This is a genomic window from Mycolicibacterium agri (genome assembly GCF_002553505.1).
In the GTDB taxonomy this organism is placed as follows: Bacteria; Actinomycetota; Actinomycetes; order Mycobacteriales; family Mycobacteriaceae; genus Mycobacterium; species Mycobacterium agri.
The window spans coordinates 1-55,119 of sequence record NZ_PDCP01000041.1 but is presented as its reverse complement, the minus strand read 5'-3'; the positions used below and the strand labels follow the sequence as shown (position 1 = coordinate 55,119).

Below are 55,119 nucleotides of genomic sequence, written 5' to 3'. Positions count from 1 at the left end.
CGGCAGGCCCCGGCCCCGCCGGCGCCTGCCGCGGCCCCCGCGCCTGCGCCTGCCCCGCTGGCCGCGCCTGCGCCTGCCCCCTTGGCCGCGCCTGCGCCTGCGCCGCTGGGTGCACCCGCGCCTGGGCCGGATCCGATGGCGGCGATCAACTCGGTCGACATCCCGCAGCCCGCCCTTGATGCGGCCAACCAGGCGATGACCGGCGAGATCCCGGCCCCGCCCGCCGAGGTACCGCATCTGGCCAGCCCGGACAACCTGCCGCAGGGCTACACCACCGACCCGTCGGCGGTGGCGAATGAAAGCCCCAACGTGACCTACCTCAAGGAGCTGTGGCACGCCATCCAGACGCAGGAGATCACCGGGAAGGACGCGCTGCTGGCGTTGACCCAGCGACCGCTGACCACGCCTGCGCCGGAGAACGTCAACGGACCGGGCATGGCGCCCGCGCCGGCTCCCGCTCCGGGTGCGGAGGTTCCACCGCCGCTCCCTCCGTCCCCGGAGATGCCGCCGGTACCGCCGGCCTAACGACCGATCGCGAGGCAGGCCAGAGCCGAGTGTGCGGCTTGAGGGCCTAAGCCGAGTGTGCGGCTTGAGGGCCTAGGCCGAGTTCACCCATTCGTCGGAACCGTCGGCGAAGAACTGGTGCTTCCACACCGGCAGCCGCTCCTTGACGAGATCGACCAACCGGGCGCAGGTGTCGAACGCCGCGCGACGGTGGTCTGCCGCGACGGCAGCCACCAGCGCGGCGTCACCGATCTGCAGTGTGCCGATCCGGTGGCTGACGGCGATGGCCCGCACACCGTCGCAGTCGGCGGCGATCTCGGCGGCCACCTCGGCCAGCGTCTGGGCCGCGGTGGGATGCGCGGAGTACTCCAGCCGGGTCACCGAGCGGCCGCCGTCGTGGTCGCGGACGACGCCCGCGAAGCCGACTACCGCCCCGGCCGCCTGATGCGCGACGAGCGCCTCGTGGTCGTCGAGTTGGATGGTGGCCTCGGTCAGGTCGGCCCGCAGCACCTCAGCGGTCATCGCGAATGGTCCTTTCCGGCCAGCTGATCGAGCGCATGCTCCAAGACGTCGTCGAGCACGCCGAGGCCGTCCTTCACTCCGCCGGTCGAGCCCGGCAGGTTCACGATCAACGTCGACCCCTTGACCCCGCAGACACCGCGCGACAACACCGACGTCGGCACGTGCGGCAGGCCGGACCGCCGGATCGCGTCGGCCAGACCGGGAATCTGATAGTCGACGATCTCGGCGGTGATGTCGGCGGTGCGATCGGTCGGCGAGATGCCGGTGCCGCCCGAAGTGATTACCACATCGGCGTTTTCACCGATCGCGGTGACGATGGCGTCGCGCACCTCCGGTCCGTCGGCGACGACCGTCGGCGCCGGTGTCTCGATGCCGCACCCGTTGAGCCAGTCGACGATGATCGGCCCGGTGCGGTCCTCGTACACACCGGTCGCCGCGCGCGTCGACGCGATCACTACCCGGCCGGCCCGCGTCACGGCCGCTCCCAGGTGCCGGTCTTCCCGCCGTCCTTGCGCAACACCCGGATGTCGCCGATGGTGGCCGCCGGGTCGACGGCCTTGAGCATGTCGTAGAGCGTCAGGGCGGCCACGCTGACCGCGGTGAGGGCCTCCATCTCCACCCCGGTGCGGTCGGTGGTGCGCACGGTGGCGGTGATCGCCACCTCCGTCTGGCCGATGTCGAAGTCGACGTCGACACCGGTCAGCGCCAACTGGTGACACAGCGGGATGAGGTCGCTGGTGCGCTTGGCGGCGAGGATCCCGGCCACGCGGGCGGTGGCCAGCGCGTCGCCCTTGGGCAGTCCGCCGGTGGCGATGAGTTCGACGACGTCGGCGCGAGTGCGCAGCGTGCCCGCGGCGACCGCGGTGCGCTTGGTGGCGTCCTTGGCCGTCACGTCGACCATGTGCGCCGCGCCTGATTCGTCGAGGTGCGAGAGAGGGTTGTGACGGGGCTCGGCCACCGTCACCTGTTGATAACGGTGACCGGGTGGGTGTACGGCAGATCCTCGGGCGGCAAGGGCAACGTCAGGTCACCGAACGGTGACAAGGCGCCAGTGCGGTCGGCGGCCAGTTCGCTGACCGGGTGATCGTCCTCGCCGTCGGTCGCCGGCCAGCCCGGATCGATGTACCGGCTCTTCTGCTTCTTGTCTGCCACGCCCATATTGTGGCAAACGCCGCACGTGGTGGCGACACCGGCGCGACGCACGAGCAGGGTATGTGCCTGCTTTACGCTGGTCAGTAATGTCCGAACACACTCCGGGCACCCCGCTGGGCGCCTGGCTGGCCGATCTGCCCGACGAGCGGCTGATCCGGCTGCTGGAACTGCGGCCCGACCTGACCCAACCGCCGCCCGGCAGCATCGCCGCGCTCGCCGCGCGCGCGCAGTCGCGGCAGTCGGTCAAGGCCGCCACCGACGGGCTGGATTTCCTCCGGCTGGCGATCCTCGACGCGCTGCTCGCGCTGCACGCCGACACCACGCCGGTGCCGCTGGCCAAGCTGACCGCGCTGATCGGTGACCGGGTCGGCGACGACGCGATCACCGCGGCGCTCGACGACCTGCGTGAGCGCGCACTGGTGTGGGGCGACACCGAGGTGCGGGTGGCGGCCGAGGCCGCGGCGGGCCTGCCCTGGTACCCCGGGCAGGCGGTGCTGGAGGACACCGAAATCACCGGCGAGGAGATCGCCGCCCGGCTGGAAGCCATCGACGACGCGCAGCGGGCCCTGCTGGAGCGGCTGCTGGAGGGTTCGCCGATGGGCCGGACCCGCGACGCCGCGCCGGGCACGCCGCCGGACCGGCCGGTGCAGCGGCTGCTGGCCGCTGGCCTGTTGCGCCAGATCGACGAGGAGACGGTGATCCTGCCGCGACTGGTGGGTCAGGTGCTGCGCGGTGAGTTGCCGGGACCTGTCGCGCTGACGCAGCCCGATCCCGTGGTGTCCACGACATCGGCCGCCGACGTCGACGCCGTCGCGGCGGGCGCGGTCATCGATCTGCTGCGCGAAGTCGAAGTGGTGCTCGAAACCCTCGGCGCCGCACCGGTTCCCGAGTTGCGCAGCGGCGGCCTCGGCGTACGCGACGTCAAGCGGCTGGCGAAGACGACCGGCATCGGCGAGCAGCGGCTCGGCCTCATCCTCGAGGTGTCGGCGGCGGCCGGGCTCATCGCGGCGGGCATCCCCGATCCCGAACCCGACGACGCCGCGGGCACGTACTGGGCGCCGACGGTGGCGGCCGACCGGTTCGTCGAATCACCCGTCGCGGACCGATGGCACCTGCTCGCGTCCACGTGGCTGGATCTGCCGTCGCGGCCGGCACTGATCGGCGGTCGCGGTCCCGATGGCAAGCCCTATGCGGCGCTGTCGAATTCCCTGTACTCCACGGCCGCTCCGCTGGACCGCAGGCTGCTGCTGCGGGTGCTGGCCGACCTGCCGCAGGGCGCGGGCACCGACGCGACAGAGGCGTCCAGGGCGATGATCTGGCGGCGTCCCCGATGGGCGGCGCGGCTGCAGCCGGCACCGGTCGGCGACCTGCTGACCGAGGCGCACGCACTGGGCCTCGTCGGGCGCGGCGCGATCACCAGCCCGGCGCGCAAGCTGCTGGACGGCGCCGACGACGCCGTCGGCGCGATGGCGAAGGTGCTGCCGAAGCCCATCGACCACTTCCTGCTGCAGGCCGACCTGACGGTGATCGTGCCGGGCCCGCTCGAGCGCGATCTCGCCGAGCAGCTGGCGACCGTTGCCAATGTGGAATCGGCGGGCGCGGCCATGGTGTACCGAATCAGCGAGGCGTCGATCCGGCGGGCGCTGGACACCGGCCGCACCGCGGGCGAGCTCCACGCCCTGTTTGAGAGACACTCCAAAACACCTGTGCCGCAAGGACTTACTTATCTCATCGACGATGTGGCGCGCAGGCACGGGCAGCTGCGGGTCGGCATGGCGTCGTCGTTCGTGCGCTGCGAGGACCCCGCGCTGCTGGCGCAGGCCGTCGGCTCCCCCGGCGCCGACGAGCTCGAGATCCGGCTGCTGGCCCCCACCGTCGCCGTGTCGCAGGCGCCGATCAGCGAGGTGCTGGCGATGCTGCGCAACGCGGGCTTCGCACCGGCCGCCGAGGACTCCTCAGGTGCGATCGTCGACTTGCGCGCCCGCGGCGCGCGGGTGCCTCCACCGCCGGGCCGCCGTCTCGCCCGCCCGCCGGCCACGCCGACGACGCAGACGCTCAGCGCGATCGTCGCGGTGCTGCGCAAGGTGGCCTCACACCCGTTCGCGAACATGCGCGTGGACCCGGCGGTGGCCATCTCGGAGCTGCAGGAGGCGGCGCGGCTGCAGAGCTCGGTGGTGATCGGCTACGTCGATCCCGCAGGCGTGGCCACGCAGCGGGTGGTGGCGCCGGTCAACGTCCGCGGCGGCCAGCTGACGGCGTGGGATCCGGCCACGGGCCGCGTCCGCGAGTTCGCGATCCACCGGATCACCTCCGTCGTCTCGGCCTGACCCGTTTCCCGGGCCCCTTTTTGGCGAGCGTGCGTGTCTGCGGGCGACACACCGGAGAAAAACCGCAGTTCACGCACGCTCACAAGAAGCCGCGTCGCACCCATCCGGATAATGGACAAAATGACAGACCGAAGGCGATCGCGAGTGAGGATCGCAGCGAGGGACGAGCGAGGACCGGAGCGAGCGCGAGCCGAGAATGAGTGACGGCCCCTTGATCGTGCAGTCCGACAAGACGGTGCTGCTCGAAGTCGACCACGAACAGGCCGGTGCCGCACGCGCCGCGATCGCGCCGTTCGCGGAGCTGGAACGCGCCCCCGAGCACGTGCACACCTACCGCATCACGCCACTGGCGCTGTGGAACGCCCGCGCCGCGGGCCACGACGCCGAGCAGGTCGTCGACGCGCTCGTCACGTACTCGCGCTACGCGGTCCCGCAGCCGCTGCTGGTCGACATCGTCGACACCATGGCCCGCTACGGCCGGCTGCAGCTGGTCAAGCATCCGGCCCACGGCCTGACGCTGGTGAGCCTGGACCGCGCGGTCCTCGAAGAGGTGCTGCGCAACAAGAAGATCGCACCGATGCTCGGGGCCCGCATCGACGACGACACCGTCATCGTGCACAACAGCGAGCGCGGCCGCGTCAAGCAGATGCTGCTCAAGATCGGTTGGCCCGCAGAGGATTTGGCGGGCTACGTCGACGGTGAGAAGCATCCGATCAGCCTGAATCAGGACGGCTGGCATCTGCGCGACTACCAGGAGATGGCCACCGAGTCGTTCTGGGAGGGCGGCTCCGGCGTGGTGGTGCTGCCCTGCGGCGCGGGCAAGACGCTGGTGGGTGCGGCCGCGATGGCCAAGGCGGGCGCGACGACCCTGATTCTGGTGACCAACACCGTCGCGGGCAGGCAGTGGAAACGCGAGCTGATCAACCGCACGTCGCTCACCGAAGACGAAATCGGCGAATACTCCGGCGAAAAGAAGGAGATCCGTCCGGTCACGATCGCCACCTATCAGGTGATCACCCGTCGCACCAAGGGCGAGTACCGCCACCTCGAGCTGTTCGACAGCCGCGACTGGGGTTTGATCATCTACGACGAGGTGCACCTGCTGCCGGCCCCGGTGTTCCGGATGACCGCCGATCTGCAGTCGCGGCGACGACTCGGCCTGACCGCCACGCTGATCCGCGAAGACGGCCGCGAAGGCGACGTGTTCAGCCTCATCGGCCCGAAGCGCTACGACGCACCGTGGAAGGACATCGAGGCCCAGGGCTGGATCGCACCCGCGGAGTGCATCGAGGTGCGGGTGACGATGACCGACAACGAGCGGATGCTGTATGCCACCGCCGAGCCCGACGAGCGCTACAAGCTGTGCTCGACGGTGCACACCAAGATCGCGGTGGTGAAGTCGATCCTGGAACGCCATCCCGGCGACCAGACGTTGGTGATCGGCGCATATCTGGACCAGCTCGAGGAGCTGGGCCAAGAGCTCGACGCGCCGGTGATCCAGGGGTCGACGAAGACGGCCGAACGCGAAGCGTTGTTCGACGCGTTCCGCCGCGGCGAGATCTCGACGCTGGTGGTGTCGAAGGTCGCCAACTTCTCCATCGACCTTCCGGAAGCCAATGTGGCCGTGCAGGTTTCGGGCACATTCGGCTCACGGCAGGAGGAGGCGCAGCGACTCGGCAGGCTGTTGCGGCCGAAGGCCGACGGCGGCGGCGCGGTGTTCTACTCGGTGGTGTCGCGCGACAGCCTCGACGCCGAGTACGCCGCACACCGGCAGCGCTTCCTCGCCGAGCAGGGCTACGGCTACGTCATCAAGGATGCCGACGACCTGCTGGGCCCGGCGATATGACGGTCCGACGGGTGATGCCCGTCCTCACGGTGCCCGATGTCGACGCGGCCCGCGGCGCGTTCGTCGACGTGCTCGGGCTTCGCGAGGTGATGAATCTCGGCTGGATCGCGACGTTCGCCGACGACGATCTTCGCCACCAGGTCAGCCTGATGACGAAGGACGCCACGGCGCCGGTCAACCCGAACGTCTCGATAGAGGTGGACGACGTCGACTCCGCCTATCGTGCCGCGGTCGACGCCAACCTGACGATCGTGCATCCGCTGCGCAACGAGGACTGGGGCGTGCGGCGGTTCTTTTTCGCTGACGCCGCAGGCAACGTCGTCAACGTTTTGAGCCACCGCGGCTGACCGAATGTGCATCCGCTGACGCCGTCGCGGCGTGTCGCGTCAGAAACCGCGCATTCGAAACATCGAGCGCGCGTCTAGACGTGCGGGCCGACCCGCTTCACCACCGTCAGCAGTACGACGGAGTCCTCCAGCGCCTGCAGCCCGTGGCGGGACAGCGGTATGACGATGTGATCGCCGGGGCTGCCTTCCCAGCCCGCGTCGGCGTCGGTCACCCGCACCCGGCCCTGCAGCACGTAAAGCGTCGCTTCGCCGGGGCTTTCGTGGTCATCGAGTGCACTGCCCGCCTTCAACGCGATCAGGGTCTGGCGCAGGGAATGCTCATGTCCGCCATACACGGTGTGCGAGCTGCGGCCGCTGCTGGCGGCGCGGGCCGTTTCGAGCTGCTCACGTGCGAGGGCGGTCAACGAAACCTTGTTCATACCGCGTCCCTTCCATCGGGCAGGTGTAGAAAGCGTTGGTAGCTTTCGTCGAGATTGGGCTGCTCAGACGAAAGCTACCAACAACACCCGTGTCCGCGTCGGCGGTACCGACAAGAGGTCGGTCAGTGGGCGACGGCCTTCTCGGCGCCCACGCCGGTCAGCGATCGCACCTCCAGCTCGGCGCCGATACCGGGATCCGGATCGTCTTTCGCGGTCAGCGTGCCGACGATGCCGAGGATGAAGGCCAGCGGGATCGACACGATGCCCGGATTGGCCAGCGGGAACCACGCGAAGTCCGCGTTGGGCAGCATCGCCGTCTTCGAACCCGACACCGCCGGGGAGAACACGATCAGCAGGATCGTCGAGATGAGCCCGCCGTACATGCTCCACAGCGCACCCCTGGTGTTGAACCGCGGCCAGTACAGCGAGTAGACGATCGTCGGCAGGTTCGCCGCCGCGGCAACAGCGAACGCGAGCGCCACCAGGAATGCGACGTTCTGCCCGTTGGCCAGGATGCCGAGCGCGATCGCGGCGATACCCAGCACGACCGCGGTGATGCGGGAGACCCGCACCTGCTCGTCCTCGGTGACCTTATGGCGCTTCAACACGCTGGCGTACACGTCGTGCGCGAACGACGTCGACGCGGTGATCGTCAGCCCGGCGACCACGGCCAGGATCGTGGCGAATGCGACCGCCGAGATCACGCCGAGCAGTAGCACGCCGCCGAGTTCGAACGCCAGCAGCGGTGCCGCCGCGTTCTGCCCGCCTGCCGCCGCCAGGATGCGGTCCGGGCCGACGATGGCCGCCGCGCCGTAGCCCAGCGCGAGTGTGAAGAGGTAGAAGGCGCCGATCAACGCGATCGCCCAGACCACCGAGCGGCGCGCCTCCTTGGCCGTCGGCACCGTGTAGAAGCGCATCAGCACATGCGGCAGCCCCGCGGTGCCCAGCACCAGTGCGATGCCCAATGAGATCAGGTTGATCTTCGACATCGTCGATCCGCCGTATTGCGCGCCGGGCGCCAGCACGTCGCGGCTCGCGACCGCCTCGTTGGCCGAACCCGTGATCGCCGTCTGCGCCGAGCCGAGGATGCTGGAGAAGTCCAGCCCGAACTTGGCCAGCACCATCAGGGTCATCACCGCCGCGCCGCTGATCAACAGCACAGCCTTGATGATCTGCACCCATGTCGTGCCGCGCATTCCGCCGATCAGCACGTAGGCGATCATCAGCACGCCGACCACCGCGATCACGATGCTCTGCCCGAAGCGTCCGTTGACGTCGAGCAGCAACGCGACCAGGCCGCCCGCGCCCGCCATCTGCGCCAGCAGGTAGAACAGCGACACGGTCAGCGTCGACGTCGCAGCGGCCAGCCGCACCGGCCGTTGCTTGAGCCGGAAGCTGAGCACGTCTGCCATCGTGAATTTGCCTGTGTTGCGGAGCAATTCGGCGACCAGCAGCAGCGCGACCAGCCACGCCACCAGGAAGCCGATCGAGTAGAGGAAACCGTCGTAGCCGTACACCGCGATGGCGCCTGCGATGCCGAGGAAGCTTGCAGCCGACAGGTAGTCACCGGCAATCGCGATGCCGTTCTGCGGGCCGGTGAATCCGCGGCCGCCGGTGAAAAACTCTGTGGCGTCGGACTTCCGGCGGCCTGCGCGAATCACCACGAAAAGCGTGATGACGACGAAGAGCGCGAAAATCGCCATGTTGGCTACGGGGTTGCCGACGGTCGAGTCGGCGGCGAGGGTGTTCATGCTGCCTCCCCTTCCAGGCTTGCGCGGATGGCCTCGGCGCGGGGGTCGAGCTCGCGGTTGGCGAACCGGACGTAGATGCCGGTGATGATGAACGTGGTGATGAACTGGCCCAACCCGAGCAGCAGGCCGACGTTGACGTTGCCGAACACCTTGGCGGCCATGAAGTCGGTGGCGAACGCACCGAGCACCACGTACAACCCGTACCAGACGAGGAAGAACACGGTCATCGGAAACACGAAGCGGCGCAACCTACTTCGCAGCGACTGGAACTCGGCGCTCTGTTGCACCTCGATATACCGGGCGCGGCGCGCGGCCAGCGCGTCCTGTTCGGAAAGATCCGCAAGCGACATCGGTGGTCTCCTGACTCGGCTGTGACCCCCGGCATGAACCGGCGGCTTCCTGAGACCCTGCTCACATTCGGCACCGCTGTCGACGGTCGGTCGGTCAAGTCGACGGGCGCTGCGGTGAACGGTCGGTTGAGCGCGACGAACGGTCAGTCGCCGGGTGTGCGCTCGACGCTCATTCCCAACCGTTCGGGCAGATGCATCCGGGCGAAGATCCGCGCGGTGTCGGCCGGCACCGACCCGCGCGTCAGCCGGCTGACCACGATCATCGTGACGAACGCCAGCGGCGCGCTGAAAGCGGCGGGGTAGCCGGCCAACTCTGCGAGCCAACCGCCGAGCACGTCGCTGTCGATCCCGCCGACGAGGGTCAACCCGGCGGCCGCGCCCGAGACCACGCCGCCCGTTATCAGGCCGCACACCGCACCCGTGGCGGTGAGGCCGCGCCGCCAAATGCCCAGCACCAGAAGCGGACACAGCGTCGACGCCGCGACGGCGAACACCAGGCCGACGTTGCGGGACAGCTCCAGCGTCGACGCGGCCAACGCGAGCGGCAGCGGCAGCAGCCCGCCGATCAGTGCGGCGATCCGGAAGTCGCGCACCCGCCCGCGCAGCACGTCGGTGGACAGTGCACCGGCGATGCTCACCAGCAGGCCCGACGAGGTCGCCAGGAACGCCGCGATCGCCCCTGCCGCCACGAGCGCCCCGAGCACGCGCCCGGCCGGCGCCGCGAGGGCAGCCTGCGGCGTCAGCAGCACCGCCGCGTCCGCCGTGCCGGTGATCAGCAGTTGCGGCACGTGCACCCGCGCGAAGACCCCCATCAGCGTCGGGAAGACGTAGAAGACGGACAGCAGCGCGATCACCGCCAGCGCCGTGCGCCGCGCCGCCCGCCCGTCGGGGTTGGTGTAGAACCGCACCAGCACATGCGGAAGTCCCATGGCGCCAAGGAAAGTCGCGACGATGATGGACAACACCTGATAGAGCGGGTGCCCGCCGCCCAGCCCGCTGCCGGAGGCGGCCCATTCGTCGCCGGTGCTCGGCGCCCCCGCCACGACGGGCGTGGTCGCACCGGCCGCGAGTGTCAACGTGCTGCCCGCCCCCACGGTGTATTCACCGGCCGACGGTATCGACGCGTCATGCACGGTCCGGCCGTCGACGCTGCCCGACACCCGGATGCCCGCGGGCGCATCGACCTGCACGACGACATCGGTCTTGACGTCGACCGTGGTGCGCTGGTCCACGGTGGGCGGCAGCGGGCCGCCGAGCGGGGCGGGTTCGGCGACGAACAACGCCAGCAGCGCCAAGGCGGGGACCGCGATCGCGGTCAACTTCAGCCAATACTGGAATGCCTGAACGAAAGTGATCGACCGCATGCCCCCGCCCACGACGTTGCCGATGATGATCGCGGCGACGGCCACCGGCCCGATCCACACCGGCAAGCCGAGCAGGATGTTGATCGTCAGGCCCGCGCCCTGGTACTGCGGCACGAGATACAGCACGCAGATCACCACGACGAACACCATCGTCACCTTGCGCAATCGCGGTGACCGCAACCGGAACTCGGTGAAGTCCGGCACGGTGTAGGCGCCCGAGCGGCGCAGCGGCGCAGCGACGAACAGCAGCAGACCGAGGTAACCGGCGGTGAAGCCGACCGGATACCACAGCGCGTCGGCGCCGTACTTGGCGACCAGTCCCGCGACGCCCAGAAACGATGCCGCCGACAGGTATTCACCGGCGATCGCCGCCGCGTTCGAACGTGGCCCGACCATCCGGGACGCGACGAGGAAGTCCGACGTGGTGCGCGACAGCCGCCCGCCATAGACACCGACGGCGACGGTCGCCAGTGCGGCGGCCAGCAGCGCGAACGCGGTCAACGGGACCGACGAGGACGTCGTCATGGTTCGTCGTCCACCACCCGGATGAAGTCGCGCTCGTTCTGCTCGGCCAGCTTGATGTAGAACCGGCCGACGACGTAGAGCAGCGGGTACATCAGCACCGCCAACAGCAGCCAGTTCAACCGGATCCCGAACACCGCAAGCGATTCCAGCGCGGGAAAAGCGCTGCCGCCGACCGGAATCGCGACGACCACGCACATCACCACCGCCGCCAGCCGCAGCGCCAGGCCGAGTTGCGCGCGGACCAGCCCCCGCACCAGCGCGTCGCCGACCTCGGTCTGCTCCTGCACCTCGACGCGGGTGCGGATCATCCGCGCCCCGCGCCGATGGGCCAGCACCACCCGTTCGCGCGGCGGCCGGTCGTTAGTCATCGCCGCGGTCCGATCGATAGCCGCGCATCGGGTCCCGGATCAGCCGGTCGCGCAGTTCGCGCACCTGCCGACGGCTCACCGGCAGTTCGACCGCAGGCGACGCGCCGTTGGCGCGGACCCGCACCATCACCGACCCGCCCTTCGCCCGCATCCCGCTGACCATCGACAGCGACACCAGATACGAACGATGCACCCGCTGGAAACCCGCGTTGCCCCAACGAGATTCCAGGGTGCTCAACGGTATCCGGACCAGGTGCGCACCCGACGCCGAGTGCAGCCGCGCGTAATCGCCTTCGGCCTCCACCCACCCGATGGTGTCGCGGCGGATCAGATGCGTGACACCGCCCACTTCGGCGGGGATGACGTCCGGGTCCTGCTGAGCCGAGCCGGAAGCGGACTTGGTCGGCTCGACCGTCTTGGCGGCCGCAACGCGACGGATCGCCTCGTCGAGGCGGTCCCGCCGGATCGGTTTGAGCAGGTAGTCGACGGCGCCGACGTCGAACGCCGCGACGGCCTTGTCGTCGTGGGCGGTCACGAACACCACCGCGGGCGGATCGGCGAAATTGCCGAGCACAGAAGCGAGTTCCAGGCCCGACAGCCCGGGCATGTTGATGTCGAGAAAGATCGCGTCGATGCCGCCCTCGCCGAGTTCGCGCAGCGCGGCGGTCGCGTCGGCGGCACCGCGCACGGCCGCGATCGCCGGATTCTGCTGCAGCAGATAGGTGAGTTCGTCGAGCGCGGGCGCTTCGTCGTCGACCGCCAGCACGGTCATCGTCGCCGTCATGCCAGGGCCCCTCCGCCGGCCCGTATCCCGGACCGGAACTTCGGCACTCGCATCATCACCTTGGTGCCCGCACCGATCGCCGTCTCGACCACCAGACCGTAATCGTTGCCGAACGCCGCGCGCAGCCGGTGATCGACATTGGTCAGGCCGACGTGCGCCCGCTCCTCCCCCGAGCCGCCGTCGGCCAGCACGTCGGCCTCACCCGAGCGCAGCGTTTCCGGATCCATCCCGACGCCGTCGTCCTCCACGGTGATCGCGCAGTCGGATCCCTCGTCGCGGGCCACGATTTCGATACTGCCGCCGCCGCGGCCGGCCAGCCCGTGCCGCACCGCGTTCTCCACCAGCGGCTGCAACATCAGAAAGGGCACAACCACATTGAGCACCTCGGGCGCCACGTCGAGTTTGACCTTCAGCGACTCCCCGAACCGTGCCCGCTCCAGCCGCAGGTAGCGGTCGATGTTGCGCAGTTCTTCGGCCAGCGTGGTGTACTGCCCGGCGGCACGGAACGAATAGCGGGTGAAATCGGCGAAGTCGAGGATCAGATCGCGAGCACGGTCGGGGTCGGTGCGCACGAACGACGCGACGGTGTTCAACGCGTTGTAGATGAAGTGCGGACTGATCTGGGCCCGCAGCGCCAGGACCTCGGCGCGGTCAAGGCGGGCCCGCGACGCGTCGAGTTCGGCCAGTTCCAGTTGGCTGGACGCATACCGGGCGACCTCGCCGACGGCGCCGAGCATGCCGGGGGCCGGTGCCCGGTTGGTCACCACGACGAGCACGCCCATCACCCCGGTGTCGTCGACGGAAAGCGGCTCGGCGATCACCGTCGGGTGCCGATGCGCCAGCACGCGACGGCCACCGGTGATCGCGTCGGCGGCGGCGCGTTCACACGCGGCGGGCACGTCGGCGGCCCATGCGCTCGCCTGGTCCGGGTCGCGCACCAACAGCCGGCCGTCGGCGCCGAACACCGCCAGGCCGTCGGCGCCGGTGAGAGCGCGCAGATGCGGTGCCGCGGCGCGCGCCGATTCCGGCCCCAATCCCTTGCGCAGCGCGCGAGCAGCCAGCGAGGCGGTGTGCAGCGCGTCGTGCACGGCCCGTTCGGTCGGCGTGGCCACCACGCGGCGCGTGCGGACCAGCAGCGCGGCGGCGACCACGGCGGCGACGGCCAGAATCGCCACCACCGCCACCAGATATGCGCCGGACATCTCTCCTCATTCAAAGCCGCGGTTCACCCGCAGCCTTCCGGCCGTTCGGCCGACGGCATCGACCGGTCGGCGCTCGTCTTGCGCCGCTCGCAGACTACTGTGACTCGGGCCCGTTGAGCAGGCATTTCGTGACTACGCTCACAGCGCATGACCGACACATTCACCGAAGCCCCCGCAACATATCCGGCTTCCGTCGAGTTCGCAGCGCAGGCCAACGGCACCGAGGCGCTGTATCGCGAGGCCGCCGCCGACCGGTTGGGGTTCTGGGCCAAGCAGGCCAACCGGTTGTCGTGGCAGACGCCGTTCACCGAGGTGCTCGACTGGTCGGAGGCGCCGTTCGCCAAGTGGTTCGCCGACGGCGCCCTCAACGTCGCCTACAACTGCGTCGACCGCCATGTCGAGGCGGGACTCGGCGAGCGGGTGGCGATCCACTGGGAGGGTGAACCGGTCGACGACCGGCGTTCCATCACCTACGCCGAACTGTTCACCGACGTGTGCCGCGCCGCCAACGCCTTGACCGCCCTGGGGTTGCGGGCAGGTGATCGGGTGGCCATCTATATGCCGATGATCCCGGAAGCCGTCGTGGCGATGCTGGCGTGCGCGCGGCTGGGTGTCCTGCATTCGGTGGTCTTCGCCGGTTACGCCGCCTCGGCGTTGAAGGCGCGCATCGACGACGCCGAAGCCAAGGTGGTCATCACCACCGACGGACAGTACCGGCGCGGGCAGGCCGTGCCGCTGAAAGCTGCCGTCGACGAAGCGGTTTCAACAGACACCACTGTCGAGCATGTGCTCGTGGTACGGCGCACCGGCATCGAGACGCCGTGGCGCGAGGGCCGCGATGTGTGGTGGCACGACGTCGTCGACTCCGCGTCACCCGACCACACCCCGCAGGCGTTCAACTCCGAACATCCGCTGTTTTTGCTGTACACGTCGGGGACCACGGGCAAGCCGAAAGGCATCGTCCACACATCCGGCGGCTACCTGACCCAGGCGTCCTACACCCACCACTATGTTTTCGACATCAAGCCGGAGACCGACGTGTATTGGTGCACCGCCGACATCGGGTGGATCACCGGCCACAGCTACGTCGTCTACGGGCCGCTGTCCAACGGGGCCACGCAGGTGCTCTACGAGGGCACGCCGGCATGGCCCGACCAGCACCGTCACTTCGAGATCATCGAGCGCTACGGCGTCACGATCTACTACACGGCGCCGACGCTGGTGCGCACGTTCATGAAGTGGGGCCGAGACATCGCCGACAGCCACGACCTGTCGACGCTGCGACTGCTCGGCACCGTGGGCGAGCCGATCAATCCGGAAGCCTGGCGGTGGTATCGAGAGGTCTTCGGCGCCAACGAAACTCCGATCGTCGACACCTGGTGGCAGACTGAGACCGGCGCGGCGATGATCTCGCCGCTGCCCGGCGTCACCGAGTGCAAGCCGGGTTCGGCCACCAGGCCACTGCCCGGAATCTCCGCGCGTGTGGTCGACGACCACGGCAACCTCATCGAGCCGAGCCCCGAATACGGCGAGCACGCGTCGGGCTATCTGGTGCTCGATCAGCCGTGGCCGTCGATGCTGCGCGGCATCTGGGGCGACCCGAAGCGCTTCCGCGAGACGTACTGGTCGCGGTTCGCCGACCGCGGCTGGTACTTCGCCGGTGACGGCGCCCGCTACGACCTCGACGGCAACATCTGGGTCCTCGGCCGCATCGACGACGTCATGAACGTCTCCGGGCACCGCATCTCGACCGCCGAGGTGGAGTCCGCGCTCGTCGGGCATGCCCACGTCGCCGAGGCCGCCGTTGTCGGCGCCAGCGACGAGCACACCGGACAGGCCATCATCGCGTTCGTGATCCTTCAGGCCGACCGCGCCGACGGTGGAGCCGAGATGATCGAAGAGCTCAGAGCCGAAGTGGCACGCGAGATTTCGCCGATCGCCCGGCCCAAGGAAGTTCATGTCGTACCCGAGCTGCCGAAGACTCGCAGCGGCAAGATCATGCGGCGGCTGCTGCGTGACGTCGCCGAGGGCCGCGAACTGGGAGACACCTCAACACTTCTCGACCCGACGGTGTTCGAGGCGATCAGGGCCGCCCGCTAGCCGATGGACGTGGCCGGATCAGGCGGGTTGGCCGGGTAATCACGCGGGCGCTCGGCCCACCGGCTAGCCTCGTCACTCATGACGCGAAGAATCGCCGCCGTGGCGATCGCAGGGACGGTCATCGGATTCGGTGCGCTCAGCGTTGCGGCCCAGGCGAGCGCGGAACCGCCGCCGCCTCCACCACCGCCGGGACAGCCGATTCCGCCAGGCCAGCCCGTGTTCGAGCCCGCTCCCGCAGGCGACCCCGTCGGCGGCGACGTGGTCGCGGCACCGCCGCCGGTCGGGCCGCCGCCGGTGCCCGAGATCACCAATCCGGTGTACGGCTCGGGGCACAGCGACGGCCCGCTGGGCTTCCTGCGGGACGCCTGGAACCAGGCCAAGGACCCGTACGGGTTCGCCGAAACGCCGCCCGGTCAGGCCCCCGGCGCGCACCCGCCGCCGCCCGGCGCAGGTCCGGCGCCGCAACTGCCGCCCGGCTACAAATCGCTGACCGCGCCAGAATCGAACGGACCACCGGTGGAGCCGAAGGACCAAGGCGGCGGGCCGCCGCTGCCGCCCGGCTACTACCCGTTGGACGGACCTCCGCCGCCCGGCTACTTCGACACGCCGCCGCCAGATCCGGCCGCGCCACCGCCCCCGGCGCCGACGCCGTAGTCAGCGTCAGGTCAGCTCCGGGATGACCTTCTGCTCGAACAGCTCGATGCCGGAACGGTCGTAGGCCGCCTCGGGGAAGTACAGGATCGCGTACTCGCAGCCGAGGTCGCGCATCCGCTTCAACTTCTCGATGACCTGTTCGGGTGTACCGGAAGCCGAACCGGGCGACTTCATCGTGTTGAGCATGGCGTCGACGGCCTGCTCGTCGGCCTTGGCGACCTGCTTGGCGCGGATGGCGGCGATGCGGTCGTCGACCTCGGCTTCGGATTCGCCGATGACGGCGTTGAAGTTCGACGACCGCACGATCGCGTCGTAGTCGGTGCCGACGTCGCGACAGTGATCGGCCAACACCTGCGACTTGTGCGCGAACCCGTCGGGTTCGGAGGTGAAGTTGGTGTACTGCGCGTACTTGGCCGCGATCTTCAGCGTCACCTTCTCCCCGCCGCCTGCGATCCACATCGGTAATCCGCCGTCCTGCAACGGTTTCGGCGCGACGATGGCGTCGTCGGCGTCATAGTGCTTGCCGTGGAACGTGACTCGGCCGTTCCGCCACGCCTCGCGCATGATCTGAACGCCTTCGTCCAGGCGCGCCAGGCGCACTCCCGCAGACGGAAAGCCGTAACCGTAAGCCCGCCACTCGTGTTCATACCAGCCGCCGCCGATGCCCATCTGGACGCGCCCGCCGCTGATGATGTCGGCGGTGGCGGCGACCTTGGCCAGATACACCGGGTTGCGGTAGCTCATCGCGGTGCACATCTGCCCGAGTTTGATCCGCGACGTGGTCGCCGCGTATGCCGACATCAGCGACCACGCCTCATGCGTGGCTTCGTCGGTGGGCACCGGCACGGTGTGGAAATGGTCGTACACCCACAGCGAGTCCCACGGCCCGTTGTCGGCGTGCGCGGCGAGCTCACGCATCACCGGCCAGTGCTGTTCGGTGGGGATGTCCACCAGATCGAGTCGCCACCCTTGAGGTATGAACAATCCGAAGCGCATGACATCCGACTCTAAGCCCGAGCCCTATCGAAATGCGCGGCCTGTGTGTCGCTAGAGGCCTAGCCTGACGATCATGGCCCTTTCCAAGGAAGAACGCGAACAGTTTCTGGCCGAGCCTCACGTCGCTGCGTTGTCGGTTTCCGCGGGCGACAAGCGTGGACCGCTGACCGTGCCCATCTGGTATCAGTACCAACCCGGCGGTGAGCCATGGGTGCTCACCGGCCTCGGCTCACGCAAGCATCGGCTCATCGAGACCCAGGGCGAGTTCACCTTGATGGTCGACCGCGTCGAACCCACGGTCCGGTATGTGTCGGTCGACGGCCCCGTCAGTCGCGTCGAACCCGCGACCGACGACCAGCTCGTCGAGCTGACGAAGCGCTATCTTCGGCCCGAAGCGGTCGAGCCGTATCTGGAATTCGCCCGCCGCGAGCACGGCGAGAGCGTGGTGATCTACATGCGTCCGCAGCACTGGCTTTCGGCGGACCTGGGATCGGTGTGACATGTCGTCCCGGCAGTTGCTCTACCGGGTCCTCTACCGGATCGGCTTCGCGCCTTGGGACGGTCATCCGCTGGCGAAAAGCCTGCAGACGCTGGTCGAAGGCGACAGCCACACCCCGCCGCTGCAACCCGGGACTGCGCTGGACGTGGGCTGCGGCACCGGGGACAACTCCATCTATCTGGCCAAGCACGGCTGGCAGGTCACCGGCGTCGACTTCGTCGCCACCGCGCTGGACAAGGCGCGCGCCAAAGCCGCCGCGGAGAATGTCGACATCCGCTTCGAGCAGGCCGACGTCACCCGGTTGAGTGAGTACGGCATCGGGTCGGGCTTCGAACTGATTGTCGACAACGGGTGCCTGCACGGCATGAACGCCGACGACCGGCGGTCCTACGTGCGGGAGGTGACGGCGGCGGCCGCACCCGGTGCGCGGCTGCTGTTGGTGGAGTTCCTCCGCGGCACCATATTCGGTGTGCCCGGCATCAATCCCGACGAGGTCGAAACGCTGTTCGCGACGGACTGGAAGATGCTCTCGTCGGGCCCCGAACCCGCCGAAGCGCGCAAAGGCCAGCAGCCGGCGCGGTTCTACGTCTTCGAGCGCGATTCGTAGAGCGCAGCGACGGCGGGCAGGCTGACCTTCAGCGCCGGGTTGCGCGGCAGTTCGTCGACCATGACGAAGGCGACCGGCACGTTGTACACCGGAAGCGAGCGGCGGACCATGTCTTCGAGTTCGTCCTCGGTCGGCACTGGCAGGCCCGGTGTCACTTCGACGGCCGCGAACGGCACCTGGCCCAGCCGCGCGTCGGGTACCCCGACCACGCAGGCGTCGCGCACGGCCGGATGCGAAATCAGTACGCGCCGAACGGTTTCCGGCAGAATCTTGAAACCGCCGCGGTTGATGGCGCCGTCGGCCCTGCCGTGCAAGGTGACGAAGCCGTCCTCGTCGATCGAGGCGATGTCGGTGGTGCGGATCCAGTCGTCGCTGATCGCGGCGATCTTCGCCTCCACCAGCCCACGCTCACCGGTGGGCGGCTCGGCGCCGGTGTCGGGGTCGACGATGCGCAGCTGCGTGTCGGGCAGCGCCCGCCCGACGCTGTTGCGCTTGCTGGCGCCAAACTCGCGTTCCATCTCCGGTGTCCAGGCGCACAGCGACCCGGCGAATTCGGTTGCTCCGTAAGCCAATTTGACCGCGATCCCGTAGCGCGCCTCGAACTCGTCGCGGGTCTCCGGGTCCAGCGGGCCCGACGCGCTGATCAGGAAGTCCAGCGACGCGAGGTCTTCCTTGGGCACGTCGGCGTCGAGCAGCATGCGAATGACGGCGGGCTGCACGCCGGAGCGCTTGATGCCGTGCGTCTTCACCGCGTTCACCCAGCCGTCGACGGTGAACCGTTCCAGGATGACGATGCGCCTGCCGTTGTAGATGCCTGCGATCAGCTGGCACACCCCGATGCCGCCGAACTGCCAGTAGGAGAACTCGGGCGGGGCGCCTGGTGGTGCGGCTTCGCCGCTTGTCACGCTGAACACCGTGCGTTCGAGCACCCGTGTCTTGATCGACTGCCGTTTGGGTGGGCCGGTGGTGCCGCTGGTCAGAATCTGAAGCGCCACATCGGGTTCGGCTTCGGTGTGCCGACGGGATTCGTCGCGGCGCTCGAGCCCGGGCACGGCGGTGACGGTGGGCGCCGTCACCGACAGCGCGACCCCTGCGCTGCCGGTCCGTTTGGCGGCGGTGATCACCGCGTCGGTCCAGTCTTCGCTATCGGCCACGATCGCCGAGAGATTCAGCGTTTCGATGTCGCGGCCGATGGCCTCCGGCGACTGAAACGAATAGATCATCGAGACCGCGCGCCCGGCCGCGAGGAAGCCGATGATCGCCGCCGCATGCGGCAGTCGGTTGCGCACCACCAGCCCGACCGGCGCGTCGTCGTCGACACCCGCCGCACGCAGCTGGGCGCCGATCGCGTCGGCGTAGGCGGTGACCTCGTCGCCGGTGTACCAGCGGCCCTCGAACTCGATGCACTGCCCGTCGCCGTAGCCGGCCAGCCCCGCTGCGAACCTTTCGGTAAAGGTTTCAGTCACGCCTAGACGATAACGATCTCGACCGAAGGCCTAAAGTGGTCGGTGATGCCTGCTGGAAACGTGCGCCGCGGGCTTGCCGCCGCGCTGCTGCCCCTGGGAATTGTCACTTCCGCCGTCACGTCCGGCACTGCAACGGCCGACGAGTCACGGCTGCCGCAGATCGAGGCGAGCAAGGTCGTCAAGGTGTGCAGCACCGGTGACTATCGCCCGTTCACGTTCCGCGACGACGGCAATTGGCAGGGCCTCGACATCGACATGGCGCACAGCCTCGCTGAGCACCTCGGCGCCGATCTGGAGCTGGTGCCCACGACGTGGCCGAACCTGATGAACGACATCGGGTCTCGCTGCGATGTCGCGATGGGCGGCATCACCGTCACGGCGGCGCGTGCCGAGCGCGCGTTGTTCAGCCAGCCCTATCTGCGCGACGGCAAGAGCGCCATCATCCGCTGCACCGACAGCGCGCGATACCGCACGCTCGCCGACTTCGACCAGCCCGGTGTGCGCGTCGTCGAGAATCCCGGCGGCACCAACGAGGAGTTCGCCCGCGGGCATATCAAGAACGCGCAGTTGCAGATCTACCCCGACAACAACACCATCTTCGAGCAGCTGACCTCCGGTGCGGCGGACGTGATGTTCACCGACACCAGCGAGATTCGCTATCAGACCAAGCAGAATCCGGCGCTGTGCGGGGTGGGCGTCGATCAGCCGTTCACCTCCGACGAGAAGGCTTACCTGCTGCCGCAAGGCGATACAGCGCTGCAGAACGCGGTGAACCAGTGGCTGAGCACCGCGCAGCACGACGGCACCTATGCGGCGCTGAGCAACAACTACCTGGGCGCTGTCGTCGGCCCGTGAGGATTCCGGGCAGGCGGCGTCGGCGGCATCGCGGCCACCGCGACCGCGGCTAGCACGGCGACCACCACGACGCCGACGAACACCGCGGCGGTGCCCGACTGAATGACCGAGGCGCCCAGCGAATGCACGTCGCCATCGCCGAAGAAGGTGTTGGCGATGGCTCCGAAAACGGCCACGCCCACCGCGCTGCCCAGCGAGCGGGCGAACATGTGCGTTCCGGTGACCACGCCGCGTTCCTCCCAGTCGACGCTGGACTGCGCGGCGATCAGGCTCGGCAGCGCCAGCAGGCCGAGGCCGCAGCCGATGACGAAGCACAGTGCGGCGATCGCGATGATGTTCGGTCGGTGCGCCACCGACAGCAGCGATCCCGCGCCTGTCAGCACCAGCGCCGCGCCGATGATCGCGGTCTTCTTGAACCCGACCCGCAGGTAGATGCGGCCGGCCAGGCCCGAGGCCAGCGGCCAGCCGATGGTCAGCGTCGTCAATGCCAGGCCGGCCTGCACCGGCGAAACCCCCAGGGAGCCTTCAAGGTAGGTCGGCACGTAGGAGGTGAGCCCGATCAGGATCGCGCCGACGGCGAGCCCCACGACCGTCGTGGTCACCAGCAGGCGCCGGGTCAGCACGAACCCGGGCAGGATCGGTTCGGGGGTGCGACGCGCGGACACGGCGAACGCCACCAGCAGCAGCACGCCCGCGCCGAACGCGGCGAAGCTGGCCGGCGAGGCCCACGCCCAGGCCTGCCCGCCGCCGAGGATGCCCAGCACCAATGACGTCAGCGCCGCGATCAGCAGCACCGCGCCGCGGTAGTCGACGGGCCGCGCGGCGCGCTCGGCGTTCTCGTGGAAGCGCCGCACCATCATCCACGCGGCCAACAGGCACAGCGGCACATTGAGCGCGAACAGCGCGCGCCAAATCCCCAGCTCGGAGAACACCCCGCCGAGCGTCGGGCCGACCACCGAAGCCATCGCCCACACGCTGGCGAAATAGCCCTGCACCCTGACTCGTTCGGCCAGTGAGTAGATGTCGCCGACGATCGTCACCGACATCGGTTGCACGGCACCGGCGCCCAGCCCCTGCACCGCGCGGGCCACGATGAGCGTGGGCATCGACCATGCGACCGTGCACAGGATCGACCCGGCCATGAACAGCCCGATGCCGACCAGGATGACGGGTTTGCGCCCGAACAGGTCCGACAGCTTGGCGTACAGCGGCGTCGTCACCGCCTGCGCGAGCAGATAGCCGGAGAACAGCCACGGAAACAGGTTGAAGTCGCCGAGTTCGCCGACGATCGTCGGCACCGCGGTGGCCAGCACCGTCGCGTCCAGCGCCACCAGGCTCATCGTGAGCATGATCGACGCGAGGATCGGACCCCGCTCGGACCGAAACCCGACTCCGTCGACGGTTTCGGCGCTCACTTCGGGCCGCTCACCGCGGGCAATGCGGCAGCGTTGACTCAATCTGCATGTGTCGACAGTATCGCCGTACTATGAGCGGCGATCGTCAGACCCATGCCGTGCACCAGTGAGGTCGCCGCGCCCGGCACTTGGCGCTGCCCCGCATCTCCCCGCAACTGCGCGACCGCCTCGGTGAGTAGGAACAGACCGAGCATGCCCGGGTGGGTGTAGGACAGCCCGGCACCGTTGGTGTTGAGGGCGAGAGTGCCGCCGGGAGCGATGTTGCCGTCGGCCACGAATGGGCCACCCTCACCTTTGCCGCAGAAGCCGATGTCCTCCAAGAGGATCAGCAGGCTGATCGTGAAGGCGTCGTAGACGTGGGCGGTGTCGATGTCGGCCAGTGACCGCCCGGCCATCTCCAGCGCGAGCCGGCTCGTCTGATTGGCCACAGTGCTGGTGAGGTTCGGCATCGCCGAGACGGTCCGATGGTTGCTCGATTCCGAGAAACCCATCAGAAAAACGGGCGGCCGCCGCAGCGTTGCCGCACGCTGCGCGGAGGTCATCACGATCGCGGCGCCACCATCGGTGACCAGGCAGCAGTCCCTCGCGTGCAAGGGTGTGGAGATCATCCTCGAGCCGACCACGTCGTCGACGGTGAGCGGTTTCGGGTATGGCGGATTCGGATGCAGCAGCGACCATTCCCGCGCTGACACCGCCACCGCGGCCAGTTGCTCGCTGGTGGTGCCGAATTCGTGCATGTGGCGTTGCGCCATGAGCGCCACCGACGAGATGGGATGGATGAGCCCGTACGGCTCCTCGTACGCCGACCATTCGGCGCGGCTGACCAATTTCCCCTTGTCGGATCGCTGAGTGCTGCCGTAGGCGATCACCGCGACGTCGCAGAGCCCTGCGGCGATCGCCGCGGCCGCGTGGCCGACATGACTGATGAACGAGGCACCGCCGATGTTCGACGAATCCATGAATCGCGGGTGCATCCCCAGCTTCTCGGCCAGGTTCATGGTCGGAAACGTGTAATGCGAACTGGCGCTGAACAAGCCGTCGACGTCGGCCAGCGTCAGGCCGGCATCGGCCACGGCGCGCCGTGTCGCCTCGGCCATCAGGCCGACCGGGGAGCGTCCCTCCGACTGCCAGGTGTCGACCTCGGCCGCGCCGACGATGGCTGCCCTACCTCGGATACTCATGACACCGCCACGAAGTGTGCGAGGGTCAATTCGTCGGTCACGTCCTCGAATTCGACGCGGACGCGCTGCCCGATGCGGGGGTTGCCGTTCGGCACCGTCAGGTCGGCCAATGTGCAGAAGCCCTCGGTGAAGTCGACAAGTGCGATCGTGTAGGGAACCGCGTCGGCGAAGTACGGGTGGCCTGCCCGCTGTTGCGTGGTGAACGAATACACCGTCCCTATCCCCGACGACCACTGTCGCGTCACGCCGCCACCGCATCCGGGGCAGAACTCCTGCGGGCGCGCGTACGCCACTTCGCAATCGCTGCAGCGGTAGTACGGCAGCCGATGCTCGCGCAGGTCGGCGTAGTACTGCTTCTCCTCCCCGCGCAGTTGCGGGATCGGGCGCTCGGTCATTTGACCACCACCGGGTTGATCGGGCCACCGACGCTGCCGATCACCGGCAGCGGATTCGCCGAGAAGAAGAACTCGTAGCGGCCGTCGGCCGCACAGTCTTCTGCGAGCGCGTCCAAGTCGAAGATCTCCCCCACCAGCAGACCGATCGACGGTAATGCCACTCGATGCCACGGCTGGTTGACCGCGCAGACGTCGTTGGGTCGTACCTCCGCGCCCCACGTGTCGACGCCGATGCCTGCGATCTCCTTGTGGAACAACCAATCCAGCGTGTCGAATGCGAGTCCCGGCGCGTCGCCGCCCGCGTATTGCCCCCAGCTGCCCTCGGCGCGGACCTGGGTGATCTGGCCGAAGCGGATCAACAGGATGTCGCCGGAGCCGACGGCCACACCCTGAGCGTCGGCGCACCCCTGCAACTCGTCGCCGCTGACGGCTCGTCCCGGTTGCAGCCACTCCACGCCGAAAAAGCGCGGCAGGTCGAGCAGCACTGCGCGTCCGACGATGCGATCGCGGTAGTTGCTGATGTCGTTCTTCTCGGCGCCCATCGAGCTGACCAGCCGGGCGTCGTATCCGTTCCACATCTTCGAGTCGAAGAACATGTGCCCCAACGCATCCCAGTGGGTGGCACCCTGCGCGGCCATGATCAGGATGTCGTCGGCGGCGCCGATGCCCTGCGGCGTGCCCGCCAGCGCCCTGGCGTAGGCGTCGTCACCGTCGCGCATCATGAAGCTCATCGGGTTGAACCGGCGCAAATGCCCGCTCTGCGGCCCGGATTCGCCATAGTCGATCGACAACGACAGCACCTTGCCGTCAGTCACCAACCCGGCGGCGGCCCGGATCTTCTCCGGCGTGATGTAGTTGACCGTGCCCGCCTGATCGTCGGGACCCCACTTGCCCCAGTTCTTCAGGCGCTCGGCGGCGTCGTGTAGGCGCTGCCAGTCGCGCTCCACTTGGTCGTCAGTCATCCTTCTCCTCTTGCGGTTTCGGCTCGATCGAGGATCGATGCCATGGTGTTGCCGAGCACGGCGCATTCGTCGGCGGAGTCCAGATGCAGCAGTCGGATGTCTGCCACGGGGTCGTCGCTGGCCATGTCGAAGCAGTAATCGCTGCCGAGAACGACTCGGTCCCATCCGACGCGGGCGCCGAGAAACGCCAGCGACGCAGAGTCGTGCGTGAGACTGTCGAAGTAGAACCTGCGCAGATACTCGCTGGGCGGCCGCGGCGCCGCTGCGCGCAGTTCCTCGCGGGACCGCCAGCCCCGGTCCCACCGGCCGATCTGGTAGGGCGCGAAGCCGCCGCCGTGCACGAAGCAGAACACCAGATCGGGGTGGCGTTCGACGACGCCGCCGAAGATCAGGCTGGCGATGGCCAACGTGGAATCCGCAGGATTGCCAACCAGATTGCGGGTGAAATGCCTGCGGTACTGCGGGGTGTCGGCCGGTGCCGAGTGGACGAGGACGAACATCCTCCGCCGCTCGAGCTCGGCCCACAACGGCTCGAGTTCGGGCGCGTCCAGGTTCTCGCCCGCGATATTAGCCCCGATCTCGACACCCCGCACCGGCGCGCGTCCGGCGCAGCGGGCCAGTTCGTTCAGCGCCGCATCGACATTCGGCAGCGGCAGGGTCAGCAACGCGAGCAGCCGGTCGGGCGCCTTCTCGGCGGTCGCGATCGTCGCGTCGTTGACGACCGCCGAATGCACCGCCGACGCATCGGCGTCGAGCGCATAGCCGAACTGCGGCGGGTTGGGTGAGAGGACCTGCACGGACACCCCGGTTCGGTCCATGTCGTCGAGCCGCACGTCCAGATCGAACATGCCTTGCGGCAGCGGCCCGCTCGCCCGACCGTTCGGGTACACCAGGTATCGTCCACCCGGACAGTCCTCGAAAGCCGGAGCGTGATCCGGCAATTCTTCTCGCAGCGTCTCGACCGCATCCGTCGAGATCAGATGCGCGTGGGCATCAATCACCCGCATGCGATGTTCCTCCTGGCAGTCGGTGGCTCCCCCGGATCCACGCGACCCGGGGTGATCCGCCGTCGGTCTTGGTTACTTCGAGACGCCGGGTGCGAGGCCCCCTAGCCGGTCGAGGATTTCGTAGGCGGGGTCGTAGGCCGCCTGTTGAAGTTCCAGTGCCTGCTGCTTGTCGAGGTAGTCCATGCCGACACCGGGTATCGCCGTACGCGCCTTGATGAACTCGTCAGACTCCGAGACCTTTTTCACCAGCGCCTCGAGCCACAGCCGATGTGACTCCGGAATGTCTTGGGCTGCGACCAGTCCGCGGGTGGAACCCCACGGGTCGTTCTCGATGCCGAGCACCGACGCCGCGTTCGGTTGCGCCTTACCCCAATTGGCGGCGCACGGGTTGGCGTTGCCGGTGCAGGTCAGCAGAACCACCTTGCCGTCCTGCACGAACGGGGAGGCCGCACCGGGAAGCGTGACGGCGATGTCGCCCGCACCGGCGCCCAGCGCGGTGTTGATCTCCGAGTGTGACCCGCCGACGCTGGTGTTGAACTCGACGCCTGCGATGTCGGCGTAGTTATTCATCGCGAGGTCGGGTCCGGCGCCGGGACCGCGCGAAATGTATTTGACCTGACCGGGATTGGCCTTGGCGTAGGCCAACATGTCCTCGAAGCTGTCGCCCCACGGCGCGCCGGCCCGCGACACCACCACATAGGGCACCGACTCGGTGAGCGCGACGGTGTTCAGCGACTCCATGTTGACGTCGAGCTCGCTGGCGACAGGCGTCGCCAACAGATCGATGGTCGATCCCGGCAGCGTGACGACTGCGAGCATGTATCCCTCGTCGCCGCCGCGTTGCTCGCTGATCCAGTCCAGCGCCTCCCATGCTCCGTACGTGCTGCCGAACTCGGGTCGGTCGAGCACCTTGATGTCGACGGGCGCGATCTTGGCGGCCGCTTCCGCGAATTGCCGCGCGTAGATGCCGTCGTCGCTGCCCGCCTCGTCGACAACGACGATCGTCAACGGCTTGTCGGGGAAGCCGTCCTTGAGCGGCTGCAGCTTGCCGTCGTCGGCGAAAACCGGAGTGTCGGTGCCGTCGTCGGCTTGCTCGCCACGCTGGCGCTCGCGGTCGGCCGAACACGCCACCGCGCCTGCCACCAATGCCGTGGCCGCGATGGTTGCCGCTACGGATCGGATGATGTGACTTGCCCTCATGAGAGCCTCCTTGCTCTTGAAGTGATCTGTCAGGGCTCGACGTGTGGGTAGGCGACGCGGCTGTTGGTGTAGCCGCCCGAGCCGAGGAACGCGGCGACGGCGAGGGTCGAAGCGATCGGGTCGACGACGGGAACACCGATCTCGTCGGACAGTGACGCCGCGGACATCAGGACGGGCACCATCGTCATGCCGAGCGGCAGAATGATTTCGGCGCCCTCGTCCTCGATGGCGCGCTGCGACTGCTCGACAAATCGCTTCCTGAGCTCGTCTGTGCGACTTGCCATCTCGGTGATCGGGACGTCGACCGGACGGATCGACGTGACGCCCTCGGTGACTCCCCAGGACGGCAGCAGCTTGCGGAACATCACGACATGCGGTTGGTCGTAGCACAGCACGCTGACCCGTGACCCGAGCGTCAGCGCGATGTGGGTGCTCGTGCGGCCGGGACCCATCACGGGTATGTCGACTACGTGTCGGGCCTCGTCGATGCCGAGATCCAACGTGCCGTACGGCACCACCGCGCTGTAGCCGGCGCGTTGCGCCTGGAGGGCGGCCCTGGCCACCAGTGGCGCGATGACGGCACGGTGGTACTGGGTGAGGCCCTTCTTGTAGACCGAGCCCTCGATCTCCAGAAACTCGACCGGTTGGCCGTACGGAGCGGCGGCGCGAACCGCGTCCTCGCGGCGCTTGCGCTCCTCCGGTGGATATTGCGCCAGAATGACGGCAATGGCTGATGGTTGTTCTGACACGTCATTTCTCCTTGTGCGCAACGTGATCGACGGGTTCGGCGGTGACATCGGTGCGGTCCGCAGGCGTGCTGGTCTGCTCGCGGGCGTGAACTGTGACGATTTCGCGTTCCTGCCTGGCCACCTTCGCGGTTCTCCTGATGCCGATGACCAGGAACGCCAGCGCCAGGCACAGGATCGACAGGGCGATCGGTCGGGCGAAGAACACCGTCGGGTCGTTGTCGAACACGGACAGACCGTGGCGCAGCGACGCCTCGAACCCACCGGCCAGCACGACCGCCAGCGCGGCCGCAGGGGTCGAATAGCCGTAGCGGAGCATGAAATAGCCGACCGCCGCGGCGCCGAAGCATATCGCCACATCCATCACCCGGAACTGCAGCGAGTACACACCGAGTACGACGGTGGCGATCGACAGCACGATGACGACGGAACGGTTGATGGTCAGCAGTTTCACCATGCCGCGCGCCATCACCCAACCGGTGAGGATGATGAAGATCGACGACCCCAACAGCCCTGCGACGACCGCGTGGAACAACTCGGGCGACTCGCTGACCAGGTGCGGGCCCGGCACGAAACCGTTGAGCGACAACGCCGCCAACAGCAGCACCATTGATCCGCTGCCGGGAATCCCGATGCCCAGTGTCGGTATCAATTCACCGGAGTTGGACGCGTTTTGGGACGCTTCGTTGGCGGCGATGCCGTCGGGCGCGCCCTTGCCGAACTTCTCCGGGTGCTTGGACATGATCCGCGCGTTCTGGTAGGCGATCATCGCCGCGGGGGTCGCACCGGCTCCCGGCACCGCTCCGATCACTGTGCCGACCACGGTGCCGCCGAACATCGCCGGCATCACCGGCAGGAAGCGCCGCCAGTTCGGGAACCTGGCCTTGAACCGGCCGCCGTTGGAGTTCCATTGGAAGTTCTGCCGGGTCTGTCGCAGAAGCTCGCTGAGCGCCAGTAACCCGATCACGACGATCGTCGCATCGATACCGCCTCTCAGCCAGGGGATGTCGAAGGTGAACCGCGTGGTGGCGTTGACCGGGTCGAGACCGACCACCGCGATCAACAGTCCCATCGCGACCGCCATCAAACCTTTGAGCACGTTGCGGCCGGTGAGGCTGACGATCGCGACCAACCCGAAGAGATACAGCGCGAACAGCTCGGGTTGCAGGAAGAAGTACGCCAGCGCGGCCAGCGGGATGATCGCGGCGATGAAGAACAGGATGGACACGATCTGGCCGAATATTGCGCCGACGAACGCGATTCCGAGCGCATAGCCGGTCTCGCCGCGTTTGTGCATCGTGTAGCCGTCGATGACCGTGAGAGCCGCCGCGGGCGACCCGGGAACACCGACGAGGATGGCGGGGATGCTGTTGCCGTACTGCGAACCGACCGACACCGACATCAGCAGAACGATCGTCGTCACGATGTCCAGCTGGAACGTGAACGGCAGAATGAGCGCGTAGGCCAGCGTGGTGCCGACGCCGGGCATCGCGCCGAAGATCACTCCGACGATCGCGCCGACGGCGATCGCCACCCACATCATCGGGTGACCCAGGATGGCGACACCGGCGGTGATGGCCTCCGCAAATGCGGAAAGCCCTTCGCGCACAACGTCCATCGTCTCGACTCCGTTTCGCTAGGGGTCGATCAGGCCCGCGTCGATGAGCATGAATTCGATGGGCCCCGCAGGCAGCGGCACGGCCAGGACGAGTTCGAACACCAGGAAACCCACGACGGTGAAGGCGAGCGCCACGGCGACCCGGCGGACCCAGTTCGCATAACCCATCGCCCAGAGACCCGCGGTGATCGCCAGCGGCGTCGCAATGAGGAACCCGAGCGGCTCCAGGAGTGCGACGTAGCCGAAGCATCCCGCGATGAAGCCCAGCCCACGCCATTTCGACGTCGGGTGATCCGGCTCGTCCGCGACGCCTTCTTCGGGCGCCCACTTGCCGAATCGCCGGATGTAGGCGATGTTGCGCACCGATTGGACGAGTCCGCCGACGAGAAGGAACGCGCCGATGGCTTTCGGGAACCCCATCGGCCCGATCGCGTCGAACACCACCTTCGGGGGCGCGTAGCTGAAGGCCACGGCAAGGACGAAGGCGCCGAGCGCCGCGATGAGTACCGACCCGGCCAGGTCGATGTACTTGTTCATCGCCACCGGCACCGAACCCTCTTCCAGCTCGGCGTCGGTGGTGAGCGGATTCACCTTCAGCAGAGCGTCATCGGGCCGAGGCTGCGAGGTCACGATCGTATCCCTTCGATGGATCGTCGACGCTGGCGCGGAGCTGGTGTTTGGCGATCTTCTGGGTGGAGGTCTTCGGCAGGGCGTCGATCTGCCGGTAGTAGCGGGGAACTTTGAAGCGCGCGAGCCGGTCGGCGGCCCAGTCCCCGATGTCGGCGAAGTCGAGTTCGGCTCCGTCGCGCGGGACGATGAAGACCATCAGCTCTTCGTCGGTGAGCTCGGAGGGCACGCCGATCACCGCGCATTCGAGCACCGCCGGATGCTCGTTGATGACGTTCTCGACCTCGAGTGAGGACACGTTCTCGCCGCGCCTGCGGACGATGTCCTTCTTGCGGTCGACGAAGTAGTACTGGCCGTCGGTGTCGCGCCGGACCATGTCGCCGGTGTAGAGCCACCCGTCGCGGAGCACCTCAGCGGTTTTGTCGGGGTCATTGAAGTATCCGAGCATGTGAGCGGGCCCGCGGAGGACCAGTTCGCCAATTTGATTGTCGCCCAGATGATTTCCATCCTCGTCGACGACGGCGGCCTCGGTGCGCGGGACGGACGGATCCGGGTGGTGGCGGGGAAAACCCATCGCCCCGGCGCGGCGGCGCTCGTCGAAGGGCTCGAGCAGGCCGAAGGTGGTCTCGCTCATGCCGAAGCCGGAGATCACCTTCATGCCGTAGCGACGCTCGAGTGCCTCGCGCAGCTCGCCGGGCAGGGCAGGTACGCCGTAGGCCACCTTGACGTCGTTGTCCAGATCGTCGTCGGCGGGTTCCTTCTTGCTCAGGATGAGCGTCATCGCGCCGATGAAGTTGAAGACCGCGACCTTGTGCCTGCGGATGTCGTCCCAGAAGGTGCTTGCCGAGAACTTCGGCGCCAACACGATCGCACCGCGCGCGCCGATGGCGCCCATCATCGAGTAGGCCTGAGAGTTGATGTGGAACAAGGGCAGGCAGGCATAGATGCGGTCGCCCTTGGCCATCCGCATCCAGTGCGGGTAGGCCTGACCGGTCAGCACGAAGTTCTTCTGACTTTGCATCACCGCCTTGGGGTTTCCGGTCGTCCCGGAGGTGTAGATGAAGCTGACGACGTCGTCGGGGTGAACGTCGGCCGCCGGCGCCGCGGTGTCGGCGCGCGCCACCAGCTCGCCGAAGTGCGGGAACATTCCGCCTGCCTGCATGCAATACACCGCGTTCAGGCCGGGCAGCGTGTCGATGCTGGGGGCCACCACGTCGGCGTAGACGTCGTCGACCAATGCGTACTTGGCCTGCGAGTGCTCGAGGATGTAGCGGGTCTCCTGCTCCTTGAAGCCGGTGTTGATGGCCACCAACGTCGCACCCAACTTGGCCAAGCCGAACCACGCGTAAAGGAACTCCGGCTTGTTGTCGACCATGAACGCGACGTGGTCGCCGCGCCGCACGCCGAGGTCGTGCCACACGTTTGCGGCCCGATTGGAGTGCTCGTCGAACTCGCGGTAGCTGATGTGGGTGTCTTGCCAGATCAGCAGTGGATCGTCCGGTACCTCTTCCACGGCCTCCGCCAGGAAACGTCCGACAGTCAGTGCTGCGAGATCCACTATTCCTCCAGCTCACCGGCGGGGCACGGATACTGGATGACTATACGAGACACTGTCCTACTTTGTGAAGGTCTGGGCGCGGCTGTTCAGCCCCGCCAGCAGTGCGCCCGCACCCGGTCCCGGATAAGCGGGCAGTCGATCCTCGACCGCGTGCAGCGCCGCCCACACCGTGACGGTGATGTTGAGCAGCACAGGCACGCCGAACTCCGCCTCCAACACCGGCGCGGCATAGATCGCCAACCACAGCCCGCCCGGCAGCATCAGCGCCTGCGCATCAGGGGCGGCTTCCAGCGCGGCTCGGCCGAGGCGCAGGGCCAAATGGTGATCGGCCTGCGGATCTGCCGCCTTGTTCTGTTGCAGGTTCCGCTGCTCGGATCGCAGCGATGCCACCTCGATGCCTGCCTGGCCGAGGTATTCGGCGATCCGGTCGTTCAGCGCGTCAGGCCAGCGGGTGGCCAGCGCGATCCGCTCTGCGCCGAGGTGATGCAAGGCCTCGATGTGCGACTCGAGGTCGGTCCGACAAGGCCGGCCCGCGCGGTCGGCGGCCTCGGCCAGCAACGCTGTCGTCCGTTCCCGCCCGAGCGACGCCGCCAGCGGCACACCCGAGATGGCGATCGAGTCGGTGCGGGGAGCCAGGACGCCGACGCCCTCCCAGAGCGCAGGCAACTGGCGCTCGACTGCGGCCAGGCTGTACTCGGCCAGGTCGAGTTGAGTGGTGACAAGCAGCATGCCGTCGGGCGCGACACGGGCAAACTGATAGCCGTCCATATCGGTATGCCGGTGCGGGATGATGTAGCCGAGCCTGTACCACGGGAAGATAATCGCCATTCGGACTCCTGCTGCAATATAATTCGGGACAGCGTCTTGACTATGTAGTCAATAGGGATAGCCGGTCAGCGTCAATCATCGCGTTGACGCCGACCACACCGGAGGGGATTTGATGACAAGCGACGACACGGACGACGACGCCGCACCGACCTACACTGCCGAGGCCGAGCATCGCGGTGTGGCGACGAAGTTGTTCACGTTGCTGGAGGCGGTGGCCGCCGCGCCCGACGGGATCAGTGTGCGCGAGGTCGCCCGCGAGACGGGCATCGACAAGAGCTCGGTGAGCCGGATTTTCAACCAGCTCGCCGCGCTCGACGTCGTCGAGCAGTCGCCGTTGACCGGACGATACGAGGTCGGCCGCAGGCTGTCGTCCCTCGGTGAGGTGCTGCACACCCACAACTCCCTGTGGGGGCTGGCCGAGCCGATCGTGCGCGACCTGGTGGCACGTTTCGACGAGACCTGTTATTTCATTGTGCGCGAGGGCAATCAGGCTCGTTTCCAGGAGCGGATCGACTGCAGGCAGGCTATCCGCTACGTCATCGAGCCCGGTGTCGTCTCGCCGCTTTACGCCGGCGCGGCGGGGCGGGCGATTCTGGCGGGCATGCCACCCGAGGAGGCCACGAAATACCTCGAGGAGGTCGACGTCAGCCCGATGACCTCGGAGACGGTGATCGATCGGGCGCTGCTGCAGAAGTTCGTCGAGCAGGACCGCGAGCGCGGATACAGCGTGAGTCTGGGCGAGCGGGTGGCAGGTGGGCGCGGCATCGGGGCGCCGGTGCTCCGCGCCGACGGCTACTGCGTGGCCGCGATCCTGTGGACCTGCCCGTCCACCCGGTTCGACCTCACGCGCGTCGAGGAGTTCGGTGCCGCGGTGCGTGAGGCCGCTCTGAAACTGTCGCATCTGCTTGGGTATTCGGCTGACGCCGCTTGAGTCACGCCGCGAAGCGCACCACGGTGCCGACCGTCATCAGTCTGAAGGCGTCAGGCATCCGTTCCGCGACCGCGCGTTGGGTCCGAAAACCACTGCAGTGCATCGGTGAGACCCACGAAAGACCGCGAGCGACCAGTTCGTCGACCGTCCTGTCCACCTTGGCTTGGGTGATGCCCGCATGCCCGAGGTGGAATCCGCCGAGCACGCCGTGCACGGCGTCAACCTCGGCGAGTTTCATCGCGTGGTCGAGCGAGGAGACCACTCCCGCGTGCCCGCACGGGTCCAGCACGATCAATCCGACACCCTTCACGTTCACGATCAGGGTCTGATAATCCTCGATCGGGTCGACGCAGACGTGCCCGTCCCGCACCGACATGCGGCCGACAGGCACCTCCTCTTCGAAGTCAACCGTGGTGGGAATCTCGCCGCTGGTCATCACGCCGGGGGCGATCTCGAGGGGATCCTTGAGCGCGACGACGGCACCGCCCGCTTCAACCAGATCGGTCTCGGTGAGTTGCTTGTTGAAGTACTGCAGCGTGACGTCGGGGCGCTGGATCAAGCGCGGTGTGAACGCCGACGGGTGCACCAACACCGGGACCCGATAGCCGATTTCGGCCAGTGCTGCGTAGATGCCGCCGAAGTGGTCGGGGTGCCCGTGGGAGAGCACCACCTGATCCACCTTGGTGAGGTCGATGCCGAGAAGCCGGGCATTGTGCACCAACGGAATGGGACTCATCCCGGCGTCGAAGAGGATCGTCGTACGGCGACCGCCTGCGGAGGTTTCGAGGAAAAACGAGATTCCGTTCTCGGCCAACGGTGTTCCGTTGCGGGCACCGAAATGCTCCGGCATGCCCTGTCTGGTGATGCCGGGCGAGTTCGACATCAGCATGTCGATGTAGTTGTCGACCAGGACAGTCAGGGTGAGCTCGTCGCACTCACGCATGGCTGACCTCGGTGACCCTGGTCAACAACGCCTCCGGGGTCTGCCGCAGAATCTTGTCGAGCGCGGCCGGATCGGCGACGGCCGCGCGCACCGAACCGACCGGATCCGGGTCGGCCATGTCAAACGGGTAGTCACTGCCGAGCGCCAACCGGTCGGCGCCGACCCGTGCCAACAAGAACTGCAGCGAGCCTCGGTCATGGGTGAGGGTGTCGAACCAGAACCGGTCCAGGTAGTGCGAGGGCGGCCGACCGATCCTCGCGGCTGCTTCGGGCCGCACCTGCCAGCCGTGGTCGAAGCGGCCGATCTGATACGGCAGGAAGCCGCCGCCGTGCAACAGCGCAATCCGCAGTGCCGCATTGCGTTCCAGCACTCCGGAAAAGATCAGCGAGCCCGCCGCGAGAGTGGAGTCGGTCGGGTTGCCGACGAAGTTGTGCAGGTAATAGTCGTGCATCCGGTCGTGGCCGGCCACCTCGGACGGATGCAGGACGACGGCCAGGCCGGCCGCGGCGACCGCGGCCCACAGGTCGGAGAAGCTGTCGTCGCCGAGGTTCGTGCCCGCCACGTTGGTCGCCAGTTCGAGCCCGACGATCTCGGGAATCGAGATCAGCCGCTCGAGTTCAGCGACCGCGGACGCGACGTCCTGCATCGGCAGAGTGCCGAGCACGACGAACCGGTCGGGATGGGCACGGGCGATGTCGACCAACGCGTCGTTATACAGACGGGCATGCGCGGCGGCGGCACCGGCCTCCAGCCGGTACTGAAACTGCGGCGGCGGCACCGAGAGCGCGTGAACGTCGACGCCGTCGCGGTCCATGTCCGCCAGCCGGGCGTCGATGTCGAACATGCCGGCGGGAAACGGTCCGCTGCGCCGACCCCCCGGATAGCTGAAATACCATCCTCCGTCGCCTGATTCGATGGTCGGACACGCGGCGGGCACCTCGGCGGCCACTGCTTTGATGAACGCTTCCGGCACGGTGTGGGCGTGAATGTCGATGGTCATTGCTTCTCCAGATCGGGGCGAGTGATGGCCGCAGCGCGCCAGAAGACGATCTTGCGTTCGGCAAGCCACAGGATGAAGTAGGCGACGAGGCCGAAGATCAAAAAGATGCCGATGATGACCCACACCGCGGGGGTGTCGAAGCCGGAACGGTAGCGCTGAAGCAGGTATCCCAGGCCCGCATCCGATCCGACGAACTCGGAGACGATCGCACCGATGATGGCGGTGGTGGCGCCGAGTTGCAGTCCGCCGAAGATCACGGGCAACGCGGCCGGTATCTTCAGCATCCGCATGATCTGCCACCTGGATGCGCACAGCGAACGCATCAACGCGACCGAATTCGGCTCGGCCAAACCGAGTCCGGACAGAGTTGTGATGAAGACGGCGTAGAAGCAGGCGATCGCCGCCTGGAATATCTTGCCCTCGATCCCGAAGCCGAACCACGCGATGATCACCGGCGCCAGGATGACGGTGGGGATGGCCTCGAGTGCGGACAGGAACGGCAGGTAGGCGGTCCGCAGCCGGATCGAGGAGCCGAGCAGCAATCCCAGTGCGAAGCCGACCGAGGCGCCGAGCCCGAAACCCAGCACGATCTCGGTCACCGTGCGCAACACGTGGTCGGAGAAACCGTTGGCGCCGACGACCTTCGGCACCGCCGCAGCCACCTTCTGAGGGGTGGGCAGCAGGATCGACGGCACCAGTCCGCTGTTCGTGATGTAGTACCACACGGCGAAGATCACGGGCGCGATCAACGCGGTGACGACGTACGGGGACACCGTCCGCCGCCGTTGCGCGGTGCCGCCTGCGCGCAGTTCGGTGACCTGGTCGGAAACGGTCGTCATGATTTCCTCGACCTTGATTCCTCGGACCAGAACACCACTCGCCGTTCGATCACGTCCATGAGCGACACCAGTGTGACCGCGATGATGACGACGACGATGACCACCGCGAACGTCAGCGGCATGTTCAGTTGCGACGAGAACTGTTTGGTCAGGGTGCCGAGTCCGCCCGCGGACGACGACAGGATCTCGGCGACCAGCACGCCGGTGAACGCCAACAGCATCGCGTGTTTGACGCCGACCATGATCATCGGCACCGCCGACGGCAGTTGCAGCTTCCAGAACGTCTGGATTCGGGTGGCGTTCAGCGAGTGCATCAGCTTGAACTCGTTGGCCGACGGCAGCGCCAGACCCACCATGGTGTCGATCCATACCGGGAAGAAACAGATGAGCACCGCGATGGCGATCTTGCTCTGCGGCCCGAACCCGAGCCAGCCGATGATCAGCGGTGCCAGCACGATCTTCGGCAGCGCCTGAACCGCGATGGCGTACGGCGTGATGGCGGTGCGGATGAACGGCACGGTGCCGAGCGCGACGCCGGCGAAAAGGCCCACGCTGCAACCGATCATCCAGGCCAACACGACGGAGACCAGCGTGCTGGTCAGGTCGCTCCACCAGTAGCCGGCACTGACCAACCGAATCAGGCCTGCGACTGTGTCCGACAGCGTCGGGAACAGGGTGCGGTCGTCGAGCGTGCGGGGTACCAACTCCCAGGCGAGCGCGAGCGCGACGATCGTCCCGACGCTGATCCACGAGCTGCCGCCGCCACCGTCGGCTTTGGCAACGCCGGCTTTGCTCGGCCTGTGCCGCAGTACCGAAGTCACAGCAGCCCGAGCATGTTTCGAACTTCCAGCGCGAGCGCGGCGAATTCCGGGTTGAGGGTCAGCTCCGGATTGCGCGGGCGCTCGAACGGCACGTCGATGATACCGACGAGCCGGCCGGGCCGCGCGCTCATCACGGCGATCCGGTCGGACATGAACACCGCCTCGTTGATGTTGTGCGTCACCAGGATCGCCGTGGCCTTGGTGTAGGCCTGGAGCCGGAGCAGTTCGGCGTTCATCGACTCGCGGGTGAATTCGTCGAGGGCGCCGAACGGCTCGTCGAGCAACAACAGCTTCGGGCTGTGGATCAGCACGCGGCACAGCGCCGCCCGCTGTTGCATGCCACCCGACAGCTGCCACGGATAGGACTTGGCGAACTCCGAGATGCCCACCATGGACAGCAGTTCTTCGGCCTTGTCCCGGTACTTCTTCTTGGATTGACCGAACACCTCGATCGGCAACAGCACGTTGTCGATCGTGGTTCGCCACGGGAACATCACCGCCTGCTGGAACATCATGCCGATGTCGCGGCTGGGTTCCGACAGCGGCTTCCCGTCGAAGGTGACCGAACCCGATGTCGGGGCGAGCAGACCGCCCATGATGTTCAGCGCGGTGGATTTCCCGCAGCCACTGGGCCCGAGCAGGGACAGGAATTCGCCGTCCATGACGTCGAGATCCATCCCGCACAGTGCGACCGTGTCGGTATCGGCGCCGCGATACTCCTTGGTCACACCCTCGGCACGAACCAGCGGAGCGGTCTTGGTGGTCATCATCGTTGCCATCCCGATTACCCTGTCCCCTCCGCGTCAGCCGCTGTAGTTGGCCGCTTCCTCTCGCACCTTCGCCCGGTCGAAATCGTTGGCATAGTCCAGGAATTCGGTATTGAGGAAGGTGTTCAGGTCGTACGGCGCGGGACTCTCCATCGTCGACGCGATGGTGTCGAGGAAGATCCGCGTCTCCTCTTCGTCATGCGCGCCGATGCGATCGGGGTTGCGCGGCGGCACCTGGGTGAGCGAAAGGTCGAACCGCAGCAGCCCCTGTGAGACGCCCTCGGCGTTCGCCTCGAACGCGGCCGGGTTGGCCTCCTTGAGGAAGTTGATGCACGCCTCGTTGTTGGCCAGGCAGAAGTCGATGCCCATGGCGGTGCCTCGGGCCAGTGCCTTCAGCGCGTCGGGCTTCTCCTCGATCACCTTCGAGGTAGTGATGATGCCGCGCGCCGGGAAGTTCTTGTAGAACTCGGGCGTGAGGTCATCGAGTGACATCCCGCTGGTCTGCAGGCCGAAGATGTCGTTGTAGGCCGTCGAGTAGGCGTCGACCTCTTTATTGCTGATCGCCGCATACGTTTCCGGTCCGCCGTCGCCGATCGGAATGATGGTGACGTCGCTGATCGGGTCGATGCCCTCCGCGCGCAGGGCGGCCTCGAGGAAGGCGACTTCGCCGCCGCCGGGCTCGGACACGCCGATCTTCTTGCCCTTCAGGTCAGCGATCTTGGCGATGCCGGAATCCTTCGGCGTGAAGATGCCGAAGATCGCGCCCGTGCTGTACGTGAAGATGTTCACCACATCCTGGCCGCCCAGGACGGCCTCCCCCACCGTCGGCATGGAGGGGTTGCCCGCATCGAGGTTGCCTGCGATGAGTTGCTCGATGGCATCCCCGCTGCCGCCGGCCGGAACAAACTCGACGTCGAGGTTCAGATCGTCGTAGTAGCCGAGCTTGTCGGCGGCCAACCACCCCCACCATTCCGCGGTGAAGGTGTCCGTCGCGGCCATGCCCATCTTGAGCGACTGCTTGCCGCCAGGCTCGGCACTGTCACCGCCGCCCCCTGAGCATCCGGCAAGGACCAGCGCCCCGCTCGCCAGTGCGGCGAGGGCGGCAAGTCGTTTCTTCATCGCGAATCTCCTTTGGTTCGGCCTGTTTCGGATGTGGTGGTTGCGCTGGCGCTATCGCGGCGCCAGCGGCGCCATGGCGGTGGGAGTTTCGAGTGCGTTGTGCCCTCTAATGTGACAGCGGTTACATCCATAGTCAAGACAGTGTCTTGTTTATCGGCCCGTTACTTGATGGCCATAGGATTCACCGGGGAGCCGACCCCGTTGGTGATGGGCAGCGGGGGTGCGCAGAAGAAGAAGTCGTACTGGCCGTCTTCTGCGCAGTCGGCCGCCAACTCCTCGAGGTCGAAGATCTCGCCGATGTAGAGACCCATGGCGACGATGAAGATGCAGTGCAGCGGTTGGAAGACATCGGGTGTCTCATTGGGCAGCACCTCCATCCCCCAAGTGTCGGTGGCCACGCCGGCGATCTCGCGTTCGGCCACCCAGGGCACACTGGCGAAGCCGAGTCCGGGCGCAGGCCCGCCCGCGTAATCGCCCCAGTTGCCGCGCCGCTCGCCGAGTTGGCCGGTCCGGATCAAGACGAAATCGCCGCGGCCCACCGTCACACCATGTGCGCGCTCGCAAGCCTCGAGGTCGTCGGCCGTGATCGCATAGCCCGGCGCCAACGCGTCGACGCCCTTGAACCGCGCCATGTCGAGCAACACACCGCGGCCCGCGACTGATTCTTTGGCCTTCGTGATGTCGTTGACGTGGGCGCCCTTGCTGGTCACCTTGCGGGCCGGGAAGCCGTTGTACATCTTGTCTTCGAACATGATGTGCGCCAGGGCATCCCATTGGGTACCCGACTGCAGCGGCATGATGATCATGTCGTCGGTACCACGAATATGTCTGTCGTTGCCGCCGTAGAAGTCGTCGATGATGGAGCCGGACACGATGTCGCCGCCGTCACGGAACATCAAGTGAATCGGGTTGAAACGGCCGAAACCGCCGATCTGCGGGCCCGCGGCATCGAAGGGCAGCGCCAGCGAGATGCGTTTGCCGGTGCGGATACACGCCGCAGCGGCGACGACATCGGCCTGGGTGACGTGGTTGAGCGTGCCGCGCTGGTCGTCTTTGCCCCAGCGACCCCAATTCGAATATTTCGCGCTCAACTCGCGCACCGTCTCGACACTGGGAGTGGTGGTGGCCATCTCGGTCCTTCCTTTCGGGGCGATCACGGTTGAGCGGGTTGCGCCGAACCCTTCGGCGCGACGGCGTCGATGTCGGTCACGACGTCGATGAGCACCGGACCGTCTGTTTCGGCGGCACGTGCCATCGCGGGCTCGAGCTGACTGGCCTTCTCGACCCGAATGCCAACGACGCCAAGCGATTCGGCCACGCGGGCATAGTCGACGTCGACGAAGTGCCACAGCTCGTGATGGCGACCGTGCAGCTTGCCGCCGTATGCGACGGTGTAGGGGTTGATCTCCTGGTTCAGCGAGTGGTTGTTGTTGACCACCGCGATGATCGGGACGTTCCAGCGCGCCGCGGTCTCCAACTCGCTGAGGTGATACAGCAGCCCGCCATCGCCGGTGAAGAGCACCACGCGACGGTCCGGCCTGCCGATCTGTGCGCCGATCGCGGCGGGCAGCCCCCAGCCCAGTGAGCCGGCCGCGCGGATGAAGCCCTGCCCTTGGGTGAGGTCGAGATGGGCCGCGGTCCACATTCCTGCGTGACCGGTGTCGGCTACCACGAGGGCGTCTTCGGGCAGCAGGCCGCCCAGTCGATCCGCCAACCACTCCGGCCGCAACGGGTTCTGCTCGTCGATGCGGTGCGCGACAGACGACCGCCACCGCGCGACGAGCTCGGCGGTGCGGCTGGTCCATTCCGGACGCTCCAGCGGCGCCTCGCCCGCGATCTCGGCGAGTAGCGCCGTCAGCCCGAGCTTGGCGTCGGCGACGATTCCCACTTCGGTGTCGAAATGGCGGCCGATCTCGCGGGGGTCGATGTCGAGGTGCATCACGCGGGTGCCGGGCGCGGGCACCTGCCAGTTGAGGGTGAGTTGGCTTCCGGTCTGGCTGCCGACGTAGAAGACGAGGTCGGCCTCGAGGAGCGCCTCGTTGGCGCTTGCCCGCGGATACAGCCCGGGAATGCCCACCAGCAGCGGATGATCACCGGGCACGGTGTCCTTGCCGTTCAGGGACGTCGCGATCGGTGCCGCGAACCACTCGGCGAGAGCGACGATTTCAACGCTCGCACCCGATGCGCGGACACCTCCGCCAGAGACGATCACCGGGCGGCGTGCGCTGCGCAGCGCGTCGGCGGCGGCTTTGACGGCGTCGCGGTCCGGAGGTATCCGGACGGCGGGGAATCGACGCACGGACGGCTTGGGCGGGTCGGCGTCGAGCGTGCCGTTCTCGATGTCGTCACCGGTGTGGCCGGCGAGTTCGAGGTGTGTCGGCCCCGGCTTGCCGACCGTGGCGTCCCGGAACGCTTGATCGAGCAGGTCTGGCAGCCGGTCGGTGTGCATCACCTGCCTGCTGGATCGCGTGACGGGTTTGAACAGCGGGAAGTCTTCGATCTCCTGGTAGTAGTTGCGCCCGCGACTCCAGCGGTAGGGTCCGCCGGTCATCGCGATCACCGGTGAACATCCGAGGAACGGATCACGCAGTCCCGCAGCGAGATTCGCAGCGCCGACGTTCTGCGCCATGCAGATTCCCGGGCGCGACGTTGCTCTCGCGTACCCGTCTGCCATGTAGGCCGCCGACTTCTCGCCGTGCGTGACGATCCGGCGAATGCCGGTGCGCTCCATCTCCACCAGCGTTCGACTGAGCATCGTCGGGACGAGGAACACCGCGGTGACGCCGTAGGCGTCGAGTGATTGCGCCAGAAACTGCGCACCGGTCAACTCCGACACACGACCACCTGTCTTATTCAACGAGACGTCGTCTTGATCGAAGACTGCCAGGCGGCATTGCGCGGTGTCAAGGCTCTCAGTGAGACACTGTCATGTTTATTGCGCCGTTGGACCCGAACGGGTCACGCGGCAATGCAAAGAGCCCCCGAGATCTCGTCGTCTCGGGGGCTCTTGCGGTACGTGGAGCTACAGCAGCGACTGCGGCGGGGTGAAGCGGTCGCCGTAACGGGCGGCCAATTCCTTGGCCCGCGCCACGAACGCCTCCTTGCCGACGCCGGCCGGACCCTCGTAGCCGACGATGAACTGCGCGCTGCCGCCGGTGTAGGGCGGGAAGCCGATGCCCATGATCGAGCCGATGTTGGCGTCGGCGGTCGAGGTGAGCACGCCCTCGTCGAGGCACTTCTGGGTTTCCAGCGCCTCGGCGAACAGCATCCGGTCGATCATGTCCTGCAACGGAATGCTGGTGCTGCCGGACTTGAACGTCTCCCGCAGCCCCGGCCACAGCCGGGTGCGCTTGCCGTCGACGTACTCGTAGAAGCCGGCGCCCTTGAGCCGCGACGGTCGACCGATCTCGATCATCTTCTCGACGACTGCCTCGGCCGGATGCGGTTCATAGGTACCGCCGGCCTCCTCGACGCCCTTGCGGGTGGCCACCGCGATCTTGTGCATCAGCTCGAGGTTGAGCTCGTCGGACAGCTGCAGCGGCGGCGCCGGGTAACCGGCCTGCGAACCGGCATGCTCGATCGACGCGGGCTCGATGCCCTCGCCGAGCATCGCGAGCGCCTCGTTGACGAACGTGCCGATCACCCGCGAGGTGAAGAAGCCGCGGCTGTCGTTGACCACGATCGGGGTCTTGCCGATCGCCAGCGTGTAGTCGAACACCCGGGCCAGCGCCTCGTCAGAGGTCTTCTCGCCCTTGATGATTTCGACCAGCGGCATCTTGTCGACGGGTGAGAAGAAGTGGATCCCGATGAAATCCTCTTGGCGCTTCACGCCGGTCGCAAGGCCGGTGATCGGCAGCGTCGAGGTGTTCGACCCCAGAATCGCGTTGGGCTCGACGACGTCCTCGATCTCCTGGAACACCTTGTGCTTGAGGTCGGGGTCTTCGAACACCGCCTCGATGACGAAGTCGACGCCCTTGAGGTCGGCGGCATCGGCCGTCGGCGTGATGCGCGCCAGCAGCGCCTGCGACTTCTCCTCGGTGGTCCTGCCCCGCTCGAGCGCCTTGGCCTCGAGCTTCTCCGAGTAGCCCTTGCCCCGCTCGGCGGCCTCGATGCTGACGTCCTTGAGCACCACGTCGAAGCCGGCCTTGGCCGACACGTATGCGATGCCCGCGCCCATCATGCCCGCGCCGAGCACGCCGACCTTCTTGATCTCCTGCTTGGCGATGCCATCGGGCCGCGAGCCGCCGCCGTTGATGGTCTGCAGGTCGAAGAAGAACGCCTGGATCATGTTTTTGGCGACCTGGCTGGTGGCCAGCTTGGTGAAGTAGCGGCTCTCGATGCGGCACGCCGTCTCGAAGTCGACCTGTGCGCCCTCGACCGCGGCGTCCAGGATCGCCCGCGGCGCGGGCATCGGCGCACCCTTGAGCTGCTTGCGCAGCAGCGCCGGGAACGACGGCAGGATGCTGGCCAGCCCGGGGCTGCTCGGCGTGCCGCCGGGCATCTTGTAGCCCTTGGCATCCCACGGCTGAGTGTGCGCATCCGGGTTCGCTTTGATCCAGACCCTGGCGGCGGGCACCAGCTCGTCGACCGACGGCAGCACCTCGTCGACCAGGCCGACGTCGCGGGCCTTACCCGGCTTGAACCGCGTGCCCTGCGACAGCACCTCCATGAACGCCTTCTGGATGCCGAACATCCGCACCGAACGGGTCACGCCGCCTGCGCCGGGAAGCAGGCCGAGCGTCACTTCGGGGAAGCCGACCACCGCGCCAGGCACGTCGGCGATGATGCGGTGATGACACGCCAGGCAGATCTCGAGGCCGCCGCCGAGCGCAGCGCCGTTGATCGCCGCGACGACCGGTTTGCCGAGGGTTTCCAGCGCGCGTAGATCGCGCTTGATGCCCTCGACCTCGTCGAAGAAGTCGCCTGCGTTCTCCGGCGTGGCCTGGATGATCGAATTGAGGTCACCGCCCGCGAAGAAGGTCTTCTTCGCGCTGGTGATGACCACCCCGGTGATCGAATCCTTCTCGGCGACAAGACGTTCCACCGCGTTGTGCATCGACTCGCGGTAGTGCTCGTTCATCACGTTGGCCGAGCCGTTGGGATCGTCCAGCGTCAGGGTGACGATGCCGTCGGCATCCTTGTCCCACTTGATGGTGTTTTGTGCCATGGTCGTTAAACCCTCTCGATGATGGTCGCGACACCCATGCCGCCGCCGATGCACAGCGTGATCAGCGCGCGTCGTGCGTTACGCCGCTCGAGTTCGTCGACCATGGTTCCGGTGATCATGGCGCCGGTGGCGCCCAGCGGGTGGCCCATCGCGATGGCGCCGCCGTTGACGTTGAGCTTCTCGTCGGGAATGTTGAGGTCCTTCTGGAACTTCAGCACCACCGACGCGAACGCCTCGTTCAGCTCGAACAGGTCGATGTCGTCGACCGTCAGGCCCGCGCGGTCGAGCACCTTGCGGGTGGCAGGCGTCGGGCCGGTCAGCATGATGACCGGGTCGGCACCGCTGGTCGCGGTCGCAACGATGCGGGCCCGCGGCGTCAAACCCTGTGAGGTGCCTGCCTTTTCGCTGCCGACGAGCACCAGCGCGGCGCCGTCGACGATGCCGGAGCTGTTGCCGCCGGTGTGGACGTGGTTGATCTTCTCGACCCAGTGGTACTTCTGCAGCGCCACGTCGTCGAAGCCGCCCATTTCACCGATGCCGTCGAACGCGGTCTTCAGCTTGGCCAGGCCCTCCATGGTGGTGTCGGGCCGCATGTGCTCGTCGTGGTCGAGGATCACCAGACCGTTCTGGTCGCGCACCGGCACGACGGACTTGGCGAAGTAGCCGCCCGACCATGCCGCCGCGGCGCGTTCCTGCGAGCGCAGCGCGTAGCGGTCGACGTCCTCGCGGGAGAAGCCCTCGATGGTGGCGATCAGGTCGGCGCCGATGCCCTGCGGCACGAAGCCGATCGTGTAGTTGGTCTCCGGGTCGGTGGCCCACGCGCCGCCGTCGGAGCCCATCGGTACGCGGCTCATCGACTCGACGCCGCCGGCCAACACCAGGTCGTCCCAGCCGGAGCGCACCTTCTGGGCGGCCATGTTGACGGCTTCCAGGCCCGAGGCGCAGAAGCGGTTGAGCTGCACGCCGCCGGTGGTTTCGGGCATGCCCGCGGCCAGCACCGCGGTGCGGGCGATGTCGCCGCCCTGGTCGCCGACCGGCGACACCACGCCCAGGATGACGTCGCTGATCAGCGTCTCGTCCAGGTCGGGATAGCGGTTGCGTAGCTCGTCGATCAGGCCGGTGACCAGGTTGATCGGCTTGACCTCGTTGAGGGCGCCGTTCTTGTTCTTGCCGCGAGGCGTGCGAATGGCCTCGTAGATGAAGGCTTCTTCAGACATGAAGATAATTCCTGTTCAGATGGGGTTACGGGCGGCCTGCCCCCATGGGCGGTCGTCCACTGCAGGCCAGCCTAACAGCCTCGGCCAACCTGTTGGTTGGGAGGTTCGTCACGCCCCCCATCACGCCCAAACCGACATATGGGCGAGAAAGTACCAGAAGAAGGCGCCATTTCGTCGGTCTCGGCGCCCGACGAGCGCTACCTCAGGCGGATTGCGGCTCGTCCAGGTCGGCCAGCGTCGGGTAGTCGATGTAGCCGACCGGGCCGGGCGCGTAGAACGTCGCCTTGTCCGGTTCGTTCAACTCGGCGCCGAGAACCAACCGTTCGATCAGGTCGGGGTTGGCCAGGAACCGGCGGCCGACGGCGGCGGCGGCGATCGCGCCCCAGTCGGCGAAGCTCTCCAACTGGCAGAAGTCGACCCCGTCGGCGTTGAGCACCAGCGGCTCGGGCCAGAGCGCCCGAAGCGCGCCGAACGTCGTGCTCGTCGGGTCGATCCGCACGTGCAGGTAGGCGATCCGCAGCGGCGCGATCCGATGCAGCAGCGCCTCATACGCCGACACCTCGTCGATCTCGCGCATGTCTGCCGCAGTTCCGCCCGGTGAGATGCGCAGCCCAACCCGCCCGGCGCCGATCTCGTCGGCGACGGCCTCGACCACCTCGGCCGTCAACCGGGCCCGGTTGGCCGGCGAACCGCCGTAGACGTCGTCGCGCCGGTTGGTCACATCGGAGAGGAACTCGTGCAATAGATAGCCGTTGGCCGAGTGGATCTCGACGCCGTCCATCCCGGCGTCGACGGCCCGGCGGGCGGCGGCGCGGAAGTCGGCGACGATGCCTGCGATCTCGTCGGTGCGCAGCGGGCGCGGGACCGGCAGCGGCTTGGGGCCGCTCGGCGTGTGCGCGGTGATCTTGGCGGCGATCGCCGAGGGGCCGACGGTCTCGACGCCGCCGATGTCGGGATGACCCATGCGGCCGACGTGCCATAGCTGCACGAACATCCGACCGGCGGCGTCGTGCACGGCGGCGGCGATCTCGGCCCACTTGCGCTGATGGCCGTCGGTGTACAGGCCCGGGGTGTTCACATATGCGCCGTTGGCGGCCCGCGACACCGCGGTGGCCTCGCTGATGATCAGTCCCGCTGCGGCCCGCTGCGCGTAGTACTGCGCGGCCAGATCGGACGGCGTCGCGTCGGCCTGCGCGCGCGACCGTGTCAGCGGTGCCAAAAAGATCCGGTTCGGGGCGAGGGTGTCGCCGATCTGCACCGGCTGCAACAAGGACGAATCAAGATCAAGAGTGAAGGCCATGCCGCTGACAGCGCTGGGGACACCGCTTTCATTCCCCGCTTTCATCCCCGCGGTCAGGCCAGTCGCCGCACCTCACCGAAGTTCAGGTCGGCCAGCACGCGTCCGGAAACCAGGCCCAGCGACATCGCGAGGGACACACACGACGCCCGATTGGCCGCGCCCAGTTTGACGATCGCGTTCTCGACGTGATGACCGGCGGTGCGCGCACTGATGAACAGCCTCGCCGCAATCTGATTGTTGGTCAAACCGAACGCGGCCAGGGTCAGCACATCGAGCTCGCGGGCGGTAATTCCATGGGGCAGAGGCGCTTTGCTCACCAGCATGATGGCGGTGAGGCTGTCCTCGCGATATCGCTTCGCGGTGGTGATGTGCCTGACGTACAGCCATGACGAGCCGTCGTGCCAGCGGCTCGCCTCAGGACGCAGCTGCGCGCCGAGGCCCTGCACCGCGCCCGCCATGTCGGCGACGAGTCCCGCGCTCAATTCCGCGTCGAACTGCCCCAGCCGCAACAGGTGCGCGCGTCCGGCGTCGTCGACCGCCCATGCCTGGGCATCGGGCGAGACGAGTTCGGCGACCATCCTCGGACGCACCGAGAAGTCCAGATGCTCGGCCATCTGCCGCCGCAGCGAGTTGATCTCCAAGACATCCTCGTCGCTCGGATAGCGCGGGTCGTCGCAGTTGACGTGGATGGTGCCGGCGTAGGTGCCGTCGGCGGTCACCAGTCGCGCGGACAGGCCCTCGTCAAAACCGGCCGGCGTGAACACGTCGGTGACCGAGTACGTGCTGCGGTAATTCGGGAAGTCCCGCCAGCGCAGCGCACCGAGGTTGTGACGGCGCATCGAGTCGAACAGCGGGTCGTGGTCGATGAACCACGTATTCAGATGTGTGATAACCGGTTCGGGATAGCCGTGATTGGCGACGGCGACGTGGTTGCGCGCGATCGGGTCCCACAGGCAGATCGCCGATGCCGACGAGGCGGCCCGCGCGCCGAGCGTCTCGAGCATTTCGTGCGCGCGGGTCTTTAGGCTGGCCGTGCTTCCCAGTACTTGTGCGTATGCGCCCGTCATTCCGATCCCCCGGACTTGGATCGCGGTTTCGGACACATTCTCAGCAGCCCACGTTTCGGTTATGTTTCACCGCTGAGGCGGCCAGGCTAAGAGCCGCGCCGAATTAGGAGATTCCTCCCATAGCGGCGGTCCTATGCGCCTTCTTACTGTTTCGACGCGAAAGCGGACTACCCAGAGACGAGGGCACCACCATGTTCGGGTCGACGAGACATCCCCGCAGCAAATTGACGGCCGGAGCGGTCGCGCTTCTGACAGCCGCGCTCGTGATGGCGGGCTGCGGCAGCAGGGCAGGCGAGGAAGGCTCCGGCGCGAAGGCCCAAGGCTGCGCCGACACCTCCGGCGACACCGTCAAGGTCGGTGCGATCAACTCGCTGTCGGGCGGCCTTGCTGTCAGCGAGTCGGTGATCAGGGACGCGATCGTGCTGGCCGTCGAGCAGGTCAACGCCGCAGGCGGAGTGCTCGGCAAGCGGCTCGAACTGATCGGCGAAGACGGCGCCTCTGAACCGACCGTGTTCGCCGAGAAGGCCCAGAAGCTGGTTCAGTCCGACTGTGTCGCAGTGGTTTTCGGCGGCTACACGTCGGCAAGCCGCAAGGCGATGCTGCCTGTGTTCGAAGACGCCAACGCGCTGCTGTACTACGGCCAGCAGTACGAGGGCCTTGAGGACTCACCGAACATCTTCTACACCGGCGCCACCACCAACCAGCAGATCATCCCTTCGCTCGACTACCTCAAGCAGCAGGGCGTCAAGTCGCTGTATCTGGTTGGCAGCGACTATGTTTTCCCGCGTACCTCCAGTGCGATCGTCAAGGCATACGCGAAGGCCAACGGCATCGAGATAAAGGGTGAGGACTACACCCCGCTGGGCAGCACCGACTTCTCCACCATCGTCAACAAGATCCGCGGCGCGGGCGCTGACGCGGTGTTCAACGTCGTGGTCGGCGACTCACTGGTGGCGTTCTTCCGCGAGTACCGCAATTCGGGGCTGACTCCGGAGACGATGCCGGTGATGTCGATGTGCGTCGGCGAGCAAGAGGTCCGAAGCATCGGTCCCGCCACGCTGGTCGGCCAGTTGTCGTCGTGGAACTACTACCAGACGCTGGATTCACCGCAGAACGCCAGGTTCGTCGCCGACTTCAAGGCGCGGTTCGGGCCCGATCGCGTGACCTCGGACCCGATGGAGTCGGCCTACACCGCGGTGTCGTTGTGGAAAGCCACTGTGGAAAAAGCGAATTCATTCGCCGTGCCCGACATCCAGAAGGCCGCCGACGGGATCACCGTCGACGCTCCCGAAGGCAAGGTCACCATCGACGGGGAGAATCACCACGTCACCAAGACCGCGCGCATCGGCCGGGTCGCCGACAACGGCTTGATCTACGAGATCTGGGCTTCACCACAACCGATCGAACCGGACCCGTACCTCCGGAACTACGCGTGGGCCGAGGGAATCGCGGGCTGACCGATGCACCTGACGCCGAAAGACGAGGACCGGTTGCTGCTCTTCCTGGCCGCCGAACTCGCACGCAAGCACCGCGCGGCGGGCCTGGCCCTGAGCTACGCCGAGGCCCGCGCGTTGATCGCCGACGAGGTGGTCGAGGCGGCCCGCGCGGGTGCGACGGTCGCCGAGGCCGCTGCCCACGGTGCGAGCGTGCTGACCGACGACGACGTGATGCCCGGGGTGGCCACGCTGCTCGGCTCGGTTCAGGTCGAGGCCTTCTTCTCCGACGGCCAGAAGCTGGTGACGGTGCACGACGCGATCGGACCCGGTAGCCGGACGCCGAGCGAGCCGACTGTGGTGCCCGGCGAAATCCTGCCCGCCGACGGTGAACTCGAGCTCAACACCGGACGCTCCTGCGTGACCCTGTTCGTGGAGAACACCGGGGACCGACCGATCCAGGTGGGTTCGCACTTCCACTTCTTCGAGGTCAATCGCGCGCTGCGGTTCGACCGCGCGGCCAGTTTCGGCATGCGGCTCGACATTCCGTCCGGAACCGCTGTGCGTTTCGAACCCGGTGAGACACAGGAGGTCTCGTTGACCCGATACGGCGGTGAACAAACCGTGGTCGGCCAGAACGACGTCACCAATGGTGCGACGACGGATCCGGCGCCCGCTGAGTTGCTGGAGCGGATGCGCACACAGGGATTCCTCGACTCGACGCAGGAGTGTTGATGTGGCACACCGAATCTCGCGGAGCCATTACGCCGAACTTTACGGGCCCACCACCGGGGACCGTGTCCGGTTGGCCGACACCGAACTGCTGGCCAAAGTCGAGCACGACGCGACGGTCTACGGCGACGAATCCGTGTTCGGCGGCGGCAAGACCATGCGCGAGGGCATGGCGGTGCACGGCGACGTCACCAACGCCGACGGCGCGCTGGACTTCGTCATCACCAACGTGCTGGTCGTCGATGCTGTTCTGGGGATCCGCAAGGCAGACATCGGTATTCGCGACGGACGCATCGCCGGGGTCGGCAAGTCCGGCAACCCCCGCACCATGGACGGCGTCGACCCCGCACTCGTCATCGGCGCAGGCACCGACATCCGGTCCGGCGAGGGCATGATCGCGACCGCGGGCGCCATCGATGTTCACGTGCACTTCGACAGCGCGGGGTTGGTCGAGGAAGCCATCTCCAGCGGGGTCACCACGATGATCGGCGGCGGGCTGGGCCCGGTCACCGTCGGGATCACCTCGTCCGGCCCGAACAATCTCGCGCGGATGCTGCGCGCCGCCGAGGCATTTCCGATGAACTTCGGGTTCATCGGAAACGGCAGCGCATCCAGCACGTCTCCCCTGATCGAACAGGGTCTGGCCGGGGCGATCGGCTTCAAGATCCACGAGGACTGGGGCGCCACACCGGCGGCGATCCGGGCCTCGCTGGACGCCGGCGACAAGCTGGACCTGCAGGTGCAGATCCACACCGACACGCTCAACGAGTCCGGGTTCTTCGAGGACACGATGGCCGCGATCGGCGGGCGGGCGATCCACACCTACCACGCCGAGGGCGCGGGCGGTGGCCACGCACCGGACATCATGCGCGTCGTGGGTGAACCGTACTGCCTGCCGTCATCGACCAACCCGACAAACCCCTACACGCTCAACACCTTCGACGAACACCTCGACATGGTGATGGTCTGCCACCACCTCAACCCACGCATCCCCGAGGACGTGGCGTTCGCCGAGTCACGCATCCGGCGCGAGACCATCGCCGCCGAGGACGTGCTGCACGACCTCGGGGCCATCTCGGCGATGGGCTCGGACTCCCAGGGCATGGGCCGCATCGGTGAAACGGTGGCGCGCACATGGCAACTCGCGTCACACATGCGCGCCACCCGCGGTGCGCTGCCCGGCGACGAGGGCACCGGCGCCGACAACGCCCGCATCCTGCGCTACATCGCCAAACTCACCATCAACCCCGCCAGGCTGTTCGGCATCGACCACGAAGTCGGCTCGTTGGAACCGGGAAAGCTGGCCGACATCGTGCTCTGGGAACCGAAGTTCTTCGGCATCAGGCCCGAGGTGGTGTTCAAGGGCGGGTTCCCGGCGTGGTCGGTGATGGGTGAGGCGAACGCCTCGCTGATGACGTGTGAGCCGTTGCGCTACCGCCCGCAGTGGGCGGCGTACGGTCGCACGCCCGCGGACGTGTCGGTGAACTTCGTCGCCGAAGCGGCCGTCGACGCGGACCTGGGCGAGAAGTTGGGCCTGCAGACCCGCCTCGTCGGATGCCGCGGCGCGCGAGCGCTGACCAAGGCGGACCTGCTGCACAACGACTACCTGCCCGACATCACCATCGAACCCGATACCTACCGCGTCACGGTCGACGGGCAGCCGTGTGTGAGCACACCGATGAGCCGAGTGCCGCTCGGCCGTCGTTACACGCTCAAATAGCCTCAAATAGCGAGGAGCACAACATGGTCGACGTTGTCAGGATCGGCATCGGCGGACCGGTCGGATCGGGTAAGACGCGGCTGGTCGAGACGGTGCTGCCGCGCCTGCGCGACGCCGGTCTCAGCGTCGCGGTCATCACCAACGACCTGGTCACCGACGAGGACGCCCAGCGGGTCCGCCGCAGCGGCGTCATCGACCCCAGCCGTGTGCTGGCTGTCGAAACCGGCGCCTGCCCGCATACCGCGATCCGCGAGGACCCGTCGGCGAATCTCGCTGCCGCTCAGCGGCTCTGCGACGAGTTCCCCGAACTCGATGTGATCCTGATCGAATCCGGCGGGGACAACCTGGCCGCCACGTTCACCTCCGACCTTGTCGACTACTGGGTCTTCGTCATCGACACCGCTGCAGGCGACGACATCCCCCGCAAGAAGGGAATCGGGCTACTGCAGTCGGATCTGTTGGTGGTCAACAAGATCGACCTCGCACCGCTTGTCGGCGCCGACCTCGAGACGATGCGGCGCGATTGCGCCGTCGCGCGCCCGAGCAAACCGACCGTGTTCACCGACCTGCGTACCGGATCGGGTCTGGACGACCTGGTCGACCGGCTGATCGACGGCGCGATGCTGACGGTCGGCGCCTCGTGACAGCCCTCATGACAGCACCGATGATCGCGCCGGGCGAACTCGCCATCGAGGCGGTCGCCGACGCGACGGGCCGCACCCGCATGGTGTCTCTGCGCCAGCGCTACCCGCAACGTGTCACCAGTCCGCTGCGCTGTCAGCCCGACCATCCCGGCGCGGCCACGCTGTGCGTGCAGAGCCCCAGCGGCGGGGTGTTTCCCGACGACGATCTGCACACCACCGTCCGCTGCGACATCGGCAGTCACCTGCGGTTGACCACGCAGGCCGCCACCCAGGTGTTCGCCGGCGACGGGCCTGGTGCTCGACACCGGCTCGAGTTCACCGTCGCTGCGGGCGCGGTGCTGGAGTACTACCCACTCACGGTGATCCCGCATGCCCACGCGTCGTTCACGCAGCAGGTCGACGTCGACGTGAAGCCCGGCGGAATCTATCTCGGCTGGGAGGCGGTGGCGGCGGGGCGCATCGCCCACGGCGAACGGTTCGGGTACAACTGCTACGACAACGCGTTCACGCTGCGCACCGGTGGCCGTGTCGTGGCCCGCGACCGGCAGGTCATCCGGCCCGGAAACAATTGCGCACCCGGCTGTCTCGTCGACGACTACCTGGCGACGTTCGTCGCCGCCGCACCAGGACGCTCCCATGACATGCTGCTGCAGTCCGTGCGCGCGGTGCTCGACGGCCTCGACGGCTGCTGCGGCGGTGCGGGCCGTCTGCCCGGTGATGCGGGGGTGTTGGTTCGGTTGACGGCGCGGCGGGCACCGGAACTGCATCGGGCCCGTCAGCTTCTGTTCGACGCCACCCGTGCAGAACTTCTCGTCACCAAAAACGGCGAGGAGGTGCCGCAGTGATTGAGGTCAGGTCCATCGTCGGCGACGTCGGCGAGGACCGGTTCACCCACAGGAGGTGTCACTACCTCGACATCGGCTGGGGCGACGCCGCAAAGCATCGCCAGATCGGTTGCACGGACACCGGTATGCAGGTGCGAATCATCCTGCCGCGCAGCACATTTCTGCACGACGGCGCCGTGCTGGCCGACGACGGCGAGCAGATCGTCGTGGTGCGGCGGCCCGAGGAGCCCGCACTCGCGGTCCGGTTCGACGACAACTGCGGCGCAGACGGCGCACGGCGCATGTTGCTGTTGGGATATCTGCTGGGCAACCAGCACGCACCGATCGACGTCGGCCACGACAGGGTCGCTGCGCCGCTTTTCACCAGCGAGTCGACGGCCAGGCGGATGCTCGCCGAGCTGCAGATCACCGCCGACGTCAGGCCCGTCGCCATGGCCACGCACGGGTGGTCCCGGACGTCGGCGGATGCCCATGCCGGCCATCACCACTGACCCGGCCGTCGCGCTTACGCTGTGGATGCAGTTGCACGACAGCGCGTTTCCGGCCGGCCGGATGGTGCACAGCCACGGCCTGGAGGAGTGGCTGGCCACGCGTCCCGATGCCGACGCCGACCAGGTCGCTGCCGCGGTGCTGGACTACCTGACCCATTCCTACGCACCGCTGGACGCCGTGATCACCGCCGCGGCCTGGCGCGCCGCCCCGGACGGCGATGCGCTGTGCGCGCTCGACGAACTCACTGCGAGCTACAAGCTCTTCGACAACGCCAGAATCGCATCCAAGTCGTCCGGCCGGCAGTTGGCGTCTGCGGCCCGATCGAGCGCGCTCGTCGACGGCTTCGGGTATCTGGACGCGGTGATCGCCGGCGCAACGCAGGGGCACTGCGCGGTTGTCGAGGGGGCACTACAGGCGGTCATGGGCATTACCGTGCGCACCGCGGTGCTCGGATCGATCCGGTCGATGATGGGGTCGATGTTCAGCGTCGCGGTCCGCCTCGGACGGTTGGGCCCACTGCACAGCCAGCGGATCCAGGCGCGTCACGCAGCGCGGATCGTCGTGTTGGCCGATCAGGCGTGCCTGCGCAGGCTCGACGACGTCTACAGCAGCGCGCCTGCGCTCGAGGTCAGCGGGATGCGGCACGAGACCCGTTCGGCGCGGCTGTTCACCACCTGACCAGCGGCTGCTGGCGCCGCATCCGCGGGGCATTACGCTCGACTTCCGTGACGGTCTCCCGCTTGCAGCCCTACGCGGTCACGGTCTTCGCCGAGATGTCGGCGCTCGCGGCCCGCATCGGCGCGGTGAACCTCGGCCAGGGCTTCCCCGACGAGGACGGCCCGCCCGCGATGCTCAAGATCGCCGAGAACGCGATCGCCGAGGGCGTCAACCAATATCCGCCAGGCCTCGGCATCGCCCCGCTGCGGGAAGCCATCGCCGCGCAGCGCAAGCGGCAGTTCGGCACCGAATACGACCCCGACACCGAAGTGCTCGTCACGGTCGGCGCGACGGAGGCCATCGCCGCATCGGTGCTCGGCCTCGTCGAACCCGGCTCCGAAGTTCTGCTGATCGAGCCGTTCTACGACTCCTACTCCCCCGTCATCGCGATGGCAGGCTGCCAGCGACGCGCGGTGCCGATGCTGCAAGACGGGCGAGGCTTCGCAATCGACGTCGACGAGCTGCGCCGCGCGGTCAACTCGAATACCAAGGCGCTCATTGTCAATTCGCCGCACAACCCGACCGGCATGGTCGCCAGCGACGCCGAACTGCAGGCCTTGGCCGAACTCGCCGTCGAGGCCGACCTGCTCGTCATCACCGACGAGGTGTACGAGCATCTGGTGTTCGATCAGCGCCGCCATGTGCCGCTGGCCAACTACCCCGGCATGAGGGAGCGCACGGTCACCATCTCCAGCGCAGCCAAGATGTTCAACGTCACCGGCTGGAAGATCGGATGGGCCTGCGCCCCAGCCGACCTCATCGCTGGCGTACGCGCCGCCAAGCAGTACATGTCATATGTCGGCGGTGCACCGTTTCAGCCCGCGATCGCGCATGCACTTAACACCGAACAGGACTGGGTCGAGGCGCTGCGGGACTCGTTGCAGAACAAGCGCAACAGGCTCGGCAGCGCGCTGGACGATTTGGGCTTCGACGTGCACGACAGCTACGGCACCTACTTCCTGTGCGCCGATCCGCGCCCGCTGGGCTATGACGACAGCACGACGTTCTGCGCCGATCTGCCGCACAAGGCCGGGGTGGCCGCGATTCCGATGTCGGCGTTCTGCGACCCCGGCGCCGAGCACGCCGACGCGTGGAATCACCTGGTGCGCTTCGCGTTCTGCAAGCGCGACGACACCCTCGACGAGGCCATCCGCCGGCTCGGCGTGCTGCGCCGCTAACCCCTGGACACC

At 67.4% G+C, this 55,119-nt stretch carries 53 protein-coding genes and 1 pseudogene; 18 read left to right on the top strand and 36 right to left on the bottom strand.

Translation table 11 applies throughout. From position 1 onward, the window contains the following. Positions 1–525 (top strand): annotated as a pseudogene (locus tag CQY20_RS21150) (transglycosylase family protein); the annotation flags it as partial. A gap of 72 nt (positions 526–597) precedes the next feature. Here CQY20_RS21150 and CQY20_RS21145 read toward each other — a convergent pair. From CQY20_RS21145 to CQY20_RS21130, 4 genes are read right to left on the bottom strand one after another with little or no spacing between them, the layout of a single operon-like run. Further along, complete coding sequence (locus tag CQY20_RS21145; RefSeq protein WP_097942041.1) at positions 598–1,026, bottom strand: molybdenum cofactor biosynthesis protein MoaE; 429 nt, start codon at positions 1,024–1,026, stop codon at positions 598–600. Further along, positions 1,023–1,502 (bottom strand): MogA/MoaB family molybdenum cofactor biosynthesis protein, encoded by a 480-nt coding sequence (locus CQY20_RS21140; RefSeq protein ID WP_097942040.1) that lies wholly within the window; start codon positions 1,500–1,502, stop codon positions 1,023–1,025. The genes CQY20_RS21145 and CQY20_RS21140 overlap by 4 nt, the downstream gene beginning before the upstream one ends. Further along, positions 1,499–1,984 (bottom strand): cyclic pyranopterin monophosphate synthase MoaC, encoded by a 486-nt coding sequence (moaC, locus tag CQY20_RS21135; RefSeq protein WP_272938825.1) that lies wholly within the window; start codon positions 1,982–1,984, stop codon positions 1,499–1,501. The genes CQY20_RS21140 and moaC overlap by 4 nt, the downstream gene beginning before the upstream one ends. Before the next feature lie 2 nt (positions 1,985–1,986). Then, positions 1,987–2,184, bottom strand: a complete 198-nt coding sequence (locus tag CQY20_RS21130) for a hypothetical protein (RefSeq protein WP_174814715.1) — start codon at positions 2,182–2,184, stop codon at positions 1,987–1,989. A gap of 80 nt (positions 2,185–2,264) precedes the next feature. Here CQY20_RS21130 and CQY20_RS21125 point away from each other — a divergent pair, with 80 nt between their 5' ends. The 3 genes from CQY20_RS21125 (at position 2,265) to CQY20_RS21115 (ending at position 6,698) form a co-directional block, all read left to right on the top strand. Then, entirely contained in the window at positions 2,265–4,505 is a 2,241-nt protein-coding gene (locus tag CQY20_RS21125; protein WP_097942038.1) for a helicase-associated domain-containing protein, read from the top strand. Positions 4,506–4,701: 196 nt separating this feature from the next. Then, positions 4,702–6,351, top strand: coding sequence for a DNA repair helicase XPB (locus CQY20_RS21120; RefSeq protein ID WP_097942037.1), 1,650 nt, complete (start codon positions 4,702–4,704; stop codon positions 6,349–6,351). Further along, positions 6,348–6,698 (top strand): VOC family protein, encoded by a 351-nt coding sequence (locus CQY20_RS21115; protein ID WP_097942036.1) that lies wholly within the window; start codon positions 6,348–6,350, stop codon positions 6,696–6,698. The genes CQY20_RS21120 and CQY20_RS21115 overlap by 4 nt, the downstream gene beginning before the upstream one ends. 74 nt (positions 6,699–6,772) lie before the next feature. Here the strand turns inward: CQY20_RS21115 and CQY20_RS21110 are convergent, their stop codons facing one another. From CQY20_RS21110 to CQY20_RS21080, 7 genes are all read right to left on the bottom strand, one after another. Next, on the bottom strand, positions 6,773–7,117 hold the full coding sequence (locus tag CQY20_RS21110) for a cupin domain-containing protein (RefSeq protein ID WP_097942035.1): 345 nt from the start codon (positions 7,115–7,117) through the stop codon (positions 6,773–6,775). Positions 7,118–7,239: 122 nt separating this feature from the next. Continuing rightward, positions 7,240–8,868 (bottom strand): monocarboxylic acid transporter, encoded by a 1,629-nt coding sequence (locus CQY20_RS21105; RefSeq protein WP_097942034.1) that lies wholly within the window; start codon positions 8,866–8,868, stop codon positions 7,240–7,242. Beyond that, on the bottom strand, positions 8,865–9,218 hold the full coding sequence (locus CQY20_RS21100; protein WP_097942033.1) for a DUF485 domain-containing protein: 354 nt from the start codon (positions 9,216–9,218) through the stop codon (positions 8,865–8,867). Before CQY20_RS21100 ends, CQY20_RS21105 begins: the two co-directional genes overlap by 4 nt. Before the next feature lie 143 nt (positions 9,219–9,361). Continuing rightward, positions 9,362–11,107, bottom strand: coding sequence for a sodium/solute symporter (locus CQY20_RS21095; protein ID WP_097942032.1), 1,746 nt, complete (start codon positions 11,105–11,107; stop codon positions 9,362–9,364). Next, the gene (locus tag CQY20_RS21090; protein ID WP_097942031.1) at positions 11,104–11,475 is read right to left on the bottom strand and encodes a hypothetical protein; all 372 of its coding nucleotides are present in this window, start codon (positions 11,473–11,475) and stop codon (positions 11,104–11,106) included. The genes CQY20_RS21095 and CQY20_RS21090 overlap by 4 nt, the downstream gene beginning before the upstream one ends. Then, positions 11,468–12,259, bottom strand: coding sequence for a LytR/AlgR family response regulator transcription factor (locus CQY20_RS21085; RefSeq protein ID WP_097942030.1), 792 nt, complete (start codon positions 12,257–12,259; stop codon positions 11,468–11,470). The genes CQY20_RS21090 and CQY20_RS21085 overlap by 8 nt, the downstream gene beginning before the upstream one ends. Beyond that, the gene (locus tag CQY20_RS21080) at positions 12,256–13,461 is read right to left on the bottom strand and encodes a sensor histidine kinase (RefSeq protein WP_097942029.1); all 1,206 of its coding nucleotides are present in this window, start codon (positions 13,459–13,461) and stop codon (positions 12,256–12,258) included. Before CQY20_RS21080 ends, CQY20_RS21085 begins: the two co-directional genes overlap by 4 nt. A gap of 147 nt (positions 13,462–13,608) precedes the next feature. Here CQY20_RS21080 and acs point away from each other — a divergent pair, with 147 nt between their 5' ends. Both acs and CQY20_RS21070 read left to right on the top strand, forming a co-directional pair. Next, a complete protein-coding gene (gene acs / locus CQY20_RS21075; RefSeq protein ID WP_097942028.1) occupies positions 13,609–15,561 on the top strand; it encodes an acetate--CoA ligase in 1,953 nt (650 codons plus the stop codon). 78 nt (positions 15,562–15,639) lie between these two features. Beyond that, the gene (locus CQY20_RS21070) at positions 15,640–16,215 is read left to right on the top strand and encodes a hypothetical protein (protein ID WP_097942027.1); all 576 of its coding nucleotides are present in this window, start codon (positions 15,640–15,642) and stop codon (positions 16,213–16,215) included. A 6-nt stretch (positions 16,216–16,221) separates the two neighbouring features. Here the strand turns inward: CQY20_RS21070 and CQY20_RS21065 are convergent, their stop codons facing one another. After that, complete coding sequence (locus CQY20_RS21065) at positions 16,222–17,211, bottom strand: LLM class F420-dependent oxidoreductase (protein WP_097942026.1); 990 nt, start codon at positions 17,209–17,211, stop codon at positions 16,222–16,224. A 73-nt stretch (positions 17,212–17,284) separates the two neighbouring features. On the opposite strand from CQY20_RS21065, the gene CQY20_RS21060 reads away from it, so the two are divergent. Then, positions 17,285–17,710, top strand: a complete 426-nt coding sequence (locus CQY20_RS21060) for a pyridoxamine 5'-phosphate oxidase family protein (RefSeq protein ID WP_097942025.1) — start codon at positions 17,285–17,287, stop codon at positions 17,708–17,710. 1 nt (position 17,711) lies between these two features. After that, on the top strand, positions 17,712–18,317 hold the full coding sequence (locus tag CQY20_RS21055) for a class I SAM-dependent methyltransferase (RefSeq protein ID WP_097942024.1): 606 nt from the start codon (positions 17,712–17,714) through the stop codon (positions 18,315–18,317). Here CQY20_RS21055 and CQY20_RS21050 read toward each other — a convergent pair. After that, positions 18,293–19,783, bottom strand: a complete 1,491-nt coding sequence (locus CQY20_RS21050; RefSeq protein WP_097942023.1) for a class I adenylate-forming enzyme family protein — start codon at positions 19,781–19,783, stop codon at positions 18,293–18,295. The genes CQY20_RS21055 and CQY20_RS21050 overlap by 25 nt on opposite strands. Before the next feature lie 45 nt (positions 19,784–19,828). Here CQY20_RS21050 and CQY20_RS21045 point away from each other — a divergent pair, with 45 nt between their 5' ends. Continuing rightward, positions 19,829–20,638: a transporter substrate-binding domain-containing protein gene (locus tag CQY20_RS21045; protein WP_097942022.1), complete on the top strand. Its 810-nt coding sequence runs from the start codon at positions 19,829–19,831 to the stop codon at positions 20,636–20,638. Here the strand turns inward: CQY20_RS21045 and CQY20_RS21040 are convergent. From CQY20_RS21040 to CQY20_RS20990, 11 genes are all read right to left on the bottom strand, one after another. Then, positions 20,611–22,053, bottom strand: a complete 1,443-nt coding sequence (locus CQY20_RS21040; protein WP_234816337.1) for an MDR family MFS transporter — start codon at positions 22,051–22,053, stop codon at positions 20,611–20,613. The two genes, CQY20_RS21045 and CQY20_RS21040, sit on opposite strands and share 28 nt — an antisense overlap. Before the next feature lie 38 nt (positions 22,054–22,091). Further along, positions 22,092–23,234, bottom strand: coding sequence for an acetyl-CoA acetyltransferase (locus tag CQY20_RS21035; protein ID WP_097942021.1), 1,143 nt, complete (start codon positions 23,232–23,234; stop codon positions 22,092–22,094). Beyond that, a complete protein-coding gene (locus CQY20_RS21030; RefSeq protein WP_097942020.1) occupies positions 23,231–23,629 on the bottom strand; it encodes a Zn-ribbon domain-containing OB-fold protein in 399 nt (132 codons plus the stop codon). The genes CQY20_RS21035 and CQY20_RS21030 overlap by 4 nt, the downstream gene beginning before the upstream one ends. Then, positions 23,626–24,591, bottom strand: coding sequence for a cyclase family protein (locus CQY20_RS21025; protein WP_097942019.1), 966 nt, complete (start codon positions 24,589–24,591; stop codon positions 23,626–23,628). The genes CQY20_RS21030 and CQY20_RS21025 overlap by 4 nt, the downstream gene beginning before the upstream one ends. Further along, positions 24,588–25,598, bottom strand: a complete 1,011-nt coding sequence (locus CQY20_RS21020) for an amidohydrolase family protein (RefSeq protein ID WP_097942018.1) — start codon at positions 25,596–25,598, stop codon at positions 24,588–24,590. Before CQY20_RS21020 ends, CQY20_RS21025 begins: the two co-directional genes overlap by 4 nt. A 72-nt stretch (positions 25,599–25,670) precedes the next feature. Beyond that, on the bottom strand, positions 25,671–26,798 hold the full coding sequence (locus tag CQY20_RS21015; protein WP_097942017.1) for a tripartite tricarboxylate transporter substrate-binding protein: 1,128 nt from the start codon (positions 26,796–26,798) through the stop codon (positions 25,671–25,673). 29 nt (positions 26,799–26,827) lie between these two features. After that, on the bottom strand, positions 26,828–27,547 hold the full coding sequence (locus CQY20_RS21010; protein WP_097942016.1) for an aspartate/glutamate racemase family protein: 720 nt from the start codon (positions 27,545–27,547) through the stop codon (positions 26,828–26,830). Position 27,548: 1 nt separating this feature from the next. Next, the gene (locus CQY20_RS21005; protein WP_097942015.1) at positions 27,549–29,162 is read right to left on the bottom strand and encodes a tripartite tricarboxylate transporter permease; all 1,614 of its coding nucleotides are present in this window, start codon (positions 29,160–29,162) and stop codon (positions 27,549–27,551) included. A gap of 18 nt (positions 29,163–29,180) precedes the next feature. Beyond that, positions 29,181–29,792 carry a tripartite tricarboxylate transporter TctB family protein gene (locus CQY20_RS21000; RefSeq protein ID WP_097942014.1) on the bottom strand — a complete coding sequence of 204 codons (612 nt, stop codon included), beginning with the start codon at positions 29,790–29,792 and terminating at the stop codon, positions 29,181–29,183. Next, entirely contained in the window at positions 29,767–31,347 is a 1,581-nt protein-coding gene (locus CQY20_RS20995) for an AMP-binding protein (protein ID WP_097942013.1), read from the bottom strand. Before CQY20_RS20995 ends, CQY20_RS21000 begins: the two co-directional genes overlap by 26 nt. A gap of 57 nt (positions 31,348–31,404) precedes the next feature. Further along, positions 31,405–32,175 (bottom strand): aspartate racemase/maleate isomerase family protein, encoded by a 771-nt coding sequence (locus CQY20_RS20990; protein WP_097942012.1) that lies wholly within the window; start codon positions 32,173–32,175, stop codon positions 31,405–31,407. 112 nt (positions 32,176–32,287) lie between these two features. Here CQY20_RS20990 and CQY20_RS20985 point away from each other — a divergent pair, with 112 nt between their 5' ends. Continuing rightward, positions 32,288–33,106: an IclR family transcriptional regulator gene (locus CQY20_RS20985; protein WP_097942011.1), complete on the top strand. Its 819-nt coding sequence runs from the start codon at positions 32,288–32,290 to the stop codon at positions 33,104–33,106. A 1-nt stretch (position 33,107) separates the two neighbouring features. On the opposite strand, the gene CQY20_RS20980 is transcribed toward CQY20_RS20985, so the two are convergent. The 12 genes from CQY20_RS20980 to CQY20_RS20925 all read right to left on the bottom strand — a co-directional run bounded on the left by CQY20_RS20980 (position 33,108) and on the right by CQY20_RS20925 (position 47,346). Continuing rightward, a complete protein-coding gene (locus CQY20_RS20980; RefSeq protein ID WP_097942010.1) occupies positions 33,108–34,049 on the bottom strand; it encodes an MBL fold metallo-hydrolase in 942 nt (313 codons plus the stop codon). Beyond that, on the bottom strand, positions 34,042–35,049 hold the full coding sequence (locus tag CQY20_RS20975; RefSeq protein ID WP_097942009.1) for an amidohydrolase family protein: 1,008 nt from the start codon (positions 35,047–35,049) through the stop codon (positions 34,042–34,044). The genes CQY20_RS20980 and CQY20_RS20975 overlap by 8 nt, the downstream gene beginning before the upstream one ends. After that, entirely contained in the window at positions 35,046–35,888 is an 843-nt protein-coding gene (locus CQY20_RS20970) for an ABC transporter permease (RefSeq protein WP_097942008.1), read from the bottom strand. The genes CQY20_RS20975 and CQY20_RS20970 overlap by 4 nt, the downstream gene beginning before the upstream one ends. After that, positions 35,885–36,709, bottom strand: coding sequence for an ABC transporter permease (locus CQY20_RS20965; RefSeq protein WP_097942007.1), 825 nt, complete (start codon positions 36,707–36,709; stop codon positions 35,885–35,887). The genes CQY20_RS20970 and CQY20_RS20965 overlap by 4 nt, the downstream gene beginning before the upstream one ends. Next, a complete protein-coding gene (locus CQY20_RS20960) occupies positions 36,706–37,488 on the bottom strand; it encodes an ABC transporter ATP-binding protein (protein ID WP_207767302.1) in 783 nt (260 codons plus the stop codon). The genes CQY20_RS20965 and CQY20_RS20960 overlap by 4 nt, the downstream gene beginning before the upstream one ends. Positions 37,489–37,512: 24 nt before the next feature. Then, positions 37,513–38,595: an ABC transporter substrate-binding protein gene (locus CQY20_RS20955; RefSeq protein WP_097942006.1), complete on the bottom strand. Its 1,083-nt coding sequence runs from the start codon at positions 38,593–38,595 to the stop codon at positions 37,513–37,515. Between the two features lie 161 nt (positions 38,596–38,756). Further along, positions 38,757–39,725 (bottom strand): cyclase family protein, encoded by a 969-nt coding sequence (locus tag CQY20_RS20950; protein WP_097942045.1) that lies wholly within the window; start codon positions 39,723–39,725, stop codon positions 38,757–38,759. Positions 39,726–39,748: 23 nt separating this feature from the next. After that, positions 39,749–41,431 (bottom strand): thiamine pyrophosphate-binding protein, encoded by a 1,683-nt coding sequence (locus CQY20_RS20945; RefSeq protein WP_133119093.1) that lies wholly within the window; start codon positions 41,429–41,431, stop codon positions 39,749–39,751. 186 nt (positions 41,432–41,617) lie between these two features. Beyond that, positions 41,618–43,762: a 3-hydroxyacyl-CoA dehydrogenase NAD-binding domain-containing protein gene (locus CQY20_RS20940; protein WP_097942004.1), complete on the bottom strand. Its 2,145-nt coding sequence runs from the start codon at positions 43,760–43,762 to the stop codon at positions 41,618–41,620. Between the two features lie 5 nt (positions 43,763–43,767). Next, the gene (locus tag CQY20_RS20935) at positions 43,768–44,979 is read right to left on the bottom strand and encodes an acetyl-CoA C-acetyltransferase (protein ID WP_097942003.1); all 1,212 of its coding nucleotides are present in this window, start codon (positions 44,977–44,979) and stop codon (positions 43,768–43,770) included. Between the two features lie 202 nt (positions 44,980–45,181). Further along, the gene (locus CQY20_RS20930) at positions 45,182–46,279 is read right to left on the bottom strand and encodes an oxidoreductase (RefSeq protein WP_097942002.1); all 1,098 of its coding nucleotides are present in this window, start codon (positions 46,277–46,279) and stop codon (positions 45,182–45,184) included. A gap of 53 nt (positions 46,280–46,332) precedes the next feature. After that, positions 46,333–47,346, bottom strand: a complete 1,014-nt coding sequence (locus CQY20_RS20925; RefSeq protein WP_097942001.1) for a helix-turn-helix transcriptional regulator — start codon at positions 47,344–47,346, stop codon at positions 46,333–46,335. 191 nt (positions 47,347–47,537) lie between these two features. On the opposite strand from CQY20_RS20925, the gene urtA reads away from it, so the two are divergent. The 8 genes from urtA to CQY20_RS20885 are packed head-to-tail and all read left to right on the top strand — an operon-like array spanning position 47,538 to position 55,107. Beyond that, entirely contained in the window at positions 47,538–48,803 is a 1,266-nt protein-coding gene (gene urtA, locus CQY20_RS20920; protein WP_097942000.1) for an urea ABC transporter substrate-binding protein, read from the top strand. Positions 48,804–48,806: 3 nt separating this feature from the next. Further along, on the top strand, positions 48,807–49,514 hold the full coding sequence (locus CQY20_RS20915; protein WP_097941999.1) for an urease subunit beta: 708 nt from the start codon (positions 48,807–48,809) through the stop codon (positions 49,512–49,514). A gap of 1 nt (position 49,515) precedes the next feature. Next, positions 49,516–51,231 carry an urease subunit alpha gene (gene ureC, locus CQY20_RS20910; protein WP_097941998.1) on the top strand — a complete coding sequence of 572 codons (1,716 nt, stop codon included), beginning with the start codon at positions 49,516–49,518 and terminating at the stop codon, positions 51,229–51,231. A gap of 23 nt (positions 51,232–51,254) precedes the next feature. Next, complete coding sequence (gene ureG, locus CQY20_RS20905) at positions 51,255–51,875, top strand: urease accessory protein UreG (protein WP_097941997.1); 621 nt, start codon at positions 51,255–51,257, stop codon at positions 51,873–51,875. A gap of 8 nt (positions 51,876–51,883) precedes the next feature. Further along, positions 51,884–52,720, top strand: coding sequence for an urease accessory protein UreD (locus CQY20_RS20900; RefSeq protein ID WP_097942044.1), 837 nt, complete (start codon positions 51,884–51,886; stop codon positions 52,718–52,720). Continuing rightward, positions 52,717–53,211: an urease accessory protein UreE gene (locus CQY20_RS20895; RefSeq protein WP_308494471.1), complete on the top strand. Its 495-nt coding sequence runs from the start codon at positions 52,717–52,719 to the stop codon at positions 53,209–53,211. Before CQY20_RS20900 ends, CQY20_RS20895 begins: the two co-directional genes overlap by 4 nt. After that, the gene (locus tag CQY20_RS20890) at positions 53,192–53,890 is read left to right on the top strand and encodes an urease accessory protein UreF (protein ID WP_097942042.1); all 699 of its coding nucleotides are present in this window, start codon (positions 53,192–53,194) and stop codon (positions 53,888–53,890) included. The genes CQY20_RS20895 and CQY20_RS20890 overlap by 20 nt, the downstream gene beginning before the upstream one ends. Positions 53,891–53,937: 47 nt before the next feature. Next, a complete protein-coding gene (locus tag CQY20_RS20885; protein ID WP_097941996.1) occupies positions 53,938–55,107 on the top strand; it encodes a pyridoxal phosphate-dependent aminotransferase in 1,170 nt (389 codons plus the stop codon). Positions 55,108–55,119: the final 12 nt, after the last annotated feature.

Excerpts from the sequence above, each read along its gene's own strand:
- CQY20_RS21145 (WP_097942041.1), bottom strand. The coding sequence starts at position 1,026 with ATGACCGCTGAGGTGCTGCGGGCCGACCTGACCGAGGCCACCATCCAA.
- CQY20_RS21130 (WP_174814715.1), bottom strand. The coding sequence starts at position 2,184 with ATGGGCGTGGCAGACAAGAAGCAGAAGAGCCGGTACATCGATCCGGGC.
- CQY20_RS21125 (WP_097942038.1), top strand. The coding sequence starts at position 2,265 with ATGTCCGAACACACTCCGGGCACCCCGCTGGGCGCCTGGCTGGCCGAT.
- CQY20_RS21120 (WP_097942037.1), top strand. The coding sequence starts at position 4,702 with ATGAGTGACGGCCCCTTGATCGTGCAGTCCGACAAGACGGTGCTGCTC.
- CQY20_RS21115 (WP_097942036.1), top strand. The coding sequence starts at position 6,348 with ATGACGGTCCGACGGGTGATGCCCGTCCTCACGGTGCCCGATGTCGAC.
- CQY20_RS21110 (WP_097942035.1), bottom strand. The coding sequence starts at position 7,117 with ATGAACAAGGTTTCGTTGACCGCCCTCGCACGTGAGCAGCTCGAAACG.
- CQY20_RS21105 (WP_097942034.1), bottom strand. The coding sequence starts at position 8,868 with ATGAACACCCTCGCCGCCGACTCGACCGTCGGCAACCCCGTAGCCAAC.
- CQY20_RS21100 (WP_097942033.1), bottom strand. The coding sequence starts at position 9,218 with ATGTCGCTTGCGGATCTTTCCGAACAGGACGCGCTGGCCGCGCGCCGC.
- CQY20_RS21095 (WP_097942032.1), bottom strand. The coding sequence starts at position 11,107 with ATGACGACGTCCTCGTCGGTCCCGTTGACCGCGTTCGCGCTGCTGGCC.
- CQY20_RS21090 (WP_097942031.1), bottom strand. The coding sequence starts at position 11,475 with ATGACTAACGACCGGCCGCCGCGCGAACGGGTGGTGCTGGCCCATCGG.
- CQY20_RS21085 (WP_097942030.1), bottom strand. The coding sequence starts at position 12,259 with ATGACGGCGACGATGACCGTGCTGGCGGTCGACGACGAAGCGCCCGCG.
- CQY20_RS21080 (WP_097942029.1), bottom strand. The coding sequence starts at position 13,461 with ATGTCCGGCGCATATCTGGTGGCGGTGGTGGCGATTCTGGCCGTCGCC.
- acs (WP_097942028.1), top strand. The coding sequence starts at position 13,609 with ATGACCGACACATTCACCGAAGCCCCCGCAACATATCCGGCTTCCGTC.
- CQY20_RS21070 (WP_097942027.1), top strand. The coding sequence starts at position 15,640 with ATGACGCGAAGAATCGCCGCCGTGGCGATCGCAGGGACGGTCATCGGA.
- CQY20_RS21065 (WP_097942026.1), bottom strand. The coding sequence starts at position 17,211 with ATGCGCTTCGGATTGTTCATACCTCAAGGGTGGCGACTCGATCTGGTG.
- CQY20_RS21060 (WP_097942025.1), top strand. The coding sequence starts at position 17,285 with ATGGCCCTTTCCAAGGAAGAACGCGAACAGTTTCTGGCCGAGCCTCAC.
- CQY20_RS21055 (WP_097942024.1), top strand. The coding sequence starts at position 17,712 with ATGTCGTCCCGGCAGTTGCTCTACCGGGTCCTCTACCGGATCGGCTTC.
- CQY20_RS21045 (WP_097942022.1), top strand. The coding sequence starts at position 19,829 with ATGCCTGCTGGAAACGTGCGCCGCGGGCTTGCCGCCGCGCTGCTGCCC.
- CQY20_RS21035 (WP_097942021.1), bottom strand. The coding sequence starts at position 23,234 with ATGAGTATCCGAGGTAGGGCAGCCATCGTCGGCGCGGCCGAGGTCGAC.
- CQY20_RS21030 (WP_097942020.1), bottom strand. The coding sequence starts at position 23,629 with ATGACCGAGCGCCCGATCCCGCAACTGCGCGGGGAGGAGAAGCAGTAC.
- CQY20_RS21025 (WP_097942019.1), bottom strand. The coding sequence starts at position 24,591 with ATGACTGACGACCAAGTGGAGCGCGACTGGCAGCGCCTACACGACGCC.
- CQY20_RS21020 (WP_097942018.1), bottom strand. The coding sequence starts at position 25,598 with ATGCGGGTGATTGATGCCCACGCGCATCTGATCTCGACGGATGCGGTC.
- CQY20_RS21015 (WP_097942017.1), bottom strand. The coding sequence starts at position 26,798 with ATGAGGGCAAGTCACATCATCCGATCCGTAGCGGCAACCATCGCGGCC.
- CQY20_RS21005 (WP_097942015.1), bottom strand. The coding sequence starts at position 29,162 with ATGGACGTTGTGCGCGAAGGGCTTTCCGCATTTGCGGAGGCCATCACC.
- CQY20_RS20990 (WP_097942012.1), bottom strand. The coding sequence starts at position 32,175 with ATGGCGATTATCTTCCCGTGGTACAGGCTCGGCTACATCATCCCGCAC.
- CQY20_RS20985 (WP_097942011.1), top strand. The coding sequence starts at position 32,288 with ATGACAAGCGACGACACGGACGACGACGCCGCACCGACCTACACTGCC.
- CQY20_RS20980 (WP_097942010.1), bottom strand. The coding sequence starts at position 34,049 with ATGCGTGAGTGCGACGAGCTCACCCTGACTGTCCTGGTCGACAACTAC.
- CQY20_RS20975 (WP_097942009.1), bottom strand. The coding sequence starts at position 35,049 with ATGACCATCGACATTCACGCCCACACCGTGCCGGAAGCGTTCATCAAA.
- CQY20_RS20970 (WP_097942008.1), bottom strand. The coding sequence starts at position 35,888 with ATGACGACCGTTTCCGACCAGGTCACCGAACTGCGCGCAGGCGGCACC.
- CQY20_RS20960 (WP_207767302.1), bottom strand. The coding sequence starts at position 37,488 with ATGGCAACGATGATGACCACCAAGACCGCTCCGCTGGTTCGTGCCGAG.
- CQY20_RS20955 (WP_097942006.1), bottom strand. The coding sequence starts at position 38,595 with ATGAAGAAACGACTTGCCGCCCTCGCCGCACTGGCGAGCGGGGCGCTG.
- CQY20_RS20950 (WP_097942045.1), bottom strand. The coding sequence starts at position 39,725 with ATGGCCACCACCACTCCCAGTGTCGAGACGGTGCGCGAGTTGAGCGCG.
- CQY20_RS20940 (WP_097942004.1), bottom strand. The coding sequence starts at position 43,762 with ATGGCACAAAACACCATCAAGTGGGACAAGGATGCCGACGGCATCGTC.
- CQY20_RS20935 (WP_097942003.1), bottom strand. The coding sequence starts at position 44,979 with ATGTCTGAAGAAGCCTTCATCTACGAGGCCATTCGCACGCCTCGCGGC.
- CQY20_RS20930 (WP_097942002.1), bottom strand. The coding sequence starts at position 46,279 with ATGGCCTTCACTCTTGATCTTGATTCGTCCTTGTTGCAGCCGGTGCAG.
- CQY20_RS20925 (WP_097942001.1), bottom strand. The coding sequence starts at position 47,346 with ATGACGGGCGCATACGCACAAGTACTGGGAAGCACGGCCAGCCTAAAG.
- urtA (WP_097942000.1), top strand. The coding sequence starts at position 47,538 with ATGTTCGGGTCGACGAGACATCCCCGCAGCAAATTGACGGCCGGAGCG.
- CQY20_RS20915 (WP_097941999.1), top strand. The coding sequence starts at position 48,807 with ATGCACCTGACGCCGAAAGACGAGGACCGGTTGCTGCTCTTCCTGGCC.
- ureG (WP_097941997.1), top strand. The coding sequence starts at position 51,255 with ATGGTCGACGTTGTCAGGATCGGCATCGGCGGACCGGTCGGATCGGGT.
- CQY20_RS20900 (WP_097942044.1), top strand. The coding sequence starts at position 51,884 with ATGACAGCACCGATGATCGCGCCGGGCGAACTCGCCATCGAGGCGGTC.
- CQY20_RS20890 (WP_097942042.1), top strand. The coding sequence starts at position 53,192 with ATGCCGGCCATCACCACTGACCCGGCCGTCGCGCTTACGCTGTGGATG.